Source organism: Bifidobacterium sp. 7101, from assembly GCF_000499285.1.
Classification (GTDB): Bacteria; Actinomycetota; Actinomycetes; order Actinomycetales; family Bifidobacteriaceae; genus Bombiscardovia; species Bombiscardovia apis_A.
The window spans coordinates 115,344-173,014 of record NZ_AWUN01000004.1 but is presented as its reverse complement, the minus strand read 5'-3'; the positions used below and the strand labels follow the sequence as shown (position 1 = coordinate 173,014).

Here is a 57,671-nt window from a genome sequence, read left to right as displayed (position 1 = left end):
CAATGGGCCCTCATAGGTCCAAAAGAATCGTCTCACCCTTTATCGGAAAGTAGTATAGAAATTAAACGCTCATCTGGTAAATCCTATCGTTTAGGGGTTTACACGACAGCTTGGTGTTTCTTCTCATAGACAGGGATGAGAGCCTATTTTTAGGAATTTGACGGTGTATGTGTCCATATAATAATCGTACTTGCTATGTCGGGCATTCTTATGTTGTAGGTCAACACTTTTCCTTCTTGCTAGTTCATCCATCGCAGGCGACCATCTTTGGCGGTTCTGCAGGTCAGAGTGGCGCCATTTTGGTCTGACGCTCCAGTGGATCCTGCTCCAGAACAGAATGCCCCGCGGTGTACGGTGCTTTGCGAGCGGAGTTGTGGCTGCACCTGCTGCTGTTGGACATGCTTTTGGGTTTGTGATTGTTGCTGTTGAGCTTGTATTCGTAATGCTTGGTCTGCGGCTGCTTTCTCTTGTGCAGCCTTGTCTGCTGCAGCTTTCTCCTGGTCCTTCTTGTCTTGTTCGGCTTTTTGTTCGGCCGCCTTCTTGTCAGCCTGCTCCTTGTCCCACTTATCGGCTTTGTCCTTGACTTTCTTGATTTGGTTTTGCGCGTCAAGCAAGTCCTCACGGGTCTTACGCAGATCAGCCTGTGATTTCGAGTAATCCGACTGCAGATTCTTGTAGTCCTGAGAATCTTTAGGGTCGGAACTGCGACATGCACTGAAACTCAAGCCGATGAAGAAGGCGAGCAAAGCTATGAAAGCTGTCTTCCATATAGATTTACCAGGTTTGCCTTTGTGGGTGTGGTGTTTGGTAGGTTTAGTGTTGCCGCTGTCGGGAGGCGGAACTGGAGGAGTGGCAGAATCTGTTGACGCTATATCTTTAGCTGGAGTCAATGCGCTTGTACCTTCCTCGGTATCAGCAGGGAAGAGCTTGCTAGTTTGTTTATGCATATCTATGATCGCTCCTAGGTACAATCATCGATGACCGCACGCGCAGCACATTACTAGAGTAAAGCGCTGAAAGGCTCGCATGTTCAGGAACCTTTCGTGACATTTGTCTTTGCGCATATAAATCACTTGCTGACTTGGCTTCTTGAGAATATCACTCAATCGCAAATGTTGACCTTTGCTCTTGCGGGAATGCACTTTGGTCGTACCCATATATAGTTCACCGAAAAGATAACTAGCTTTGACAAAGATGTACAAAACAGATAAACGCCGATTGTACAGAAGGCCATGTCGGAGTCCTTCCAATCATCTCGATCAAAGATGTAAGCATTTTCTATCCAACCATAACGAGTATTTTCAATTTTCTATATTACCTGCAATAGTGATATGAATGTGTTCTCATCTTGGCAGTTGCATATATTTGGAATACAGCTTTTGGAGTTACGCTGTTACTCTCGCTGGCGTCTTGGAAAGCGGCATCGAATTGCATGCGTTCCGGTTTTCGAGAGAGTTATGCAACTGGTCTCTTTTTGGGTTTATAAAATCTTCTTCTTGCTGTTCTGATGTCTCTATATAGATAGGTGATTTTTGCCTGCACTATCGGCGTAAGACACCAATCATTGAATGAGCTCACAAATAAACGTGTGGGAGCCTAGTCAATTGATTAGTTTTAGTGAATTGAACAATCCTGCTCTATCGCGTGTTATAAGAATAAAGATCGTAAGAACAACGATATTCATTTAGATTTTTTAATTCCTCGCTCATGCTTCAAATACGCCATATCTATCACCAAGAATCTCGAAGTTGTGCAGGCAAAGAGATAGGTACGATCATCGAATAGGACGTGGACGTGGTATTTGTCAGTGAACTCGGCATATGATTTGGCCATCGCAATCATGCATCTTTGCTGATTGCCAGCGAAAGCTATGTGGGTTTTGAGCCCCGAACTTTCTTGATAGTCTTAGTAGAAGGACAGCCCCGGCTATTGTCGGGGCCATCCTCTCGTCGCCTAGCTCTAGCATCCATGATTCACCGATGCAAAATGTACGGCTTCACATGTAAGCCGGGGGAAAAGAGCTAGGCGCGTTTTTTATGTCGGATTATAGGGCATCCTCGGTGTATATCCACTCTTCGGTGCCCCAAGCGTGCATACGTAGACAGCCATAAGATCTGCGCATGTCGCACTAATCCGGAAGCGTTTCCGTAGAACCGCTAAGTATGAGAATTTATCAGGGAAAAGAATAAGGGACGAGCTCGAGTAGGAGCCGTCGGCATATGCCGGGAAACTATACGCATGTACATCTCCTCTGGAGCTGAAAATAGTTCAACCCCTGTAGGTCCATCGTGTATACGTCCCCCGTATATCTGTTCCCAATCATACACCCTGGAGGGGGTGTGTCAAAGCTGAGCAGGGCGAGCCGAAGTGCTCTGATCAGGGCCCGCAGCAGCATTGCGTATCGTATGCAAATAGCGGTAGACGCTGGGGGAGGAAATCCCCAGAGCGCGAGCAACCGTGTCCACTGAGCCCTTGATCAGAAAGACCCCCGACCCATCCAGTCGCGTAATCAGCTGCATTCGCTCCTGCCGGTTCATCCTTGCCGGAGGAATACCAAGTTCTGCGGCGAACTTGGCAATATTATGCGTCACCACTTCGTCTGTGTTGATGGAGAGTATTTCACGGGTCGATTGGTCGGTCCCGGTCTCGGCATCTGGTCCTTCTGGGGTGGCCGCATCGTCGTTCAGCTCCGCAGCAGGATCGGACAGTCCCAGAGCATCCAGATAAGCACTGGCCCGCCTGAGCTCTTGGCTGGCCTGTCGGAGGGCGGAATTGTCAAAATTAATGCAGAGAAAGCCGATCACCCGTCCCCTAGAATTTCGCACGAACAGAGTAGAGGAGACCATAGGGTGTCCCTGGACGGTGTAGTTCGTGTTATGGGTCAGATAGTTGTGCTGGTCGTATTCGTGGTTCTGCCAGATGTGCCGGACCAGGTCGGTGGCTGGGCTGCCTATGGTGCGTCCACTCAAATTGCCATTGGCTATGGCAACTACCGAATGCGAAAAATCCCTGACGTTCTGAAGCACCACTTCCGCCTTGGGCCCGAGGATTTTACCCAGGAAGTCCACTAGCGGGACGAAAAGCTGTAGAGAAGATGAAACGGGCTTTGATGCACTCATTTTGTCACCCCATCCACTGACTAAAGCCAGATAGTAGCATCGCTGCTCTGGTATTGGACGCAGACACTCGGGCGGAGCCCACGGCTGTAGACTGGCGGAAGGTCGCTGCGAGCGCATCTGCACGGGATGAGAGGTTGACTATGACATACGATTTCACCAGCATCATGGATAGGCACGGTAAGGACGCCATTGCGGTTGACGGCCTGGGCGCCGAGCCTGGATTCGCCCCCGACCCTCCCAAGGAGGGCTTCGATGTCATTCCCATGTGGGTGGCCGATATGAACTTTCCTACGGTGCCGACCATACCCGAGGCCATCATCGAGCGTGCCAAGCATCCTGCCTTCGGCTATTTCAATCCCACTGACGAGTACTACGACGCCATCATCAACTGGCAGCGCACCCGCAATGGCGTGGAGGGCCTGACGGCCGAGGACATCGGCTATGAGAACGGGGTCCTGGGCGGCGTCGTCTCGACTTTGACGGCCTTTGCTGCTCCGGGCGATGCGGTATTGCTCCATAGCCCGACCTATGTCGGCTTTACGTCCTGCATTGAGAACAACGGCTACCACATTGTGCACAGCCCCTTGAAGAAGGACGATAAGGGTGTCTGGCGGATGGACTTCGATGACATGGACCGCAAGCTCAAGGAGAACAACATCCATGTGGCGGTCTTCTGCAGCCCGCACAACCCCTGCGGCCGCGTCTGGGAGAAGTGGGAGATCGAAAAGGCCATGGAGGTATATAAGGAGAACGACTGCGTGGTCATCTCCGACGAGATCTGGTCAGATCTGATTCTGTCGGGCCATAAGCACATCCCCACCCAGTCGGTCAGCGAGGATGCCCGCAACAGAACGGCTGCCTTCTACGCGCCCAGCAAGACCTTCAACCTGGCCGGGCTGGTCGGCTCCTACCACATCATCTACAACAAGTACCTGCGTGACAGGATTGTGGCCAAGGGGTCCAAGGCCCACTACAACGACATGAACGTACTGTCCATGCATGCTCTGATAGGGGCCTACAGGCCCCAAGGCCAGGAGTGGCTGGATGAACTCCGGCAGGTCCTGACCGGTAACGTGGACTACGCCTACGATTACATCCGGCAGCATTTTGAGGGAGTAGAGCTTTCCAAGCCCCAGGGCACCTACATGCTCTTCCTTGATTGCACACAATGGTGCAAGGACCACAATCTGAGCCTGGACCAGCTGCTCAAGCGTGCCTGGGATGTGGGTGTGGCCGTCCAGGACGGGCGGCAGTTCAAGGCTCCCTGTGCCATCCGCATGAACCTGGCTCTTCCTTTGAGCCGTGTCCAGGAGGCCATGGGCCGTCTGGACAAGTACGTCTTCAACGCCTGAATGGTCTCTAAATGAACATGGACCCTCGCTGTCGGACAGAACCGGCTGGCGAGGGTTCATCATATGTGGACGAAGCCTTGCTACAGACTCACTGGAACTGCATGCCGCCGTCCACAATCAGGGTCTGGCCGGTTACGTAGTCGGAGTCATGCCCGGCCAGGAAGGCTACGGCATTGGCCACATCCTCCGGCTCGGAAAGCCGTCCCAGGGCGATGCCGTCCGAGAAGGTGGACATGCCCCACTCGTCATCCTTGCCGGCGTTGACCCCGACCTGATGAGCGATGTCCATCATCATGGGCGTCTTGACAATGCCGGGGGCGTAGGCGTTGGCGGTGATGCCCTCCTTGGCAAGATCGCGTGCAGCCACCTGAGTCAGGCCGCGGATGGCGAACTTGGTGGAGGAGTAGAGCATCAGGTTGGGGTTGCCCACCACGCCGGCCTGACTGGCGGCGTTGATGATCTTGCCCCCGTGGCCCCGATCGCGGAAGGCCTGAACGGCGGCCTGCATTCCCCAGATGGTTCCTGCCACATTGACGTGGTAGACCTTGTCGAACAATTCCGGCGTGATGGACTCGATGGGGGTGGTCGGTCCCAGGCCGGCGTTGTTGACGATCACATTAAAATCGCCCAGCTTGGTGGCGGTCTTCTCGACGGCTGAGCGCACCTGGACACGGTCGGTCACGTCCAGGGTGACGGCCATGGCCCGTCCCTCTGATTGATTGATGGAGTCGGCCACTGCCTGGGCCTTGTCTGTATTCATATCCGCCACGGCCACGGCGAATCCATCCTTGGCCAGACGGCGGGCAATAGCCTCGCCGATTCCCTGGGCTGCCCCTGTAATGAACGCTACTTCCTGCTGCATTGCTGCCCTCCTTTGTCGCCTCGCCGGGTCGGTCGGCCCGACTGTTTGATTCTAAAGGGCGCTCGGCTCGCCACACCGGTTGGCGGATTCGGCGTGTGGCGCAAGGGTGCCATAATCTCTCCGGGTTGCGCTAGAATATTACGCGGTTGCCGGTTCACGTCCGCCACAGGGGCGGTCGACCCGGGGCCCTTGGATCTAGGAGTAACCATGAAGCAGGGAATTCATCCCGATTATCATCCCGTTGAGGTCACGTGCTCGTGCGGCAATACCTTCATCACCCGTTCGACCGCTCCCGGCGATCATATGACGGTTGATGTCTGCTCGCACTGCCACCCCTTCTACACCGGCAAGCAGAAGATTCTGGACACCGGTGGTCGCGTGGCTCGGTTCGAAGCCCGTTACGGCAAGAGGACCAAGTAGCACTTCCAACGCCAGTCCCTTCCGGGTCGCTCTGCTATGCCCGGTGGGGACTGGCGTTTTTTATGACTTGAACCATGCGGATGAGCGGACGGGAAGGGTGTAGATGAGCGAGGAGCAGTTTCCGGCAGCGGTGGCTGCCGTCGAGGAGTACGGTCGCCTGGAAAAGCAGATGAGTCAGCCCGAAACGGCCTCAGATCCGGCGCAGATCCGCAAGCTGGGCCGCAGACATGCTGAGCTCGCTCCCATCGTTGATGCTTATCAGGCCTATCAAAGCGCCGTGGAAGATAGCCGGGCGGCCGAGCAGATGGCACGGGAGGATCCTGACTTCGCCGAAGAGGCCAAGGCCATGGCTGACCGGATACCGGACCTGGAACAGACCCTGCGTACTGCTCTTATTCCGCGCGACCCCGATGACGGCCGTGACACGATTATGGAGATCAAGGCCGGCAGCGGCGGTGAGGAGGCGGCTCTCTTCGCTGGCGATTTGATGCGTATGTACGTGCGGTATGCCGAAAAGCGTGGCTGGACCACCGAAATCATGAGTGAGAACCGTACTCAGCTGGGCGGGGTCAAGGATGCCCAGCTGGCCATTCGCGCTCGCGGCCAGGTGGCTCCTGCCGACGGCGTCTGGGCTTCACTCAAGTACGAGGGCGGCGTCCATCGGGTCCAGCGTATTCCCGTCACCGAGTCCCAGGGCCGCATTCAGACTTCAGCCGCCGGAGTCATCGTCTTTCCTGAGGCCGACGAGGACGACGACGAGATCGAGATCGACCCCAAGGACCTCAAGGTTGACATCTTCATGAGTTCCGGCCCGGGAGGACAGTCCGTCAATACCACCTACTCGGCTGTGCGCATGACCCACATTCCCACCGGCATCGTGGTCTCCATGCAGGATGAGAAATCCCAGATACAGAATCGCCAGGCTGCCCTGCGGGTGCTCAAGTCCCGTCTGCTGGCCATGAAGCACGAGGAGGAGGCCGCCCAGGCCGCCGACATGCGCCATTCCCAGGTCCGTTCCCTGGATCGGTCCGAGCGTATCAGGACCTACAACTTCCCGGAGAGCCGGATCGTGGACCACCGAACCGGCTACAAGGCCTACAACCTGGAACAGGTGCTGGACGGCGACCTGCAGGCCGTTATCGACTCCGATATTCAGGCCGATGAGGCCCGCAGAATGGCATCACAGGGGTGAATCAGCAGGAGCATGGGACCAGTATGGCTGAGCTGGTCGATAGGGGCCATCGCCTGCTGGCCCAGGCCGGTGTGCCTACGCCGCTCAATGATGCCAGGCTGCTGCTGGCCGATGCCCTTGGATGCGATCTTCATCAGCTGGATCAGGCCCTGCTCTTGGACCGGACAGCTGAGGAACTGCTGACGAATGAAGGTGGTCGCAGACAGGCTGATGGTTTTCAGTCGGCGGCCCTGGACCGTTATCGGTCCCATCTGCAACGGCGGGCCGGACGCGAACCCCTGCAGTACATTCTTGGCCATGCCTACTTCCGTTATTTGGATCTCCGCCTGGGACAGGGGGTCTTTATTCCCCGTCCTGAGACCGAAACGGTGGTCCAGGCGGGAGTGGATGCCTTGACCAGGGTGGATCATCCACTGGCAGTGGATCTGTGCTCGGGCAGTGGGGCCATCGGCCTGTCCCTGGCCACAGAGGTTCCAGGAGTGCGGGTCCGGGCCGTGGAGGTCGACAAGGAGGCATATCGGTGGGGCGCGTTGAACGCCGCCGCTCAGGAGGCCGCCATCCGGGAGGTTGGATCCGATTATCAGCTGATGCTGGCCGATGCCACGGATCCCGCCACCCTGTCTGATCTGGATGGCCGGGTGGATCTGGTCATCAGCAACCCTCCCTACGTCCCCATGGATGCGATTCCCAGCCAGCCTGAGGTGCGTGACTGGGATCCGGACCTGGCCCTCTATGGCGGTTCGCCTGATGGGTGTCTCTTGCCCTGCCGCATTCTGGACAGGGCCATGGTGCTGCTGGCTCCCGGCGGTCTGCTGGTCATGGAACATGATGCCTCCCAGGGGCCGGCCATGGTCGCTGCTGCACTGGAGCGGGGGTATGTTCGGGCAAGCACTCATCGGGACCTGACTGGCCGCGACCGCTATCTGACGGCCTGGCGGCCTGCCATGGTCCTGGGATAGATTGGAAGCTGGTCACATGAACATGTCGAGCCGAAAGGTCGTGATGCAGGGTATGAGCCGGGTGATGACCTATGACAGTCGCTCGCCGCAATTGCTGGCCCGGGTGGTGGCTGCCGGAGGACTGGCGGTCATTCCTACCGACACGGTCTATGGCATCGTCTGTGATCCATGCAATGATGCGGCCATCGATAGGCTCTTCCGGGCCAAGCATCGTCCCAGGACCAAGTCCATTCAGGTGCTGCTGGAGGGGGTCGAGGCCATGGACCGGCTGGATCTTAGCCTGCCTGCGCCTCTGGATCGCCTGGCCGACGCCCTGTTGCCGGGTCCCTTTTCGCCTATCGCCCTTGTGGGGAGGTCCTGCCCCCTGCGCACCCCTCGGATGGAGCCCGATGGTCCCACCCAGGCCGTCAGGGTTCCTGACTCGCCCATCTGTCGGGCGCTCCTGCAGGTGACCGGGCCCTTGGCCGCTTCCAGCGCCAACCGATCGGGCAATCCCAGCGTGGAAACCGTCCAGCAGGCCAGAGCCGAGCTGGGTGACAGCGTCGACCTTTACCTGGACGGGGGGCCGACCCCGGGTTCAGTGGCCAGCACGGTGGTGGAAGCCGACAAGACTGATCCTGACGGAATACATGTGCTGCGGCAGGGCGTAATCGGCGAGGCCCGGGTCCGTGCCCTTCTGCCGGGCCGGTCCAGCGGAGGTGAGGGCCAGTGAGGGTATACCTGTTCATTGCTGCCATCGCTGGCGGGGCCACCTGGCTGGTCATGCCCATGGTTCGTCACCTCGCCATCCGTGTCGGCGCTGTAGGCGTGGTCCGCGCTCGCGACGTACATAAGGTGCCCACCCCTAGGATGGGCGGCCTGGGCATGTTGATCGGCTTTGCGGTGGCCATGTGCTTCGCCTCCCGCATTCCCTTCATCACAGGCCTCTTTCAGTCCGGCCATCAAGCCTGGGTCATCCTGGCCGGGGCCGTGGCCATCTGCCTGCTGGGTATAGCCGACGACCTTTGGGATCTGGACTGGATGCTCAAGCTGGCCGGCCAGTTGCTGATTTCGGTCTTCGTCTCCTGGGGTGGTATCCAGATCATCTCCCTGCCTCTGGGATCCCTGGTGGCGGCCTCGCCCAGCCTGTCCATGGCCATCACGGCATTCCTGATCGTGGCCTCCATCAATGCGGTCAACTTCGTGGATGGGCTGGACGGCCTGGCTGCAGGCATCGTGGCCATCGGGGGCATCGCTTTCGCCATCTACTCCTATATCATCGCCCGCATCTCGCCCGACTACGCCTCCCTGGCCACGCTGATCGACGTGGCCATGGTGGGCATTTGCGTGGGATTCCTCCTGCACAACTGGCATCCGGCCAAGCTCTTCATGGGCGACTCGGGATCCATGCTGTTGGGATACCTGATCACCTGCGCCTCCATTGTGGTCACCGGCCGGCTGGATCCGGCCACCATTCATGCCAGCATCTATCTGCCGGCCTTCATGCCCATTCTTCTGCCCATCCTGGTGCTTTTCCTGCCTGTTCTGGACATGTGCCTGGCCATCGTCCGAAGGCTCAGCCACGGGCAATCCCCCATGCACCCCGACCGCATGCACCTGCACCACCGTATGCTGCGCATCGGTCACACGGTTCGTTCCGCTGTCCTTATTCTTTGGGGCTGGGCCGCCCTGATCGCCTTCGGCTCGCTCTTTATCCTTTTCTTCCGTCTGCGATATGTCCTGATCGGTCTGGGCCTGGCCGCCATACTGCTGACCTTCGCCACCCTCTACCCCTACTACCGCCGTCGACTTCCCGAGATCAGGCGCGAGAACGCCCTACTTGCCGCCCAGGGCTCGCAGCATGCTGCCAGACCGCCTTGGCATCGCAGGAGCCGCCACGATAACAATGAGGACAGCTGATTCGCTGGATGAAACAGTACGGACACGATACTCTTAACGGTCAAGAAGCACTTGTAGCATGGTGCTATGGCTATGGAAAACCCACAAAGCGAACCCTCCTCCTACACTCAACTGCCCGACGCCTTCCAGAAAATCGGTCTGGCCTATGACGACGTCCTTCTGCTGCCCAACGAATCCGATGTCATCCCCTCCGAGGTAGACACCACCACCCGGCTGACTCGGAACATCACCATGAAGTCCCCGGTTCTTTCAGCCGCCATGGACACCGTCACCGAGGCCACCATGGCTGTGGCCATGGCCCGTAACGGCGGCATCGGCGTCCTCCACCGCAATCTCAGCATCGAAGATCAGGCCAATCAGGTTGACATCGTCAAGCGCTCCGAGTCCGGCATGATCTCCGACCCCCTGACCGTCACCCCGGATGCCACGCTGACCGACCTGGACAAGCTCTGCTCCACCTACAAGGTCTCCGGTCTGCCTGTGGTGGATCGTCGGCAGCGGCTGGTGGGCATCATCACCAACCGTGACATGCGTTTCGTCAATCCCGCCGACTTCGACCGGCTCAAGGTCAGCGACATCATGACCAAGGACCACCTGATCACCGGTCCGTCCAACATCACCAAGGAAGACGCCCACCAGCTTTTGGCCAAGTACAAGGTGGAGAAGCTTCCCCTGGTCGATGACGAGGGCAAGCTGACCGGGTTGATTACCGTCAAGGACTTCGTCAAGACCGAGCAGTACCCCGAAGCCACCAAGGATGAGCGCGGCCGTCTGCGCGTGGCCGCCGCCGTCGGATTCTTCGGTGACGCCTGGCAGCGCATCACCGCCCTGGCCGATGCCGGGGTAGACATCTTGGTAGTGGACACCGCCCATGGCCACGCCAAGCTCATGCTGGATATGATTCGCCGGATCAAGGCTGATCACGCCTTCGACCATGTGGATGTGATCGGCGGCAATGTGGCCACCCGCGAGGGCGCCCAGGCACTGATCGATGCCGGCGTTGACGCGGTCAAGGTCGGCGTGGGCCCCGGCTCCATCTGCACCACCCGCGTGGTGGCTGGCGTGGGCGTGCCCCAGCTGACCGCCGTCTACGATGCCGCCCTGGCCTGCCGCCCTGCCGGTATCCCTCTGGTGGCCGACGGCGGAATCCATTACTCGGGAGACATCGCCAAGGCCATCGTGGCCGGGGCCGATTCGGTCATGCTGGGCGGTCTGCTGGCAGGCACTGAGGAGGCCCCTGGTGAGAAGGTCCTCCTGCATGGCAAGCAGTACAAGGTCTATCGGGGCATGGGCTCCCTGGGTGCCATGGCCCCTCGCGGCAAGAAGAGCTACTCCAAGGACCGCTACTTCCAGGCCGACGTCACCAGCTCCGATAAGGTGGTGCCCGAGGGTGTCGAGGGCGAGGTGCCCTACCGTGGTCCTCTCAACTACGTGCTCTACGAGCTGGTCGGCGGCCTGCACCAGACCATGTTCTACACCGGTGCCCGCACCATCCCCGAGCTGCAGCGCAAGGGCCGGTTCATTCGGATCACCGATGCCGGTCTGCGTGAATCGCATCCCCATGACATCGTCATGACCAAGGAGGCCCCCAACTACTCAGGCTTCCACAACTGAGCCTACATAGGCGGGTGATCGGCGCAGGATCTCATCAGGACCTGCGCCGATTGCATATCTCGTGCCCGTTACGGTCCGGTCGGACGGGCTGACGAATCCTCTGCCGGTCACGTGCTGGCGGTATCTTGTAATGTTCCGTCCAAGGCGGCGGAAGGAGCGATCCGGGGCCCGACCCGGATCTGAAAGGCGTACAGATGAGCGATAAGAATGATCTGACTTTCTCTGCGGAGGAATCCCGCATGATCTGGATAGACTGCGAGATGACCGGTCTGGATATCTTCCATGACGAGCTGTGTGAGGTCTCCGTTGTTCCCACCGACTTCAACATGAAGGTCCTGGACAAGGGCATCGACCTGGTCATCAAGCCCTCCCAGGCGGCCCTGGACCATATGGGGGATTTCGTCAGGAAGATGCACACCTCCTCCGGCCTTATCGAGGAGATGAAAACCGGCCTGGACCTTGAGGAGGCCCAGCGTCAGGTAATCGAGTACGTCAAGCCCTTCCTGCCCAAGAACGGCAAGGCCCATCTGGCTGGCAACTCGGTGGGTTCCGACAAGAAGTTCCTTGACAGGTACATGCCCGATCTGATGGCTCTTCTTCATTACCGGGTCATTGACGTGAGCACCCTCAAGGAGCTGTCCCGCCGCTGGTACCCGGACGTCTACAAGAACAAGCCAGCCAAGCATGGCGGCCACAGGGCCCTGGCCGACATCATCGAGTCCATGGACGAGCTGCGCTACTACCGCTCCATGTTCTTCGTTCCGGCTCCCGGACCCGACCAGGCCCAGTCCAAGGCCGGGGCGGAACAGATCGAGCAGACCAGTCTTCTGCGCCATTACGAAGAGTCTGGCAATCCTGTCGAGGATGCCAACAAGCCCGAGAAGACCGACTACTGACAGGCGTGGCCATGTACCTCTGACGTGGCACCATGGAGGCATGCAGCAATCCGAAGCCTTGACCATATTGAATGCGGGGGCCAATGCCTTCATCACAGGTGCCCCCGGGTCAGGCAAGACCTTTGTGCTCAACGAGTTCGTCGCCCAGGCCCGCCAGGCCGGGGCGGTTGTGGCGGTGACCGCCTCGACCGGCATCGCCGCCACGCACATCAACGGCCAGACCATCCACTCCTGGAGCGGGGTGGGAATCGCCACCTGCATGACCGAATCGCTCTTGAAGCGGATCAAGACCCGCCGCCGCAGGCAGATCGAGGGCACCGACATCCTGGTCATCGACGAGGTCTCCATGATGCACGCCTGGCTTTTCGACATGGTGGACCAGGCCTGCCGGGCTGTCCGTCACAGCCCCGAACCCTTCGGAGGGATCCAGGTGGTCCTTTCCGGGGACTTCTTCCAGCTGCCGCCGGTGACGAGGTCCAACCGAGCTGCGGGAATACCGCCCAGCCCTGAATTCCAGGCTGCCCGGGAACGTTACGCCCGGGCCGGCAAGGACCCGGACGGGTTCGTCACCGAATCACTGGTCTGGCAGGACCTGGAACCGGTCATCTGTTACCTGACCGAGCAGCACCGCCAGGACGATGGCCAGCTGTTGACCGTCCTGACTGACATCAGGGAGGGTGGTGTCACCCAGGAGGACCATGATGTCCTGGCCACCCGTGTGGGCGCAGTGCCCGCTCCCGGCCAGGTGGCGGTCCACCTCTTCCCGGTCAACAAGCAGGCCGACACGCTCAACGACCAGCGCCTGGCCTCCATCGACGAACAGGCCCACCATTACCAGGCCACATCCCGGGGCGAGGCCAGGCTTGTGGAGCGTCTGAAGAAGAACATGCTGGCTCCCGAGGATCTGGCCCTGAAGACCGGAGCCGCAGTCATGGCCCTGCGCAACGACCAGGATCATCAATATGTCAACGGCTCTATAGGCACAGTCAGCGGATTCACCAGCTCGGCCAAGGGGGGATGGCCGATCGTCTCCTTCCAGAACGGTAACGTGGTCACCATGAAGCCGGCCGCCTGGGAGACCATGGATGGTGACACGGTCTTGGCCGCCGTCAACCAGGTACCTCTTCGCTGTGCCTGGGGGATCACCATCCACAAGTCCCAAGGGATGACCTTGGACAGGGCGGTCATGGACCTGAGACGGACCTTTGCGCCAGGGATGGGATACGTGGCCCTCTCCCGTGTGGAAAGTCTGAATGGGCTCTACTTGACAGGCATCAATGAGCACGCCTTCCTGGTCTCTCCTGATGCCGTCGTTCTGGATGCGGGTTTGAGGGCCGAATCCAAGGCGGCCTGCGCCCGTCTGAAAGATGAAGGTCCTGAGTCCTTCACCAAGCGCGCCGTCGGTCAGGAACCGGAAGACGAATTCAACCAGGACCAGCTTTTCTGAAGGGTCGGCCTTACCTGTCTTGGGCCGGTGCGGTCGTTCGGGTCGCTAGAGACACCATGACAGACGGACCATGTCTTTAAGGGTGATTCCGTTCTCGACAATGGGCTGCTGGTAGCGGTCTACAAAATAATCCCGCACAATGCGGTCCATGCGAAATCCGCATGTCTGGTAGAAGCAAAGGGCTCCAAAACTGGTGGATCCGGTGCCCACTTCCAATCTTCTCAGACCCAGCCCGACAGTTTCCATCTTGGCTCGCTCTATTAATCTGCTTCCAAGTCCCTGTCTGCGAAAAGCACGGTCTACGCTGATATTGGCGATTTCCAGGGTATCCGTGTTTCGTCTGACAAGCAGCATGACGCCGGCCAGGGCTTGTTCCACTCGGATTTCATAGGCGCGGGAATTGGTGAAAACGTCATGGATTATCCGTTCCGAAGGATCTGCCTCCAGGAGAAGCGTCATGTGCTCTGCATCGAGGTCGGTGAAGATCTGGATGGTCACACCCGGCTCTGATGACATAGGTGCCCGCCTTGTCCTTGTAAATCAGAAAACCTGTTTGATATACAACCATCATATCTTGGCCCTCTTTATAGGAGAGGGTAATACTGGAGAGATGCCGGATGTCAGGATGTTAGGTTGAGGATTTGCCGACCTTTTCCGGTATGCGCCGTTTGGTTTGGGTTCGGTTGACGGCCAGGTGGACTCGGACAAACTCCTGCGCTGCTAAGGCCGGCAGGGTCTAACACCTCTCACACGCAGCTGTGCTGGCTTTTATTTCTTGTCCATGATCATTCCCCGGCCTCCGGTGACCGTCCAGAGTAAGACGGCGAAGACTGTCAAGACCGCTGCAATCGCCGGCCAGATCCCCTGTCCAGGAACAGGCGGTTTGATGTCCTCGGGGTATAGACGAAGCGTCAGCCCCATGCCTACCTGCATACCTTGGCTGGCGATATTGATCACTGCCAGCCCTACGCCCAGCCCAAGCCCGTAGAAACGACCCAGTAATGCGATGCCGAGCATGACCAAGGATGCGTCGACCAGGCCGTTGCAGGCAGCCAGTCTGAGCAGCGACTGTGCGGTTGTCGGGTCACCGTGGGAGCTAGGTATGGTAAGGAGGAGGCTGAAAAGAAACGGCAGCATCAGCACGCCTGTCCCGGCAGCCAGGGCTCGCCAACGGACGCGCGCCAGGTTCAGGCGCTCCCAGGTGGGCATAAGCGGGGCGAGCATGACCAAGGCACATGCGCTGAACGCCGCGTAGGCCAGCTCGGCCATGGGCACGACACTTGGCACGGCGCTTTTGCCTTGTGGGCATTGGGTGTGCACAGCGTCGTTGAATACCACTGCATGTGGATCAGGAAGGCAGACGTACCCGTAATAGGCTGGTCGAGCATAGATCTCTCCGCCGGTAGCGGAAGCGGAGACGGAGGCAAGCAGGAAGGGTACGGCCGCAGCCAGCGCGATGAATGCCAAGGCCGCCCATGGGTTGCGCCCAGCCAGCCATCCGACCGAGATTCCGCCTCTCTTGGAACCACGTCGATGCCGGCCGCCCATCAGTGGCTCTTCCCCAGATCATCGATGACATTGGACGGCGTGACGGCGCAGCGTTCGATCTCAGAGAGGTTGCGACGCACGTAGGCATGGAACTCTTCATCAGTGGCATCGTTAAGCAGATCAGCGGCAGGGCCTCGGGCGCTTCCCATCCCAGAGCTCCCGTTTCCTCCGCCCAACGCCTCGTAGGCGGTCTCGCTCATGCGCTGGGGCAGCTGTTCCAGCACAAAGGCGGACACGCTGGCACCGTCATCCAGTGTCCGTTGTTTATACACGTTTTCAAGTGCCGTAGCCGCGCAGTCGGCATGGACGAATTCCTTCACGATGGCCTGTGTGACATCAGCTAGGTCGCTGTATCGTCCAGTGCGTTCGGTGACTGTGTCGGTCATTACCTGTATCTTCTTGCCGCCCAAGTGCTGCAATTCGGTCAGGCCCTGGTCGGTGAGATTCCATGCCTGGCCGTGGGTTGTGGGCGTAAAGGCGTTGCCCAGCAAAAGCACAAGGCCCGAGCTGTCCTCCACACTGTCCTTGGGGAACCATGAGGCGGCCGACCGCATATATCGCATATAGCGTCTCAGGTGGGCGCCATCATCCGGGTGGGCACACACTGATAGCGGCACGCCGTCTATGCTTTTGCAGACGGGGGTGAACGGAGCGGACCGGCGCCATTCTGCCGGACCGGACATGGCGACCAGGCCCCCGGCAGCAGTCGGAACAAGCAGAAGCACCGCCAAGGGGGCGACTATCCATGACAGGCCGGGCCGCCACCGGTGCGCGGTCAGAATGCATGCCGCTGTGGACGCGGCCAGCACTACTACGACCAAGACCCAGCGTGCTGTCACCGCTGAAGGGTTAATACTGAGTCCCGGCTCGGCACCGATGCCCGTGTCCATCACCGGCATCGCCGCGGCCAGTGGTGACCCCCAGGCTCGGGGGAACACGTCACCCTTGGGTGTGCGTGGCATCAGCAGAAATACACTGCCCCAACACAGGGCGGCAGGCAAAAGCGTGGCCGGTACCAGGGACCAGCGGCTACCCATGATGGCCCCGAGTGCATAACCCAGGGCGAACATGGCTGCCGGCACTGCCATGCCCATGAGCAAGGCTCCCACGGGAACCGACCCGCCTGTGAACCGCAGTGTCTGGACGATGGCGGGAAGACAACCTGCCGCATAGGCCAGGGAACCCAATGCGGCACCCTTTAGGACAGGCACGCCGTACCTGCGGACAGCCGAGCCCCCGATCCAGGGCGGCGCGACCATGGACCGCGGGGAGCATGCCTTCCAGGCACTCCACGCACCAAACATGCAGGCAATCACATCCGTCATTAGATGCATCCAGGTCAGGTCAAGCTGCAAGGCCGCATCTGTCAGTACCCACGGAGACGCGTCTGATCGGCCGACTCCGTAGTTGCGCACCGATAATGCGGCCGGATATGCCATCATTGACAGAAAGAACACCAGCGAGCTCAGCGGTGACAGGGGATTGAGCAGCCGGGCCATTATGAGACCTCATCTTGGTCGGATGGCAGGTGTCCAGTCCGCGTCAGAAGCTGTCGATAACCAGATTCCCAAGGCGATGCCATTGAGTCCTCAGGATTGGCTAAGGCGGCGAGATCATCCATGTGTCCGTCCAAGAGCAGACGCCCGTTATTGAGCACCAGTACACGGTCGGCAATTGCGGCCAGGTCCTCGACCAGATGCGTGCTCACCAGCACTGTGTGGCTGTCGGCATAGGCATCGAGGAATCTACGCACCTCAATGCGCTGCACTGGATCGAGGCCAACGGTTGGCTCGTCCAAGACAAGCACGTCGGGACGGGCGACAATCGCGCAAGCGATGCCCGCTCGTTGACGCATGCCACCGGACAGGCTGCGCACCTGATGCCGGGATTCCTCGGACAAGCCCACCTGTTCCAATGCCCACACCGCTGCATCACAGGAAGCTTTCCAGGACAGACCGCGCGCCCATGCGGCGTACCGTACGTTGCGCAAAAGACTGGAAGCATTCATCAGCTCGAACGATTGCGGCAAATAGCCAATCCGACTCCTGGCCCGACGTCGTCCGGAGTTGGTCAGCACATTCGCGCCGGCTATCCTGACACTGCCCGACGAAGGACGCGACAAGGTGGTCACAATATTCATCAGCGTCGTCTTGCCGGCACCATTGGGCCCCAAGAGCCCGAATACGCCATTGCCGAAGTTCAAGGACACATCTGACAGCGCCTGTTTACGGCCGTAGGAGAAAGACACGTGCGAGAGAGAAACGTCTACTTGATAAGTCACCATTGAACCAAACCATAAAAAGAGAAGCGGCTCTTCTTTACAAAGAACCGCTTGACCAACCTATTAGTCTTACGAATTTCCTACTTCCAAACTCACAGGGTTGCCACTTGGAACATCGTTAACACCAAATGGACACCCACCAGAATAGCTGGTGCCGTTCTTTATCCAACCGGTGGCTTGATCGGGCCATAATCTACAGGCAATCTTTGCCCTGGCATATCGAGGCGAATTTTTGCAAGTAATTTTGGCTTGATTATTATGCCGAGTAGCTTTGCACGGGACAGATACTCTCGTCCCCGAGAACGTCACCGCCTCATCGGCATATACTGCTGCTGGGACTGCTGCAAACATACCAAGCGCAGCAATAGCAACGAGAAGTTGTCTCATGATTTTGAAGAGCTTCATTGTTCCCCCTTACTTATAGAGTCCATTCTCTATTAGAGGTATTACCTCAATACATAGTCTATAATAAATTATTATACGAGTCAAATCCAGCTTTCCCTGCGCTTCTTCCCAGATTCGCGGTCGTCCTGATCGGCCTTGATTGTCCCTCTGGGTTATGGTCACCATGGCTAAGTGCAATTGGAGTTATCAATCGTGTCCGGGCAAGCGTTGTCTACCAGGATAATTTTCTTTCAACATTGTTGGGTAGTCGTATGTAACGAGAGCGGGTTTCTCTGCAAGAGCGTCCATAATCGCAGATTTCAGGCTCTCCTGCAGCAAATTGTCACAGGTCATCTTTTATGGCTGCTTGTCCCTTTGCGCGCATATCTTTGGGAGGTATGAGAACCAAAGCCATGCGCATGTCAACCCTCTTTCTGCGGACCCTCAGGGAGGATCCGGCCGACGCCGATGTGGACTCGGCCAAACTCCTTCAGCGTGCCGGATACGTCCGCAAGGTGGCCCCGGGCATCTTCACCTGGCTGCCACTGGGTCTGAAAGTCCTTGACAAGGTCCAGGCCGTGGTCCGTGAGGAGATTAACGGCATTGGCGCCCAGGAGGTCCACTTCCCGGCCCTGCTGCCTCGCGAGCCCTACGAGGCCACCCACCGATGGGAGGAGTACGGCGAGAATCTCTTCCGCCTCCAGGACAGGCACGGCGCTGATTACCTGCTGGCTCCCACCCATGAGGAGATGTTCACCCTTTTGGTCAAGGACATGTACTCCTCATACAAGGACCTGCCGGTGGTTCTCTATCAGATCCAGACCAAGTACCGCGACGAGTTCCGTCCCCGCGCCGGGCTGATCAGGGGTCGCGAATTCATTATGAAGGATGCATACTCATTCACCGTGGATGAGGAGGGGCTGAAGAAGGCCTACCAGGATGAGCGCGGCGCCTATGAACGAATCTTCAAGCGCCTGGGCGTCAATTACGTAATCGTCCACGCGGTCTCCGGACCCATGGGGGGATCAGAGTCCGAGGAATTCCTGGCTCCGCTGCCCATAGGTGAGGACACTTTTGCCCTGGCTCCCTCGGGCAAGGCATGGAATGTTGAGGCGCTGACCACCCCGCCCCCCGAGTCCGTCGGCTATTCCGAGACCCCGGCCATGCAGGAGCTGGATACCCCCGACTCGACCACCATCGACACTCTGGTGGAGCGGTTCAACCAGCTGCATCCCCGCCAGGACGGCCGGGACTGGACCGCTGCCGATACTTTGAAGAACCTGATTGTGGCCGTCAAGCACCCTGCCGACAATGACCATCCCGAGGGCTGGCGGGAGCTGGTGGCCGTCGGCCTGCCGGGCGACCGTCAGGTGGACATGAAGCGGCTGGAGGCCCAGTTCGCCCCGGCCGAGATCGAGGAGGCCAGTGAGGCTGACCTTGCGGCCCATCCCGAGCTGGTCAAGGGGTACATTGGTCCTCGCGTGCTGGGCCCTCAGCGTTCGGACAGTGAGTCCGCCGCTCATATCCGCTACTTCCTCGACGCCCATGTGGCGCCCGGCTCAGCCTGGGTGACCGGTGCGGATGCCCAAGGAGTGCACCTGGCCAATGCGGTCTACGGGCGTGACTTCCAAGCCGACGGAGTGGTGGAGGCCGCCGAGGTCCGTCACGGGGATATGAGCCCTGACGGATCAGGACCGCTCAGCTTCGAACGTGGCGTGGAGATAGGGCAGGTCTTCCAGCTTGGACTGAAATACTCTGACGCATTGGGTCTGAAGGTTCTGGACCGCAACGGCAAGGCGGTGCCGGTCTGGATGGGTTGCTATGGCATCGGCATTTCCCGCGTGCTGGCCTGCATCGCGGAGATGCATCACGATGACAAGGGTCTGGCCTGGCCCAAGGCTGTCGCTCCTGCCGCGGTTCATGTGGTGGCCACCGGCAAGAAGCAGGAGGCCTTCGATGCCGCTGAGAAGCTGGTCGCCGATTTGGAGGACCGTGGCGTGGAGGTCCTCTACGATGACCGGCCCAAGGTATCCCCCGGGGTCAAGTTCAAGGATGCCGAGCTGATCGGGGTGCCCCTGGTCGCCATTGCCGGACGCGACACCATCGCCAACGGCACCATCGAGATTCGCAACCGCGACGGTTCGGATGTGCAAGCTGTTCCTGCTGATCAGGCCGCTCAGGTGATTCTTGATCGGATCGCAGCCCTGCAGTAGGGCATGCCACACCCATGGTTGCTTATCGCAACCAATATAGAGGGGCGGGGCCCTGGTCACGTACATCATGGCGTGACCAAGGCCCCGCCCTTTGGTCGTATCGGTTTGGGTTCAGGGATCTATCCGGTCAGATGCGCAGCAGAATGGGCAGATGGTCCTGGCGCTCGCCGGTGTCCACGGGTTCACTGGTGCTGACCTGGTCAGCGATCCGGTTGGAGGTCAGCCAGTAGTCGATGCGCCAGCCTGAGTTGTTGATCTTGCTCTTCGGGGCACGCTGGGCGAACCAGGTGTAGATGCTGCGGCGGTCATCGTAGAATCCGGCGGCATCGCCATGGATCTTTCGGAAGGTGTCGGTGAAGCCGGCGTCCAGCAGAAGGCCGAACTTCTCGCGCTCCTGGTCGGTGAAGCCGGCGGAATGGTGGTTGGATGCCGGGTTGGCGATGTCGATCTCCTCGTGGGCCACGTTGAAGTCGCCGCAGGCCAGGACCGGCTTGCGGGCATCCAGCTCCTGCAGGTAGTGACGGTAGCAATCGTCCCAGACCCCGCGCGGCTTGAGCCTGACCAGTCCCGATCCGGAATTGGGGGTGTAGACCGTGGTGACGAAGCAGTCCGGGAACTCCAGAGTGAGCATGCGGCCCTCGTCGTCCATGGTGTCCGGAGCGCCGATGCGGGGGCGGGTCACGGTAGGCTCCGGTAGGCTCTTGCGGTAGAGCATGAGCGTGCCTGCGTAGCCTGTGCGGGCCGGGGCCTCGGAGCGGCGGTCCACCTCCTGGTAATCGGGGAAGTAGCGCATGAGCGCCTTAAGGATGCCTGCGGATTTCTTCTGGTCACCGTTGAGTTTGGTCTCCTGGATGGCTACGACATCGGGGTCCAGATCCCGGATGGTCTCCACCACCTTCAGGGAGAGGGCGCTGCGGCTGCTCTTGCCCAGCAGGGCGGCGTTGAGCGAATCGATATTCCAACTGACCAGCGTGTGAACCATGACTGCGGGTCCTTCCAAACCGTGCCGATGTATCTGCTCTCACAGTTTAGCCCAGGCCGATGCTCGATGGTCCTGGACAGTGGAGGGGCATTCGGAACCCAGCCATGGGGCGGCTTGTCCACCACGGGAACCAGACCGAGCCCGTTCGACCACATTGGTCTGCGGGTCAGGTGCGGGGACGTGGGCGGAGGCAGGATGGATTCACCGTTCGTCGGAGGGTTCCTGGCCGGGGCCAGTACCTTCCCCCGCTCCGATTATCCGCGCTCCGGTCGGGGATCCTCCGTCGAATGGCCTCACCGCTGCAAGATCAGGAATCGACCGGCGGATTTACAGCGTCGGATTCATAACATCGACAGAGAGGTTCCGGTATGTCTATCAACGAAATAAAAACGACCGTCTTCGGCTTCATGGGGGCCCAGCCAACTCGTCTGGGACAGCCTGGGTCTACACCTGTTTGCTCCTTCAGGTTGGGTTCCACGCCGGCCTATTACGATGCTGCGGCTGGGGTGTGGAAACGAAAATCCACCACCTGGCTGACGGTCAAGGCCTTCAGAACTCTGGCGGTCAATGCCCTGGCCTGTCTGCACAAGGGTGATCCGGTGATGGTTTCCGGATCCTTGGTGACGGAGGAATGGACCAGCGATGGTCAGCCGCACAGCAGTCTGGTCTTGGTGGCGGATGGCATCGGTCACGACCTGGCCCGGGGACAGGACACCTTCACCAGGAACCAATCGGGTGCTGCGCCTGTTACGCCCACCGATGAGGGGGCGGTGGGCCCGGACCCTTGGACCACGCCGCTACCATCCTCACCATCCGAAACCGCCTCTGTCTGTGCATCCTCTGCGTCGTCTGCAGCCGAGCGGACATCGGTGGGGGCTTCCAATTCCGGATGAGCAGAGGTTGTTCCGGCCGAGCAAGACAAAGGCGGGAGGCCGACTGATTCCCGTCTGCCTCCCGCCTTGATCAGCACGCTACTTGAAGCCGTGAACCAACGATTTCGATCAGAACAGGTTCACCAGATCTTGACCCGTGCTTCGGGCTCCAGCCACATACCGTCGTCGGCGGTGACCCCGAAGGCCTGATAGAAGCGATCCACATTCCTGACGATGCCGTTGGTACGGAATTCAGCAGGGGAGTGGGGATCGATCTGCAGATACTGTTCGGCCAGCTGATCCCTGTTCTTGGTCCTCCAGATGGAGGCATAGGACAGGAAGAACCGTTGCAGACCGGTGTAGCCGTCCATGACCGGAGCCGAGGCCAGTGCCTGGTCCATGGCCGCATCGTCAGTCCCGGCTGTGCCGCCCTCCTTCCTCTGCAAGAAGAGTGCATAGGCCTTGATCGCGATGTTGACGCCTCCCAGGTCCCCGATGTTCTCGCCGATGGTCAGTGCCCCATTGACATGAGGTGCCTGCTCGGGCTTGTCGGCGTACTTCTCGGCAAGTTGCTTGGGGACGAACCCGTTGTACTGCTCAATGAGTGCCTTGGTCCGTTGCTCGAAGTTTTCACGGTCCTGCGGGGTCCACCAGTCCTGCAGACGTCCGTCACCGTCGTACTTGGAGCCCTGGTCGTCGAATCCGTGTCCGATCTCGTGGCCGATGACCGATCCGATGCCTCCGTAGTTGACGGCATCGTCGGCTTCCGGGTCGAAGAAGGGCGGCTGCAGGATGGCTGCGGGGAAGACGATGACGTTCAGGGTGGGCTCGTAGTAGGCGTTGACCGTCTGAGGGTTCATCAGCCACTCTTCCTTGTCCACAGGCTGACCGGCCTTGCCGAACTGGTAGCCGGACTCGTAGAGGTTGGCCCGCCGCACGTTGTCGACCAGACCCAGCTTTTCGTCCACAGCCAGGGCCGTATAGTCGCGCCAGTGTTCGGTGTAGCCGATCTTGGGCGAGAATTTGTCCAGCTTGGCAAGAGCCTTGACCTTGGTCTGTTCGCCCAGCCAGTCGCTGGAGGTGATGGAGACCCGGTAGGCGTCGATCAGGTCCCCAACCAGGGCCTCCATACGGGCCTTGCTGGAGGCGGGGAAGTGCCGACGCACATATTCGCGTCCGACATCCTCGCCGCAAATGCCGTTGACCAGGGATACGGCTCGCTTCCAGCGGTCACGCATCTTGGTCGTGCCTGAAAGAACCTTGCCATAGAAGTCGAACCTGGCCTGATCGAAGTCGCTGCTGAGCAGACCTGCCCACTCGATCAGGGTGTGTACGCGGGCCCAGAGTTTCAGATCCTCCAGATCGCTGGTCTTCCAGAGCTCGTTCAAACCCTGCAGGAAGGAGGGTTCGTGCACGATGGTCCTGGACAGGGCTGAGCTCAGATCGACCGGTTGCAGATTGGCGACGGGGCTGGCTGCATATGCCTTCTGCCAGGACTCGATCCAGGTGTGCAGATCGAAATCGGCGAGCGTCGACTCCAGGTCAGTCAGCGTAGTGGGGTTGTAGGTACGATCCTCATCTCTGGTGGACACGTTGTCCCAGTGGCGTGCCGCTATGCGCGTCTCGATCTCGAGGAAGGACCCCGCCTGCCTGTGGGCATCCTCCTGGTCGTCGGCGTAGCCGGAGAGCCTGAGCAGGGAGGCGACCATGTCGGTGTAGGCCTGACGGACCGGAGCGTAACTCTTCTCCCGGTAGTAGGCCTCGTCGGGAAGCCCAAGCCCGGCCTGTTCCATATGACCCACGTTGACGCCGGCGTTGCCCGGATCGCCATAGATGGCAATGCCGAACAGATCGGGGCCGCCAGTGGGATTGAGCCGGCCCAGCAGGCTGGTCAATGCCTTCTTATCGGGCACGGCATCAATGGCCTGCAGGTCGGGGCGGATGGGTTCCATTCCCGCAGCCTCGATGGCCTCGGTGTCCAGGAAACTGCGGTAGAGCAGGGCTGACTTGACAGCCGGGGATTCCGGGTCTTCGAGGATTTCGCGGATCTGTGCCTCGGCATCCTCGGCGAGCTTGTCGAAGGAGCCGAACCGGGAGCGGTCCTCGGGCAGACTGTAGGTGTCGATCCAGGGACCGTTGACAAAACGAAAGAGGTCGTCCTGGGGCCTGATGACCGAAGAGAAGGAGGCCGGATCAAGTCCGGAGGAGGTCTTGGATTCAGTAGATTGTGCCATGCCACAAGCCTAGCCATCTTTGGTGACATGCCATGCCCCGGGGTCGGCGGGGATCAGTGGACCGGAGAATCATCCGCCTAAGGGAAAAGCCGCGATTGCCCCCGTGGTGATTTAAACTTGGAAGGCGGTGACAGGACGGCCGCCCGGTCGCCCTGAGCGAGTGAAAGAGGACGGTATGACGGATCCCATGCAGGGCGGTCAGCCCAATCAGTACGGTGGTCAGGATTCTTCGCAGAATAACGGCCAATACCAGAATAATTATGGCCAGAATAATTATGGTCAATATGGGCAATACCCCGGCTACCAGGGGCGCCCGCCACGGATGGATCCATTCTCCATGATCGCCGAGGATCTGGGATTCAGAACCCTGCGGGCCATCCGCACCATCATGGGCGTCATGGGCGTGATTGGGGTCATCCTGGGCCTGGCCCTGCTGCTCAGGCCGGACAAGACCCTGATCGCCGTGACCGTGGTGCTGGGTATCTACTTCATCATCTCCGGCGTGGTCCGTCTGGCCACCTCCATCGTATCCAAGGGGCTTCCCGGCGGCTGGCGTGTGTTGGGTGTCCTCTTTGGCGCCCTGATCGCCGTCGGCGGCATTGTCATCGTCAGGAACACGGCCCTGTCCGCTTCTGCGCTGACCCTACTGGTCACCATCATTGTGGGCATCAGCTGGATCATGGAGGGCGTGATGAGTCTGGCAGCCTCCTGGGGGCTCCCGCATTCAGGCTGGGCCATCTTCTCGGGCATCGTATCCATCATCGCCGGGATCATCGTCATGATCTACCCGCTGAGCTCCGTCATCTTCCTGGTCATCTTCAGCGGGTGTGCACTTCTGGTGCTGGGAGTCGTCTCCATCATCAGGGCCTTCACCTTCGGCCGGAACTGAGAGCCGGACTCGTCCGACTGACCCGATAATACTGAGAGGTAGTACTTGGGCAGGATCCTGAGGGGCGGCACCCGCGGGCACCAATTATGAAAGGACGCAGAGGATGATCGAGCTCAAAACCAAGCAGGAGATCGAACAGATGAAGCCGGCGGGCAGGTTTGTCGGCAGCATCCTCAAGGAGCTCAAAGCCATGAGCAAACCCGGGGTCAACCTGCTGGAGCTGGATGACTACGTCAAGGACAGAATCAACTCCCGTAAGGGAGCCACCTCCTGCTACGTGGACTACGCACCCGATTTCGGCACAGGCCCCTTCGCCCACTACATTTGCCTGTCCGTCAACGATGCCGTCCTGCACGGGGTGCCCTATGACTACAACCTCAAGGACGGCGACCTGCTCTCCCTGGATCTGGCCATCAATGTGGACGGCTGGGTGGGCGACTCGGCCATCAGCTTCGTGGTGGGTGAGCATGCCGATCCAGAGGATCTGCGGCTGATTCGGACCACTGAAGAGGCCCTGAAGGCGGGCATCGCCCAGGCTCAGCCCGGTAACCGCCTGGGTGACATCTCCGCTGCAGTCGGTGAAGTTGCCCATGAAAACGGATACAGCGTCAACCTGGAATTCGGTGGACACGGGGTAGGGCGAATCATGCATGGCGATCCCCACGTGCCCAACGATGGCACTCCTCATCATGGCTACAAGCTGCGCCCGGGCCTGGTCATCGCCATTGAGCCTTGGTTCCTGGCGACCACAGATCAGATTTACCAGGATCCCAAGGACGGGTGGACCCTGCGTTCTGCAGACGGATCGCGGGGTGCCCACAGCGAGCACACCATCGCCATCACCGAGCAGGGACCTGTCATCCTGACGACCAGGGACTGAGTCGAAGGCCGTCCGAGGCCGAAATCAGACTATAGGGACCCAGGAATGTCCACAATGTGGATGCTCCCGGGTCCCTCTTTGATGCCGGCCCTGTTTGATACCTGCACTTTCCTCCCTGCCCTGTGCCGGCACGCTGGTGCGGGGACGAAGACGGCACTGGCTTGGACCTGCGCGTCGTTGGTGGAGCTGACGGATTCATGCTTGTGGTTACAAGCCGGTAATCGAAGTCGTGGTTGTTTCTGCTAGCATGTCGGCAATTCCACGCCGGTACAGGTGCCGGTAGCCTGATCCGGCCTGGCCGTCGACTCTCACTGGCACCTCACTGGTTGATCAACAGGAGGTGCGTGGTGTCTACAGCACGGTTGTCCATCGATTCCGAACAGGTTGATCTTCCCCTGGTTCGCGCCACCGAAGGGCCCGACGGCATTCTGGTCTCCTCCCTGCGCAACGACGGCTGGGTCACGCTGGATCCCGGCTTCCAGACCACGGCCCAGTGCGTCTCGGGAATCACCTTCATTGACGGCAAGCGGTCCATACTGCGCTACAGGGGCTATGCCATAGAGGATCTGTGCGCCCAATCCAATTTCCTCGAAGTGGCCTGGCTGCTGTCCCACGGTGAGCTGCCTGATGCCGAGCAGTACCAGCGGTTCCGCAGCCATGTCCTGGGTTACACGGTCGTAGGGGAGGACTTCCGCCATCTGCTCTCGTCCTTCCCGCGCCAGGCTCATCCCATGAGTGTGCTGGCTGCGGCGGTCAATGCCCTGGCTGGCTTCCACCCGGACACCTGCAATGTTGACGATTCCGACCAGCTGGATGAGGCCAGTGCCATCATCATGGCCAAGGTGCGCACCATCGTCTCCCTGATCCACCGTCGTCGCCGTGACCAGCCGCTGCTCTACCCGGACAGGACCTGGGGCTATGTGGAGGACTTCCTGCGGATGAGCTTCGCCATGCCCTACCAGCCCTATCAAGCCGACCCTCTCAAGGTGCAGGCCCTGGACAAGCTTCTGATCATCCATGCCGACCATGAACAGAACTGCTCCACTTCAGTGGTGCGGATTGCCGGATCGGCCCGGGCCAACCTGTATTCGGCAGTGGCCGCCGGCATCAATACCCTGTCAGGTCCCCTGCACGGCGGCGCCAACGAGGCCGTGTTGCGTCAGTTGAAGAGCATACGTGATTCCGGACTGGGCGTGCGGGGGTATGTGGACCAGGCCAAGAGCGAGGGGCGGAAAATCGCGGGTCTGGGCCACCGGGTCTATAAGTCCTATGACCCGCGCGCGGCCATTGCCAAGCAGTGGCTCTACAAGCTCATGGACGAACCCGACCAAGACAGGAATGCCGAGGATGCGGAGCTCTTCGACGTGGCTCTTGAGCTGGAGGACCTGGCACTGCACGACGACTACTTCGTCGAACGCCACCTCTATCCCAACGTTGACTTCTACACAGGGCTCATCTACCGCGCCATCGGCTTCGACCCGGAGATGTTCACCACGCTCTTCGCATTGGGACGCATCCCCGGATGGATCGCCCAGTACCGGGAGATGCTGGACGATCCCGACACGAAAATCGGTCGTCCCAGGCAGGTCTATACCGGTCAGGGACCACGCGACTACCTGCCCATGGAGCAGCGCTGAGCCCAATGGCCGCCGGGCTCAATTGGCGTGCAGCCGCTCGTTCAGCTCGATTCCCTTTTTGCGGGGTAGGGCCTTGACCTGGCCGGTGCGGGAGTCACGGATGAAGAGCAGATGATCCCGTCCGCTGAGCTCCGCCCCCTTGACCACCTGATCGCCCAGGCCGATCTTGGTGCCGGCGGTGACGTAGAGCCCGGCTTCGACAACGCAGTCGTCGCCCAGTGAGATACCGATGCCGGCGTTGGCCCCCAGCAGGGAGTGCTGACCGATGGAGACCCGATGGCGGCCTCCGCCGGACAGGGTGCCCATGATGGAGGCCCCGCCGCCGATGTCCGAACCGTCGCCGACCACGACCCCCTGTGAGATCCGGCCTTCGACCATGGAATGGCCCAGGGTTCCGGCGTTGAAGTTGACGAAGCCCTCATGCATGACCGTCGTTCCCGGTGCAAGATGGGCGCCGAGCCGAATCCGGTCGGCGTTGCCGATGCGGACTCCCTCGGGAACCACGTAATCCACCATGCGAGGGAACTTGTCCACGCTCAGCACCGTTACCTGCGTCACCGGGATGCCCGGCATGGACCGGCTGGCTGCAGCCATGACCTGTGACCGGCGCAGGGCGAAGTCCTCCACGGCGAAGGGTCCGTAGTTGGTCCAGACCACCGTGGTCAGTTGTTCGAAGATCCCGTCCAGGTTCATGCTGTTGGGCGGGGTCAGGCGCATGCTGAGCAGGTGAAGCCGCAGATAGGCGTCGGCGGCATCGGCTATCGGGCCATCCAAATCGGATACAGTGAAGACCGGTACCCTTCGGATGCCACGGGCGTCGGGCTGGTTGTGTACCTGGTCGCCGAAGTCGTGGTTGGGGCGGTTGGCCGGGGCCGGCGGTGTGGAGATCTCGGCCTTGGGGTACCAAACGTCCAGGGTCCGGCCCTGCTCGTCCTGGCTGGCAAGGCCCCAACCCCATGCGGTGCGTGCTGTGCTCATCGTTCCTCCTTCAGGCGGTGCAGTCGTGTTGACATCAAGCTGTCTTACAGGATAAACCGGTCGACGCTCAAATACAGGCGGTCCGTCCGGCAGTCGGGTCCGGATCGACACCAGCCAGGTCCCAGCCGATGGGTAAAATTACCGACTATGAGTGCCTACAGTCATGAGCGGGAGCGCCGGGAGCGTCGGCGCCGCAATACGGCCAGGGTGGTCTGCCTGGTCATCGCCGTGGCTCTGCTGGCCAGTCTTGTCATCCCGGCCATCTTCAGCGGCCTTTGACCCGGTCCGTCCGGTCGGCGGGAATCCGGCCGTCACAGGCAAAGGCACACAGGAATGAAGACGGTGGTCGGCTCGTGCGGAGCCGGTCCGGAAAGCGGTGAGACGGTATGGCAGAGATGGATTTTGCTCAAGCATTGGAGCAGGCCAAGGCCAAGTACGAGATGATTTCCAAGGCGCTGGACCCGGATGGTCTGCGCTCGCGGATTGCGGATCTGGAGCGTCAGGCCAGCGCGCCCGGACTCTGGGACGACCAGGAGAATGCTCAGAAGGTGACCAGCAGGCTCTCGGCCCTGCAATCCCAGCTCAAGCACCTGGAGTCCGCATCCTCCCGGCTGGATGATGTGCAGGCCTTGGAGGAGCTGGGCCAGGAGGAGCATGATCAGGACACCCTGGTGGAGGCCCGCAAGGAGATCGACTCTTTGAGATCCGACCTGGATGACATGGAGATTCAGACCCTGCTGGACGGGGAGTACGACGAGCGCGCTGCCGTGGTCACCATCCGCTCGGGCGCCGGCGGGGTGGACGCGGCCGACTGGGCGCAGATGCTCCTGCGCATGTACATGCGTTGGGCTGAGCGGCATGGCTTCTCCACCAAGGTCATGGACACCTCTTACGCGGAGGAGGCCGGCATCAAGTCGGCCACCTTCCAGGTGGATGCCCCCTATGCGTATGGGCGGCTGTCAGTGGAGGGCGGCACCCATCGTCTGGTGCGGATCTCGCCCTTCGACAACCAGGGCAGGCGGCAGACCTCTTTCGCCGCCGTCGAGGTCATCCCCCTGGTGGAGCCCACCGACCACATCGACATCCCCGACTCGGACATCCGAGTGGACACCTACTGCTCCTCCGGCCCAGGCGGCCAGGGTGTCAACACCACCTATTCGGCCGTGCGCATCACCCACCTGCCGACCAACATCGTGGTCACCATGCAGGATGAGCGCAGCCAGATCCAGAACCGCGCGGCTGCCATGGCTGTTCTTCAGTCCCGGCTGCTGGTTCTGCGGCACGAGGAGGAGGCCAAGAAGAAGAAGGAGCTGGCCGGCGACATCAAGGCCAGCTGGGGCGACCAGATGCGCTCCTATGTGCTGCATCCCTACCAGATGGTCAAGGACCTGCGCACCGGATACGAGACCTCAGATACCCAGGGGGTCTTCGACGGTGACATTGACGCCTTCATCGAGGCCGGCATTCGCTGGCGGCACCAGCAGCGGGTCCAGGCCCGCGAGGAGGAAGCCGACAAGTAGAGCTTCGTCCGGCTCAGGTCCGGTCGGTGTTTCATGGGTGAGTAGTGTCGGTCTTCTTGATAGCCTCTGTATGGGAATACCGAGGAACGGAGTGTAAATGGCGTTGATTTCGCTCAAGGGCGTGACCAAGATTTACCCCAAGGGGTCCCGTCCGGCCTTGGATAACATCAGCCTGGATGTCAATCGCGGGGATTTCGTTTTTCTGGTGGGCGCCAGCGGGTCGGGCAAGACCACTCTGCTGCGTCTGCTCCTGCGCGAGGAGGAGGCCACCGAGGGGGAGATCCGCGTGGCCGGCAACGACCTGCGACGTCTGCGCAACCGCGAGATCCCAGGGTATCGGCGTTCCATCGGCTTCGTATTCCAGGATTACAAGCTGCTCAACAATAAGACCGTGTGGCAGAACGTGGCCTTCACGCTGGAGGTCATCGGTGCCCGTCGGTCCACCATCAAGACCCTGGTGCCTCAGGTGCTCAAGACCGTGGGGCTGACCGGCAAGGAGCACAACTACCCCCACGAGCTCTCCGGCGGCGAGGCCCAACGTGTGGCTCTGGCCCGGGCCTATGTCAACAACCCGGAAATTCTGCTGGCGGATGAGCCTACCGGCAATCTTGATCCAACCACCTCCCTGGGCATCATGGAGGTCCTGGACGCCATCAACAGGACCGGCACCACTGTGGTCATGGCCACCCACAACGAGGAGATCGTCAACTCCATGCGCAAGCGGGTGGTGGAGTTGCATACGGGCCGGATCATGCGCGACGAGGCCCACGGATCCTATGATTCTTCGCGCTTCTTCCCCGATGCCGAGGTTGCGGCGCGCTCCCATCACGCCATCGGGGATCCCGCCGACGGCGATGCCCTGGACCGTGCACGCGAGGCAGGAGTTGGAGGGCGCCGTCCGGTGCGGGTCGTCGTGCAGGACGGGAACAGCCCGGCCACCGAGCCCATCGCGGATGGGACCAAGGGGGCCAAGCAGGTGGTCCAAGCGGTGGCGCAGGCCGTCAACCAGGGTCAGTACGGCGACGAGGGAATCGCACGGCTGGCCAAATCCATGCATTCGGGGCGAACCGGGCGTTATGGGCAGGTCTTCACCTCGGTGGAGGACACCCTGACCTGGGGCAAGGGTCTGGGCAGCCTTGAGTCCGCCCAGGAAGATTCCAGCCAGCAAGAAGACACGGCTGCAGGGTCTGACTCGGATGAGCGATTCCGCAGGCCTGTGGCCCAGACCAGCAAGGATCAATCAGGTCAGTCGAGCGACGGTTCCGGTGACAGGGACCGCGACAAGGCAGGACATGCCCATACAGAACGTACAGCTTCCAGAAAATCCCCCAATTCTGCCCGTGGTTCGGATGCTGTTCAGCCCAAGGCGACCGCTGAAGGCAGGCCTCAGGATCGGCAGAACGGAGAATCGGGCAGCAGGCAGCGGGACGGGAAACGCGGCGATGACAGCAAGGGTCTCGCGCATGACGAACGCAATCGTGATCGAGGTCAAAGAGCGCCCAAGAAGGACGACAAGGCCAATGACCGACGATCGATGAAAGGTTCTTCTGCCAGGACCTCTGATAGTGGGCAACGGTTCAAGAGGCCCGATCAGCCTTCGGAGTCCGATGGCTCCAGCCCGGCAGAGCCGACCGGCAAATCAGATCAGACTGCAGGCCGGAAGAAGCAGGACGTCCCCAAACCCTCAAAACAGTCCTCCAACAAGGCCAGGACCGATAAAAAGGTCTCAATGAGCGACGATCATCATGATGCTGAGCCCATGGGAGCCCCGCCGGCTCCTCCTGCTCCGCCCGAAGCCCCCAAGGCGGCAAGGAAGTCCCGTCGAGAGAACGAAGCACAGGTTCGGGATGAGCATGATGACAAGAAGAAGGCAGCACGATGAGACTGCGGTTCATCCTTTCCAGCACCTGGGACAACCTGCGCCGCAACGGGTCCATGATCCTTTCGGTCATGCTGGTCACCTTCATCTCCTTCCTGTTCATAGGCGCCTCGGGCCTCATGCAGGCTCAGATCAGCAAGGCCAAGGGAGACTGGTACGACCAGGTGGAGGTGGTGGTCTGGCTCTGCCCGGACGGCACCAGCCAGGCGGCCTCGTGTGCGACCGGCAAGGCGCCCACCAATGACGAGATCGTCAAGCTGGAGAACACCATCAATACCGAGCTGAGCGACTCCGTGGCCAAGATCACCTATCAGAGCCGTGAGGACTTCTTCAAGAACACCTTCCTCAAGCAGTACCCTGACGGTACCTACGAGGGAAGGACCATGACCGCGGCGGACATGCAGGGCTCCCTGCGGCTCAAGCTCAAGGACCCGACAAAGTACCAGGTGGTCTCCGAGGTGCTGTCCGGACGCGATGGGGTGGAGGAGGTCTCCGACCAGCGTCAGATATTCGACCCGGTCTTCAAAATCCTCAACAGGGCCACGGCGGTCACTCTGGTCCTGGCTGTGGTGATGGTGATTGTGGCCATTCTGCTGACCGGCACCACCATCAGGATGAGCGCTGCCGCGCGTCGGAACGAGACGGAGATCATGAGACTGGTGGGAGCCTCCAACTGGACCATCCGGCTGCCCTTCATCCTGGAGGGGGTGGTGGCCTCCCTGCTGGGCTCGCTTCTGGCTGTCGGAGCCCTGAGCGCCATCGTCAAGCTCTTCATTACCGACTGGCTGGCTCGCACGGTCCAATGGATGCCCTACGTCGACCAGTCCACGGTCCTGCTCATAGCCCCAGCCCTGATCCTGGGGGCCATGCTCTTGTCGGCGATGGCCTCCTCCATCTCCCTGCGGCGGTATTTGCGGACCTGATTTGCGGCGACGGGCCGTTCGATCGGGGGCGCAATCTCTGTCATAATGATGACTAGCATGGATAGCGATAGTGAGGGACTTGACCATGAATCGTACCAAACGGTGGGAGGCTATCTGCGGCCTCGTCGGATCGTTGGCCATGATGCTGGGCGGCGGAATCCTCGGACTGTCCGTAGCGCCTGAACCTGCCCGGGCCGACTGGAGCAGCTACCAGCAGAAAGTCCAGAACCACGCGGCCCTGAAGAGCAAGCTGGCTGGCGTCAGCGCCCAACTTGCCAACCAGATACTGAGCCTTGATGATCTGACCTCCAATCAGATTCCGGCTGCACAGCAGAGTGCCATCGATGCCCAACAGCAGGCCGAACAGGCCGATAGCCTGGTCCAGGCCACCAATGACCGTCTGGAGGCTGCCCGCAAGGATCGTGCCGACCTGGAGGCCAAGATACGTCAGACCGGCCTTGACTATGACGATGCCAAGGCTGGCGTGGCTCAGATGGCCAGAAAGAGCTTTCACGGGTCCGAGACTTCCCAGATCATGGACGTGGTGACCAAGTCTTCAAGCACCCAGGACTTCGTGGACAAGATGCAGTCCGATGCGGCTGTAACCAGGTCCGAAGCCAATACGGCCAACGATGCAGCCAATACCCTCAACTCCTCCATGAACCGGAAGCAACGTCTGGAGGCCATCGAGCAGCAGATCAGCACGCTCAAGGCCAAGGCCGATCAACAGCAGGCGGTGGCCCAGCAGGCTGTAGCGGCGGCCCAGGCCAAGCAGGACCACCTGCAGGCCCTGCGTGACCAGGGGACCGCAGCCCGCAAGCAGCTGGAGAGTCAAAAGGCTGCCCTGACCACACAGTCGGCACGTGAAGCCGCAGATATCGTGGCCACCGAATCCATGATCGACTCGCTGAACACCGGCAATCCGGGCGGCAGCGCCGACCCGCATGCCGGAGGAGCCCAGCAGATCAGCAATGGCGGCGGATCCCGTCCGGCACGGAATCCACGGCCTGCCCCGCCCAGTAACAATGGCGGCGGTGGCAATAGCGGCAGAGGCAACGGTGGCGGCGGCGCCTCCGGCATGAATTACGCAGTGCCGGGCAGTTGTCCCTCAGGTTCCGGATTCTGCTATGGCCATAGCACTGGCTACGACAGCAGGGTTGGAGGTAACGCCTACCCCGCTCGTCAATGCACGCTCTGGGCCTACATCCGTCGCTCGCAGCTGGCTCTGCCTGTGGGTTCCTATATGGGCAATGGGGCTGATTGGGCCAATACGGCACGTGGTCTGGGTTATCTGGTCAACAACACCCCCCATGTCGGTGCTGCCATGGTATTCGCCCGTGGCCAGCGGGTCACTCGTTGGAACGCCAACTGGACCTATGGCCACGTGGCTGTGGTCGAGCGGGTCAATTCGGATGGATCGGTGCTCATCTCCGAAGGGGGCACCGGCTTCGCATCCTTCCCTACCTATGAAACGGTCTATGGGGCAGGCAACTACCAATACGTTCATTACTGATGCCGCTGCGGGCCAGGTCCGTCGCTTGGAACGGTATTATCGCTGTCCGGAGTGCCAGGTAGCCTCCTTGGCGCGATCAGGAGGAGGATATTATGGCTAAGGAAACCGGCACGTCGATGATCGCCCAGAACCGCAGGGCCCGTCATGACTACCAGATCGAGGATCGGTACGAGGCCGGCATCGCGCTGACCGGGACCGAGGTCAAGTCTCTGCGCGAGGGGCGTGCCTCCCTGGCCGAGTCGTTCGTCAGCATTGACCGGCGGCACGAGGTCTGGTTGGAAAACGCCAATATCCCTGAATACCTTAATGGCACCTGGAACAACCACGCCCCCAAGCGCAAGCGCAAACTGCTCCTCCACGCCAAGCAGATCCTTCGTTTGGAGCGGCAGATTCAGGCCAAGGGCTATACCATCGTTCCCCTGAGTCTGTATTTCAAGGACGGCAAGGTCAAGGTGGAGATCGCCGTGGCCCGAGGAAAGCGCGAGTATGACAAGCGCCAATCCCTGCGGGAGGAGCAGGATCGCCGTGAGGCCCAGAGGGCCATGCGCTACCGCAACCGGCAGGGCTGAGCTCTCGGATAAACCTACCGAATTTCCTAAGTCTCATAACGACCTACAGTCGCCCACAAAGGTCTTCCCGTTCTATACAGATTCGACACGCCCGGAGCTGATGGCGATCGACAGTGTCGAATAGCGCCTTTGGCCTGCTATAGAGCCAAAAATACCAGGATAAGCGGTCTGCAATATCGAGTTAACCTTCATCTGTATGCATAAAAATACAAATGTGTGCATAATAGTGCATGTCAATCAAGAGACATGAGGGGTCGCTTCGGGGCGGTCCGGAAGAGGAGAAGACATGGGCAAGATCAAGGCGGTGTTGGCGACGGCTCTGAGCATCACCCTGCTGGCCTCCATCGGAGCCTGCGGAACCACAGACGAGGCGGACACCAGCAGTGCATCGGGCAAGGCCACCACAAGCTCCCACCCAGCGGCTTTTGACGTCAGCGGTATCAAGAAGGATCCGGCCATCGCGGCCAAGGTGCCCGAGTCGGTTTCCAAGGACGGCAAGCTGACCGTGGGTATGGAGACCTCATATGCGCCTGGCGAGTTCATGAGTGAGGATGGAAAGACCCCGATTGGCTTTGACGTGGACCTGTCGAACGCCATTGCCAAGGTCATGGGGCTCGATGGGCAGATGGTCAGCGCCTCCTTCGATACCATCATCCCGGCCATCGGCAGCAAGTATGACGCGGGCATCTCCAGCTTCACCATCACCAAGGAGCGGATGCAGTCGGTCGACTTCGTCACCACCTTCAAGGCGGGTACGGCCTTTGCCGTCAAGAAGGGCAACCCCTCCAAGATCAACCCTGACGACATCTGCGGCGTCAAGGTCGGCGTGCAGACCGGGACCATCGAAGAGCAGCAGGCAACCGACAAGATCTCGGCCGAGTGCAAGGCCAAGGGCAAGAAGCCGGTGGACGTGCAGTCCTACAAGCAGCAGACCGATGCCGCCACGGCAGTGGTCAACGGCAAGATCGACGTCTTCTATGCCGACTCCCAGGTGACCGGGTATGCCATCAAGCAGACCGACGGCCAGCTGGAGAAGCTGGGCAAGGACACTGACATCGTCCTGCAAGGTGCCGCCCTCAGGAAAGGCAGTGGCATGGCCGAGGCCACCCAGGCGGCTCTTCAGAAGCTGATTGACGACGGCGTCTACGCCAAGATCCTCAAGAATTGGGGCGTCCAGAGCGGTGCGGTCGAAAAGGCTGAGATCAACCCTGCGGTCTCTGACTGAGGCAAGGCCAGGCGCGGGTCGTCACACTGGGCGACCCGCGCCTCAGCAGGTGGTTCGGCCAATGGATCGGGCCTGAACAAGTACAGCGTTGCGGAAGGAAGCAGGAGATGCATACCAAGAAGGGGACGGACCAGATTCGGATCCCCGGCAGAATACATGCCAGGCCGGTGCGCAAGCCGGGGCCGATCGTGGCTGCCGTCATCGTGGCCATCTTCGTGGCCATGCTGATCCACGGCATGGTGACCAATCCCAACTTTGACTGGCCCACGGTCTGGAAGTACCTCTTCAATGAGCACGTCCTGGACGGCATCAAGTGGACCCTGCTACTGACCGTCTACGCCATGGTCCTGGCCACAATCCTGGCCATCATCCTGGCGGTCATGCGCAAATCGTCCAATCCGGTCCTGCGCTGGGTCAGCTGGTTCTTCATCTGGTTCTTCCGCGGCACTCCTGTATATACCCAGCTGGTCTTCTGGGGCCTGCTTTCCGTGCTGATACCCAAACTGGCCATCGGCATCCCCTTCGGTCCCGAATTCTGGAGCATCGACACCAAGACCGTGCTGAATGCCACTGTGGCCACGGTTCTGGGCCTGGGGCTCAACGAGGCTGCCTATCTTTCCGAAATCGTCCGTGCCGGCATCGAGGCTGTGGATCCCGGCCAGGAGGAGGCAGCCAAGGCCCTGGGCATGCCGCCATCCATGATCATGCGGCGCATCGTCCTGCCTCAGGCCATGCGCATCATCGTGCCGCCTACCGGCAATGAGACCATCGGCATGCTCAAGACCACATCCCTGGCTCTTGCCGTGCCCTTCACCCTGGAACTTCAGTTCGCCACCAACGCCATCGCCAACCGCATCTACAAGACCATCCCGCTGCTGATTGTGGCCTGCATCTGGTATCTGGTCATCACCTCCGTTCTGATGGTCATCCAGGCCCAGCTGGAGAAGCACTACGGCAAGGGCTTCGACTCGCGGCCCCTGGCCGGGTCGGGGGCCAAGGACGGCAAGGATGGCGGGGACCCGCAGACCCGTCAGGAGACCGACAAGGTCAACAAGGTCATGATGGCCGGGCTGAACGCCTGAGGCAGGAGGAGAATCATGGACGAGGACAGGCAGACCAAGAAAGACGGTCAAGGCGGCAAGGATCCGGCCATCGTCATCAGGAATGTGCACAAGGTCTTCGGCGATCAGCATGTGCTGCGGGGAATCAACCTGGAGGTCATGCCCGGCACGGTGACGGCCGTCCTGGGGCCTTCCGGTTCAGGCAAGTCAACGCTGTTGCGGCTGATCAACCAGCTGGAGACCCGCACAGCCGGTGAGATCTATGTGGACGGTGAGCTGACCGGATACCGGGAAATCGATACCGGCAAGGGTCCTGTGCTGCAGACCCTGGACGACAAGGCCATTGCCAGGCAGCGCTCCAAGATCGGCATGGTCTTCCAGCGTTTCAACCTCTTCCCCCACATGACCGCATTGGAGAACGTCATGGAGGCCCCGGTCCATGTGGGACGGGTTCCCAAGACCGATGCCCGCAAGGAGGCACAGGCACAGCTGGAACGTGTAGGGCTGGAGGACAGGATGGACTACTATCCTGCCCAGCTCTCCGGTGGCCAGCAGCAGCGTGTGGCTATCGCGCGAGCCCTGGCCATGCACCCTGACATCATGCTCTTCGACGAGCCCACCTCAGCCCTGGATCCGGAGCTGGTGGGGGAGGTCCTGGGGGTCATGCGGCAGGTGGCTCAGCAGGGCATGACCATGGTGGTGGTCACCCACGAAATGGGCTTCGCCCGCGAGGTGGCTGAGCAGATCGTCTTCATGGACCAGGGTGTCGTAGTGGAACAGGGAGGCCCTGACATCATCGACCATCCTCGCACCGAGAGGTTCACTGAATTCCTGCATACCGTGCTCTAGTCTCAGGCTCTGCCAGGTTGTAGAAATTCCGGCAAGAAGCCTTCTGGACGGGCAGAGGCGGGACTCCCGTGGCTAGACTGGGGCCCATGTGCGGAATCGTCGGTTATGCGGGATCAGTACGGACGGCCTGCGGCAGACCCTTGGAGGTCTGCCTCAAGGGCCTGGAACGCTTGGAATACCGGGGCTATGACTCGGCCGGAGTGGCCCTGGTTGCCCCTAGGATGGCGCGGGTGGCCGTACGCAAGAAGGCCGGGCGCTTGGGCAATCTGGTCGCCGATCTGAAGGCCAAGCCAATGCCCGAAGCCACTGTGGGCATCGGCCACACCCGTTGGGCCACCAATGGCGAACCCACTGACGTCAACGCTCATCCCCACATCAGCCGTGACGGCAAGGTCGCGCTGATTCACAACGGGATCATCGAGAACGCATCCAGGCTTCGTCTGGACCTGGAGACCGAAGGGTATACCTTCGTCTCCTCCACGGACACCGAGGTGGCTGCCAAGCTTCTGGGCAAGATCGCCCAGGAGATTATCGATGCCACCGGCCAGCCGGACATCTTCGAGGCCGTCAGGCGGCTGGCCCGTATGCTCAAAGGGGCTTTCACCATCTTGGCCGTGGACTCAAGGCAGCCCGATCTGGTGGTGGGCATCCGACACGATTCGCCGCTGGTGGTTGGCCTGGGAGACGGAGAGAACTACCTGGGCTCCGATGTGGCGGCCTTCGTGGCCTATACCCGTCAGGCCATGGAGCTGGGTCAGGACCAGGCGGTCTGCATCAGCGCGGACCAGGTCCTGGTCACCGATTTCCAGGGTCATCCGGTGGAACATCCGCGCCGCTACACCATCGACTGGGATGCCTCGGCCGCCGAAAAGGGCGGATGGGATTCCTTCATGGACAAGGAGATTCACGAGGATCCTGCGGCGGTCTCCAACACTCTGCTAGGACGGTACGACGAGTCAGGCGACCTGGATCTGGACGAGGTCCACATCGATGAGGATGTCTTCCGTCAGATTGACAAGATCATCGTCGTGGCCTGCGGAACGGCCTCCTACGCGGGCCTGGTGGCCAAGTACGCCATCGAGCACTGGGTTCGCATTCCGGTGGAGGTCGAGCTGGCCCATGAGTTCCGCTACCGTGATCCCATTCTGACCCCGCGCACTCTGGTCGTGGCCATTTCCCAGTCCGGGGAGACCATGGACACGCTGATGGCGCTCCGGCATGCGCGCGAGCAGGGTTCACGGGTTTTGGCCATCTGCAACACCCAGGGGTCCACCATCCCCAGGGAGTCCGATGCCGTGCTCTACACCCACGCCGGCCCCGAGGTGGCTGTGGCCTCCACCAAGGCCTTCCTGGCCCAGATCGTGGCGGCCTACCTGCTGGGGCTCTATCTGGCCCAGGTCAAGGGAACCATGTATCGAGACGAGATCCACCAGACCATCGACAGCCTCAAGGCCATGCCTGCCAAGATTCAGAAGGTGCTGGACAGTCAGGCCGAGGTCATCAGCCAGACGGCTCAGCGCATGTCCAAGGCCCACTCCTTCCTCTTCCTGGGGCGGCATGTGGGCTATCCGGTGGCCCTGGAGGGGGCACTCAAGCTCAAGGAGATCGCCTACATCTTCACCGAAGGGTTCGCCGCCGGCGAGCTCAAGCACGGACCCATCGCCCTGGTGGAGCCGGGGGAGCCTGTGGTGGTCATCGTCCCCAGCGCCCGGGGCCGCAATGTGCTGCACGACAAGGTCATCTCGGCCATCGAGGAGGTCAAGGCCCGCGGTGCCTTCACTATCGTTGTAGCCGAGGAAGGCGACCCGGACGCCGACCGCTATGCTGACGTGGTCTTTTGGCGGCCGCCCTGCCCGACCCTGCTCAGCCCCCTGGTGGATGTGGTCCCCCTGCAGTTGTTCGCCCTGGACATGGCCCGGCTCAAGGGCCTGGACGTGGACAAGCCCCGCAACCTGGCCAAGTCGGTCACTGTGGAATAGAGGCTGTCCATGGTCGTCGGGTCCGAGCAGCGGGGGCATCGGATCGTTCTGGAGGAGCCGCAGATCCCCTTCGAGCCCAAAGTCATCTATGAGGACCGTCGCATCATTGTGGTCGACAAGCCCCACTTCCTGGCCACCATGCCCAGGGGGATGTGGCACGCGGAAACCGTGTTGATCCGAATGCGACGGCTCTACGGGGAGCCCGACATCATACCTGCCCACAGGCTCGACAGGGCCACCGCGGGTGTGCTGGTCCTGGTGCGCGATCCGGCCGCCAGGCGGGCATACCAGATGCTCTTCCAGGAGCATCGCGTGCGCAAGGTCTACCAGTGTCTGGCGCCGGTGCGACCCATGGTTCGTCCGCGGACCGGCACCGTGCGACATCTGGATCCGCCGCGGGTCTTCCCGCTAGAACGCCGCTCCCGGGTTATCAAGCGTCGAGGGGTTCTCCAGGCCTGGGAGGAGCGCGGACCGGTCAATGCCATTACCAGGATTGAACTGGCGGCGGGCCGGGGATGTCTGGCCACCTACACGCTCTATCCGCAGACCGGCAAGACCCATCAGCTTCGTGTGCACATGAATGCCCTTGGGCTGCCCATCGTGGGCGACGATCTTTACCCCAGAATCCAGGCCCGGGCCTATGACGACTTCTCCCGGCCGCTGCAATTGGTGGCCCGTCGCCTGGAATTCACCGACCCCTTCACCGGGGTTAAGCGCATCTTCATCTCTTCCGTTCCCTTGGATCCTCAAGGAGAGGCCTGAACAGTCAGCCTGGTGGGACATAATGGTCAGGGGATCCCGGAGCCGCGGGACGACGTGGACGCGGCAGGCGTCCCCGTCCGAGGATTGAGACGGACCAGGAGGTTCTACCCATGAGCAAACCGACACGGCGGCCCTATCGATGGCCCAAGCATCTCAAGGGTCAGCAGTCCCTCTGGTACGGATGCGACTACAACCCCGACCAGTGGCCCGAGGATGTCTGGGATGAGGACATCAGGCTGATGACCAAGGCAGGGGTCAACGTGGTGGCCCTGGCTGTCTTCTCCTGGTCGCGCATTGAGCCCAGCGAGGGCATTTTCGACTTTGATTGGCTGGACCGGATCATCGACAAGCTTGGTCGGGCGGGTATCGGGGTCAATCTGGCCTCGGCCACGGCCTCGCCGCCGCTCTGGCTGACCCAGGCGCATCCCGAAGTCCTGCTCAGGGACGAGCGAGGCGACACGGTCTGGCCCGGGGCCCGGCAGCACTGGCGGCCCACCTCGCCGGTCTTCCGCTCCTATGCCCTGAAGCTCTGCCGGGCCATGGCCGAGCACTACCGGGACAACCCCTATCTGGTGGCATGGCATGTGGGCAATGAGTATGGCTGCCACAATCGCTTCGACTATTCCGACGATGCCATGAGGGCCTTCCAGCGTTGGTGCCGCCACCGTTACAAGGACATTGAGGCCGTCAACAGGGCCTGGGGCACGAATTTCTGGTCGCAGAGACTGAGTGACTTCTCTCAGATTCTGCCGCCGCGTTTCATCGGTCAGGGGAATTTCCAGAATCCGGGACGCATGCTGGACTTCGAGCGGTTCAGCTCCGATGCCCTCAAGGATTTCTACATGGCTGAGCGTGACACCCTGGCTGGGATCACTCCGGATATACCTTTGACCACCAACTTCATGGTCAGCGCAGGCGGATTTGTCCTGGACTACGACGACTGGGGTGACCAGGTGGACTTTGTGGCCAATGACCACTACGCGACGCCGGGCAGGGATCATCTGGAGGAGCTGGCCTATTCCTCCAGCCTGGTGGATGCCATTGCCCGTCGGCGTCCTTGGTGGCTTATGGAGCAGTCCACGTCGGCGGTCAACTGGCGGCCGGTCAACCCCCGCAAGGAACCCGGACAGCTGGAGCGCGATTCCCTGGCTCACCTGGCACTCGGAGCTGATGCCATCTGCTATTTCCAGTGGAGGCAGTCCCGGGCTGGCGCGGAGAAGTTCCACTCGGCCATGCTGCCTCATGCCGGCGAGGACACGGCCGTCTTCCATGACGTCTGCCAGCTGGGAGGGGACCTGCAGGGGCTCTCCCAGGCCGGTCTGGCCGGCAGCACGCTGGCAAAGGCCCCACTGGCGCTGGTCTTCGACTATGGGAGCCAGTGGGCCAGCTCCCACGCGTCCTCGCCCAGCGAGCGGGTCGAACATGGTCAGGAGCCACCGGTCTGGTACCGTGCCTTTCTGGACAACGCCATCCGGCCTGATGTCCTACCGGTCAGGGCCGCCTGGGAGGAGTACCCGTTGGTGGTCCTGCCAGCCCTCTACCTGATTGACACCGATCTCTCCAAACGGTTGCACAAGTATGTCCATAGTGGAGGGCGGCTGATCGTCACCTGGGGCAGCGGTATCGCCGACGAGCAGGACCGCGTCTGGACCGGTGGGTATCCGGGGCCGCTTCGGGACCTGCTGGGGCTGTCGGTCGAGGAGTTCGCACCCATGGCTCCCGGCACGCCTGGTGTTCTGGACCATCTGGATCTGAACAACGGGGTCACGGCTCGAGATTGGGCCGATGTCATCGGCCATCTGGACAAGGGCACCAAGGTTCTGGCAAGCTACCGGGCTGATCCCTGGACGGGGATGGATGGCATGCCGGCCATGACCGTCCATGACTGGGGTCATGGCAAGGCCGCCTACCTGGGTTGCCGTCTGGATGCCCAAGGTCTGGCCAAGGTCATTCCTGCCCTGTTGGAGGCCTTGGACGTTGCCGATATGAGATCGGCTCAGGGCGACCCCGATCTGTTGAGAGTTGAGCGGGTCAGCGAGGATGATCGGACGCGCTTTGTCTTCCTGTTCAATCGGACCAGGCATCCGGTGCAGGTTCAGGTGGAGGGCCAGGTCCTGGTGGGCTCGCTGGCAAGCCTTGACGGGGGTGGCAAGCAGGCCAGTCTGCAGGTCAATGGCGCGCTGGTGCAGCGTGTGGTCGGCCATCGGCATTGAGCTGGTGAATCCTGTACATGCCGGAGAAGATCAGCTCGGGATCGTAGACCTCGATCAGGTCGGTGTCTTGTGAGAAGGTACGACCCATGCCGCCCGTGGCCACCACATGGAAGTCCCGTCCTATCTCACTGCGGTACTGGCGGATGATCCGCTCCAGGCCGCCGAGGAAGTTGTAGTAGAGTCCGGCCTGCATGGCCGTCCTGGTGCCCGTGGCCATGATGGTCTGAGGGCGGGTGATTTCCACCTGGGGCAGCTGGGCGGTCTGGCCGGCAAGGGCCTGGGCTCCCGAGCGGATGCCCGGTACGATTAGGCCTGAACGTATGGCGCCCTTGGCGTCCACATAGTTGAAGGTGGTGGCCGTGCCGAAGTCGATGACCAGGACCGGCCCTCCGTAGCGGTGGAAGGCGCCTACGCAGTCAGCGAGACAGTCGGCGCCCAGGGAACGCGGGTCATCCAGTCGTATGTTCATGCCGGTCTTCACGCCGGGGCCCACCACCATGGGGTCGATGGAAAAGAAGCGGATCAGGCAGGACCTGACGGCGTGCATGACCGCGGGAGCCACCGAGGAGATGATGGCGTCCTGCACATCCGCAGTCTTGTAGCCGGCCAGAGCCATGAGCTGTCCCAGCAGAAGCCCGAACTCATCAGCCGTGTGGTCGATTCTGGTGGTCAGCCTGTAGGAGGCGGCGACCCGGTCGCCCTCCATGAATCCGACCTCGATGTTGGTGTTGCCGATGTCGATGGCCAGCAGCATGTCTCTTCCTCCCTGCCGTCGTCCGGGCGCGTGGCGCTTTCCGAATCCATCCTAAGCGCATAAGCCTTGGTGATGGTTTCGGGGAGTATGCTGGTGGGCGGTGATCGACCAGAATGGCGGTCAACCGCAGCATAAGGATTCGTCAATGAATGCAGATCGACACGGCACGCATGCCCACGGCAGCGTGACCGCAACAGATACAGATGCGGCCCAGGAGTCAGGCCCCAGCACTGACCCCGAACTCAACGCCAGGATCAGGCCCATGAGGTCGGGCGGCAACACCCTGCCCTGGAAGCTGCTCAGTCTCCTGCTGGCCCTGGCCTTGGCCCTCTCCCTGTGGGCTGGGCATCGTGGAGTCGCTGGCCAGGCCGAGGGCGGAACCGTGGCGGACACGGTCACGGTGGGACTCAAGCTGGCTCCCACCAATCTGGACATCCGCAACCAGTCGGGCACAGCGCTTGATCAGCTCCTGATCGGCAACGTCTATCAGGGTCTGGTGTCACGGGATTCCCGGAACCGGGTGCGTCCGGGCCTGGCCAGGACCTGGAATGTCTCCGAGGACGGCCTGGTCTACACCTTCCACCTGCATGAGGGCATCCGCTTCTCAAATGGTCATGCTCTCCGGGCCCAGGACGTGGTCGACTCCATTCGCGGGCTCATGGCAGGCCACTATCAGGGCAGCGAGATGCTGGAGGGCTTCCAGGGCGTTCAGGCTTCGGATCCGCTGACGGTGCGTCTGACGCTGTCAAGGCCCTACCAGGACCTGCTCTGGCAGCTGAGCGGCCGGGCTGGCCTGGTCTTTGACCGACGGGCCCATTACGACATGAAGACCCAGGCCGTGGGATCCGGACCGTATCTGCTGGACAGCTTCCGCCCAAACGACTCGGTCACCCTCAAGGCCGATCCGCACTACTGGGGCAGCGATAAGCCTAAGACACAAACCATCATCATCCGTTACCTCAATGACGATAACGCTGCCGTCAACGCCCTGCGCAGTGGGGATGTGCAGGTGCTGGCTCCGGTCACTGAGAACCTGGCCAGTCCCTTCCGCAACAACCCCGACTTCCAGGTCAAGGCGGGCGACGACACCGACAAGTACGTCCTGGCCATGAACGGCAAGGGTGTTGCTACATCCGACCTGCGGGTGCGGCAGGCCATCCGCTATGCCATCGACCATCGGCAGCTGATTGCCTCCCGGGGCGGATCGGACGGTGCTTTGGGTGGCCCCATACCCTCGCTGGATCCCGGCTATCAGGATTTGACCGGGCTCTATCCCCATGATCCGGAGCAGGCACGGCGGCTTCTGGCCCAGGCCGGGTATGGTCCCGACCACCGGCTGAAGCTGCGGCTGACCTACGCCAACACCTACGGTAGCGAGTTGGGCGATCAGCTGCGCTCGCAGCTGCGCCAGGTGGGCATCGACCTGGACGTGCGGGTGGTGGAATTCTCGGTCTGGCTGCAGGACGTGCATGCCAACAAGGATTACGACCTGTCTCTGGTGGATCATGGCGAGAGCCACGACTTCCATCAGTGGGCCAACCCCGGCTACTACTACAACTATGACAATCATCAGGTCCAGGAGCTCTACCAGAAGGCCATGGCCACGACCTCCGCCGATGACTCCGACAGGCTCCTGGCCCAGGCCGCCCGGATCGTCAGCAACGACGCGGCGGCGGACTGGCTCTTCAATTACCGGGTGACCACGGCCTGGCGGACGGGGTTGGAGGGCTTCCCAGTCGATTTGAACCAGTCTCTCATGCCCTTGTCCGACGTGATTTATAGGCGGGCATGACCATGGCCAGATTCCTGATGCGGCGCCTGGTGCTGTTCCTCTTAGCACTGATGGGCATCTCCCTGCTGATCTTCCTGGCACTGCGCATCCTGCCCGGGGATGTGGCGGCTGTCATGGCCGGGCTGGATGCCCCACCCGAACGTGTCGACCGGTTGCGTCGGCAGATGGGCCTGGACCGCTCCTATCCTCGGCAGTATCTGGATTGGATCAGCGACTTTCTGAAAGGGGACCTGGGCAGGTCCATTCTGACCAACCGTTCCATCGCCTCCCAGGTGGGCATACGGGCCCAGATTACTTTTCCGCTGATTCTTTTGGGACTGGGCGTGGCCCTGCTGCTGGGCATCCCCCTAGGCTGCGCCGCCGCTCTGGCGCGCTCGCCGCGAATGCAGTCCTTCAGCCACATGGCCGCCATCGTGGGTGGATCCGTACCGGCTCTCTGGTCAGGACTGCTTCTGATTATGCTCTTCGCCAAGGGGAGCGGTCTGATCGGCCTGTTGCCCTCCCAGGGCTTTCCCGCTCTCGGCTGGGCTCAGCCGGGGCAGGCTCTGTCGTCCTTGACCCTGCCTGCTCTGTCCACCGGCATCATCGTGGGCGCCGGCATCATGCGGTACACCCGCTCCCTCCTGACCGATATGCTCTCTTCGGGGTATGTGGACATGGGCATGGCCTGCGGGATGACCCGAACCCAGGCCGCCCTACGCATCGGTCTGCGGCTGGCCTCCCCCCAGCTGGTTTCGGTGGTCGGGCTGACCATGGCCGAGATGATTACGGGTGTCATGGTCAGCGAGAACCTGTTCGCCCTACCGGGCCTGGGCTCCATGTTGATCACCGATGTGGGCAACCGGGATCTTCCGGCTGTTCAGTCCGAGCTGCTTCTTCTGGCGGCCTTCTTCCTCTTTCTGGGACTCCTGGTGGACGTTACCCATAGGCTGATTGATCCGCGTTTTCGAGGTGCGGCCAGGCAGGAGGTGGCTGACTGATGAGCTGTGAACACGCAGACAGGCCCCGCTTGGGATCGAAGGCCGCATTCCCGGGCCGACTGGGATTCTTCGGACGGATGCGGGTGGTGCTGGCCAGCATGTGGCGCAAGGCCTCAGGTCGATACTCGTTGATTGTTCTGGCCGTATGGATCCTGGTCTCCCTGGTCTCCAGGTTCTGGACCCCGGTGCCTATCTGGACCACCGACGGGTACCGGATCTGGCGGGCCCCCAGCCGCGACCACCTGTTGGGTACGGACGGCACTGGAGCAGACATCCTCTCCTGGCTGATGGCGGGGTCGGCAACCAACCTGGCCATCAGCTTTCTGGCTGTCATCCTGTCAGGCGTACTGGGACTTCTTCTGGTCATGGCCATGGTTTCGCACCGCTCTGGAGTATCGCAGACGGTCGTAGTCCTGGTCGATGCTCTGATCTCCCTGCCTACAGTGTTGTTGGCTCTGATCCTGGCCGTTCCCCTGGGGCCCAGCATCGCCGTGGTTGTCGTGGCCTGCGGATTCGGCTACGGACTCAACCTGGCCCGAATTGTAAGGCCCCAGGCGCTCCTGGCGGCGGAGTCGGACTATGTGCAATCCGCCCGGCACAGCGGAGTCGGGTCCTTCAGAATCTTCTGCACCCATCTGGTGCCCAATGTCATTCCGGTCCTGTGCGTGCAGCTTTCCATGTCGGCGGGGACCTCCGTTCTGGCTGAAGCAGGGTTGACCTACCTGGGGGTGGGTGTTCCCGCCGGTCTACCCTCCTGGGGGCACTCGCTGACCACCTCGGTCAAGTTCATCAACGTCTTTCCGCTGACCGTGCTCTGGCCTGGCCTGGTGGTCACCATGGTGGTGGTGGCGTTGAACCTGTTCGGAGATGCCCTGCGGGATGCCATCGATCCGGTTGCCAACCCCAGGCTCAGGGCCGCTGTAGCTGCCGCCGGACGGTCCGCTCTTCGGTCTGAGGAGTACCAGGAAGCATCTGCGCAATTAGACGACTCCGATCATCATGTCGATAACGCGATCCATGCAGGCGAGGGAGGCAATGATGTCGCTGAGTATTGACGGCCTGAGCCTGTCCATCAATGGCCGCACCATTCTTGACCGGGTGAACCTCAGGGTAGCGGATGGGCAACGGGTCGGCCTGATCGGCTCCTCAGGCTCCGGAAAGTCGATGATTGCCCGCAGTGTCCTGGGTACAGCACCTCTGACGGCCTCCCTTTCGGGATCCATTCTGGTGGATGGGCTTCAAATTCTAGGTTCCGATGACCGGTCCCTGGCGGACTTGCGCGGTTCTCGGATGGGCATGATCTTTCAGAATCCTTCCACGGCTCTGAACCCGGTCAAGAAGGTCTACAGCCAGGTAGAGCTCCCTCTTCGCCGCCACTACCGCTTGAGCGCCCAGGAAAGGCGCAGGCGGGTCATGGAGATATTGCAACGGGTCGGGTTGGATGCGGATCTGGCTGGCTCCTATCCGCATGAGCTGTCAGGGGGTCAGCAGCAGCGGGCGGCTATAGCCACGGCCCTCGTCACCAAGCCCAGACTGATACTGGCAGACGAGCCCACCACAGCCCTGGATGCCATCACCCAGCGGCAGATTGTTGACCTACTGGTCTCCCTGGTCGACCAGAGCGGGGCCTCCCTCCTGTTCATTACCCATGACTTCTCCGTCCTGGCCCGGGTTGCTGATTACTGCTACATCCTCGACGCGGGCCGATTGGTGGAAAGCGGGCAGACGCAGAGCATTCTGCGCGACCCATCCAGTCCACAGGGCAGGACTCTGGTGAGAGCTGCCAGAGAGTTGACGCTGAGCGCAGATGGAGGCAAGCATGAGGCTGACTGACGATGCACCTGCCGATCCGATCCTGACCGGAAAGGGCCTGACCAAGGTCTATGCCTCCACGGGCAGCGGCATGGCTCGAAAGGCCGCGGTTGACGGAATCGATGTCTCACTCCTGCCGGGGGAGTGCCTGGCAATCATAGGGGAGTCTGGTTCAGGGAAGACCACGCTTTCCCGTCTGCTCCTTGGCCAGTTGAGGCCTGATGCCGGACAGGTGGCATACGAGGGCAGACCAGTTCTGCATGGTTCCCAGGCCGCCAAGGCGCTTGCCCGGGACTCTGCTCTGGTCTTTCAGAATCCCTTTGCCTCCCTGGATCCCCGGTGGACCATTGGCCGGTCAGTCGCTGAGCCTCTTCTGGCTGCCAGACGCAGGGGGAGCGGGCACCTATGGCATCGTCGTCAGGACGGGACGGGTCTTGCCGATCAGGTGGCCAAAGTCTTGTCAGCGGTTCAGCTTGACCCCGACAGGCTTATGACGGCCTATCCCTCGGATCTGTCCGGAGGCCAGGCCCAGCGGGCGGCCATAGCCCGGGCTTTGATTGTCAAGCCCCGGATACTCTTGGCTGATGAGCCTATGAGCGCCGTCGACGTCTCGGCGCGCGTAGGGATTCTCCATACACTTCAATCCATCATGGCACAGTCCAGGCAGCAGGCCGATCCGTCGAATGGCATGTCCATGATCATCATCTCCCATGATCTGGGCGTTGTCCAGCACATCGCAGACAGGGTCATGGTGCTCGTCCGGGGCAAGGTGGTGGAGGAGGGGCCGGTGAACGCCATTCTCAATCATCCCAAGCAGTCCTATACCAGGCAGTTACTGGCAGCTGCGACCCTGTAGGTACCGGATTCATCCGGCATTCCGGTAAGCGGAATTACATGAGGACATGCCCGTCCTGGCCGGGATGAAGGTGGGCGGCGGGAGCACATGCGCAGAGCAATCGGGCGGATGAGGACTGCATGTGATTTGACGGTTGTGAGAGGGAGTCGTAGACTGTTGGTTAGTTACTCAAGTAACTAAGTAATAAACAGTTGTAAAAGGTCCTAATTCGACGCTCCGAATCAAGGCAGACAAGGCGGTCAAACGATGGCGATCGAAATACCGGATGGTCGGCCCGTTTTTGTGAAGGTGGCAGACCGGTTGGCCGAAGCCATAGCCGAGGGTCTGGTCGCCGACGGTGAAAGGATTCCCAGCACCACGGAAATCTCCACCGCCTACCAGATCAACCCGGCCACCGTTCTCAAGGGGATGAACCTACTGGTCGACCGGGGCCTTCTGGAGAAACGGCGGGGACTGGGCATGTTTGTCGCTGCCGGTGCGGGCCGGAGTGTTCGTGAGCGTCGCAGGAGGGAACTCCTGAACGGAAGGTTCCAGGATCTGGTCGAAGAAGCCAAGGCTCTGGAAGTATCCCGTGAGGACCTGGACGCCATCATAGAAAGGGTCTACCAATGAGTCTGACAGTTTCCAAGGTGGACAAATCGTACGGAAAGCTGAAGGCCCTGGATGAGATCTCACTCTGCTTTGAGCCCGGCAATATATACGGACTCTTCGGGCGGAACGGGGCCGGCAAGTCCACCCTGTGCAATCTGATGACGGGCAGGGCACTTCCTGACCAGGGGCTGATCCACCTGGATGGAAGCGATCTGGTCAACGACTCAAGAATCGCTCGCCGCGTGGCCCTGGTCAACGAAACCTGGCCCTATCCATCCCGACGGCACATTAGACAAGCATTTGCCATGGCCGAGGGGTTTTACGGCGGTTTCGACTGGGACTTGGCTGAGGGTATTCTTAAGAGCTTCGCGTTGAGGCCCACTGACACCTTTGCCTCCCTTTCCATGGGGCAACGTCAGGTGGTAAAGGATGTCATCGGACTCTGCCTGCCTGTGGAATACCTCATTCTGGATGAACCGACGACAGGAATGGATGCGGCGGCCAGGGAGAGGATCTACTCCTTTCTTCTGGAGGCCTATCAGCGTCGCGGACCGACCATGATCATCGCCACCCATATCCTCAACGAGGTCAGCCAGCTCATCTCCCGCGCCACGATCATCGACCAGGGGCGGGTCCTGCGATCTTTCAGCGTGGATGATCTGTCAGCCCTGGGGACCACTGTCACCGGCCGTCCGCGCGACGTGGAGGGCTACCTTGCACAGGGCGATCCGAAGCTGCTGGGCAGGCAGCGCATCGGCGACCTGCTGCGCGTCAGCTTCGAGGGTCCGGTGCCCGACGAGCAGCCCAAGGGGCTTATTGTCGCCCCCATGGATTTGCAGACCTACTTCGTCCAGATTACGGAAGGTGCGGCACAATGAGTAACACGCAAGTTGCAGAGTCGGTAGGGACGAAGGCCAAGCCGGGGCCAGATAGCCCCGACCTAGGTGCTGGACATGCTGAAGGCCGGGCTCGAATCAAGAGCTTCCTGTCGCCTGCGGTGCAGACCCGGATGACCTTGCGCTTACAGGTGATGCCGAGGCTGATCGTCTTTTTGATTTGGGCTCTCGTCCTCGCTCTGGGAGTTATGGGGTTTATCCCCTTGAGCTCTGGATTCACCGGTCTGTTCACCGAGATGGTACTCATGGCCACCGCCTTTGTCTGCTCACTGACGACTTTCCGGCCCCTGATCTCCAACGCTGTGACCCGTTCTACAATCGCATGGACCCAGACCATCTCCAATGTGGTCATGGCCCTGGCGACAACCACTTTCATGATCGTGATCGCGATTATCAGCAGCCTAGGCCAAATCGGATGGATGCCTTTTACGGAAAGTTACCAAAGATTTCTCGAACAGGGCTGTTCGCCTTGGAGGCTGACTCTTGATCCCTGGAGCGTGTCATGCTTTAACCATTCGTATGTCCAGCAGCCGTCCCGTTGGCTGGCTCTGGCGCTGCATATCTTTATGGTGCAGGTGGTCTTCGTTCTGCTGGGTCAGGTGCTGGGTGACCTCGCTGCCCGTCTTGATTTAAAAGGCGGATGCCTGCTGCTGGTAGGGTTGTTGATCTGTGTTGGTTTCTGGCATTCGATTTCCGGCTGGAATTTCTGGGGATGGCCGCAGACGGCGGTTCAGATGATCAACCTGGCGCGCGGCCATTGGATGTACAAGACCTTGAGTCCCTTCATGAATACTGACCTATGGGGATACTTCACCGTGTATGTGCTCTGGCCCCAGGTGGTTTTCACCCTGGTCTTCTCCGCCATATGCATTCTGTTCAGCTACTGGCTCACCAGTCGTCGGCAGCTATCGGCCATCCAAGGGTTCAGCATTCTCAATTAGTGGCAGGATGGTTGCATCCCGGCGACGATTGACCACATGGTCGTTCGCCCACTGCTTGACTCCTGCCGGGGCAATAGACTGGGGAATCATGGTGGACATCCAGGATGCAGGGCAGGCGCTGAAGCGGTATTTCGGATATGAGTCCTTTCGCCCGGGTCAGGAGGATCTGGTCAAGGCCATCCTGAATGGGCGGGACTGCCTGGGTGTTATGCCGACTGGGGCCGGCAAGTCCATCTGCTATCAGATTCCTGCCACTCTTCTGGACGGTCTGACCATCGTCATCTCTCCCTTGGTCTCCCTGATGAAGGACCAGGTGGACGGGTTGGAGGATGCCGGCATTCAGGCCGGGTTCGTCAATTCGACCCAGGATATGGATGAGCAGTCCCTGGCCCTGGCTCAGGCCGCCCAGGGACGTAGCAAGATCCTCTATGTGGCACCCGAGCGGTTGGATGCCCCTAGATTCAGGGAATTCGCCCAGCATACAAAAATTTCCCTGCTGGCTGTGGATGAAGCCCACTGCGTATCCCAGTGGGGTCAGGACTTCCGCCCTGCCTACTTGGGCATCGGCGATTTCATAAGATCCCTGCCTAACCGGCCCACGGTGGCAGCCTTCACCGCTACGGCGACCGAGAAGGTCCGGCGCGATATCGTATACATGCTGGGCTTGGACGACCCTTACGTCGCGGTGACGGGATTCGACAGGCCCAACCTTTTCTTCGACGTGATCAAGCTGGAGAGCAAATACAAGAATCGCTGGGTGGTCCAGTATGCCCTGAAGCATGGCGATGACTCAGGCATCGTTTACTGCGCCACCCGCAAGGAGACCGAAGCCCTGGCGGATGATCTGACCAAGGCCGGTGTCGGCGCTGTCAGCTACCACGCTGGCATGGATGCCCAGGACAGGGAACAGGCGCAACGGGACTTCGTCAACGACAAGGTGCAGGTGGTCGTGGCCACCAATGCCTTCGGTATGGGCATCGACAAGTCCAATGTGCGCTATGTCATCCATCACAACATGCCTGAGAGCATCGAGGCCTACTACCAGGAGGCCGGCAGGGCGGGACGCGACGGCGAGCCGGCTCGTTGCTCCCTGCTGTGGAACGAGAGCGACATCGTCACCCGCAGGCGCCTGCTGGACATGGACAACGGCAACGACAGACTGACTGGTGAGCAGGCTGAAGCCGTCAGGGCCGAACACCGGCGGTTGCTCAATGTCATGATCGGCTACTGTCGAACCACTGGTTGCCTTCACCGGTACATGCTGCGGTACTTCGGCGAAGAGGTGGACCAGGCTGCTGCAGGTCTTTCCCCTGCCGAGGCCGATAAGGGCAAATCCGTACCAGCAGGGCGTCCCGAGACGGGCAGCGGCGGCTGCCAGAACTGTTCCAACTGTTTGAGCACCTTCACGACCATCGATGTCAGCGATGTGGCCCGTGCCATCAGCAGATGCGTACATGACGTGCATCAGGGGTTCGGTTCCGCCAAGATCGCCCAGATCCTCCGTGGCTCGCGCTCGCAGGACCTTCTTCGGCGCGGGCTGGATCGGTGCCCCAGCTATGGCGTCCTGGCCCAGGTTCCAGAGGCACGAATCCGCGACGTGCTCAACCAGATGGCTTCGGACGGGTATCTGTACATCACCGAAGGACGGCTGCCTATGGTCCACTTCGGACCAAAGGCCGCGCAGACGGTCAGTCCGGACTTTCATTATGAGATCAAACGGACGGAACGCCCGAGTGCTTCAGGCAAGGTCTTTGGTGGCGGGACTTCTTCGACACTCGGCGATGACGGTCTCGAGCAGGCCGGTGCAAGCGATGCCAGCCCAGAGGACGAGGAACTTTTCCAGAAGCTGCGCGACCTGCGGACCAGCATAGCCCGCGAGATCGGCAAGCCTCCCTATATCGTCTTCTCCGACAAGGCGCTGCGCGATATGTGTCGCCTTCGGCCCGTCGATGATGCGACCTTCCTGGCTGTCAACGGAGTGGGGCAGCACAAGCTGGAGCAGTATGGACCCCAGTTCATGGGGGTCATCTCAGAGTTCTCGGCCAGAAAAGCAGTGAATGTGATCATGGGTGCCGCCGGATCTGATAGGTAGGTCGGCCTACCATGAGATATACATGACTTCATCAAGGTTGCCTTTCATACCGGGCGCCCGACAGGAAAGGAAATAACAATGGCTGACAAACCTATTGTGGAGAGCTTCCAGCTGGATCACACCAAGGTCAAGGCGCCCTATGTTCGTCTGATCGACGAGGAGAAGGGCCCCCAGGGAGACATCATCTCCAACTATGATCTGCGCTTGGTTCAGCCCAACCAGAATGCCATTCCGACTGCCGGGCTGCATACCATTGAGCACACAATCGCCGTGCTCCTGCGCGAGCGCATTCCCGGCTATATCGATTGCTCGCCTTTCGGCTGCCGGACGGGCTTCCACCTGCTGGCCTGGGGTCGTCATTCGACCGAAGATGTGGCCAAGGCTCTGAAGGAGTCGCTGGAATTCATCGCCGAAAAGGCCACCTGGGATGATGTGCCCGGCACCGAGATCACTTCCTGCGGCAACTACCGTGACCATTCGCTCTTCTCGGCCAAGCAGTGGAGCCGCGACATCGTAGCAGCTGGTATCAGCTCCGATCCTTACGAGCGCAAGCTGGTCTGAGCTTCAAAAACGTGGAAACTGGGCAAGGGCTGAACCCTGCCCAGTTTTTTTTATGAAGTCTTTCCGTCTAAAACGTGTGGTGCGAATCGGTCTCTTGCGCCTGATTTTTGGTGTTCGTTCGGGGCAAGGAGCTCCAGTGGCATGTGGTCATGCTAACCCGTCTGGTCAGCCGGCATAGCGTGGTCAACATGACCCGTGCCCGTCGTCTGCGCTCGGAAGGCCGGGTTCAGGAGAGCGCAGAATAGCCCAAACTATTCCCCGATTCGCTCAATGCGTACTCACTTCGTGACTGCCTGCTGATGGATACACTCGTACTTCGGCAATCGCGGGGGCGGGTCTCGCCCCTGCCGCACCGGTCGAGAAAGAGGTAGCCACAGTGAGCAGGTACGCGATGGAAACTGCACGTTGGATCCGTCATGCCACAATGGACGACTTTGAAGCGATCATGCCTGTCTACGCCTACGCCAGAAAGCGGATGGCCGAGACCGGCAACCCCCGTCAGTGGGGGGACAAGTATCCCCTGCCCGAGCGCATCCGCGAGGACATCGCCGGGGGCCACACCATGCTCTTGGTTGACGATGCAGCTGGTATGGATCAAATCCCTGAGGATCCCGTCTACCCTGAACCTGAGTTGGACGAGCATAAGGGCAGCCACGAGCGCATCATCGGCGTCTTCGCCCTCTTCCATGATCCGGAACCTGATTATCGGGTCATCGATGGCAGCTGGCTGGATGACCGGCCCTATACCACCATCCATCGGGTGGCTGCCTCGGGACTGGGGCGTCACGCGGCCGGGGACCTGCTTGATTGGAGCATGCGCCGGTACGAGAACATCCGCGCCGATACGGGGCTAAAGAACTATGCTATGCAGCACATCCTGGAGACTCATGGCTTCACCCGCTGCGGCAACATCATCATGCCTGAGAACAAGGAGATCGAAAACGTGCGGGTGGCCTACCAGCGGCACGATCGTCCTCTTGACCTTGCTGAGCGCGAAAGAGAGGCCAGGCGCTTGGTCACAGTCTGAGAGCGGGGCCAGACCGTCGCAGCGCCGTCGCACAATGGAGCCATGACATTGAGTGCAGCACCGGCATGGCAGTTCTCCGGGCCCGAGGGTCAGCGGCATTACGAGCAAGCTCTTCGGGCCTATCCTGGGCAGATTATCGTGGACTTGCGGACCTTGAAGGCCAATATGGCCACCCTGGTTAAGCTGGTTCATTCCACGAACCCTGGTGCTGCAGTCATGGGAGTGGTCAAGGCCGATGCCTACGGCCACGGGCTCATCCCCGCCGCTCTGGCGGCCTTGTCCGGCGGGGCCACCTGGCTGGGTACGGCCCAGTCCCGAGAGGCCCTGCGTCTGCGCCGAGCAGGCATCGGATCCGACCGTTGCCGGATTCTGTCCTGGATGTTCAATGGGGACCGCGCCCCCTTCGACCAGCTGATTCGGGCTGACATCGACCTGGGGGTCGGTTCATTGAAGACCATGGACATGGCGGCGCAGGCAGCAGATCAGGTTGGTAGGCCTGCCCGTGTCCACATCAAGGTGGACACAGGCTTCGGACGCAACGGCTTTACTCCTGAAACCTTCGGGGATGCCCTGCGCGAGCTCTCCCGCCTGGCTGCTCAGGGCCTGTTGGAGCCTGTAGGTCTTTTCAGCCACCTGGCAGTGGCCGACATGCCTGACGTTGACGAGTTCGTGTCGTCCACTGACGAGCAAATCGCCCTCTTCGAGGAGTTTTCTGACAGGATGACGGCCGCCGGCATGAAGCCCGCAATCCGGCATCTGGCCAACACCGCCGCCACGCTCACCCGTCCAGGAATACGTTATGACCTGACACGTCCTGGCATCGGCCTGTACGGATACGAGCCCGATCCCTCCATGGGGGCTTCGGCCGATTATGGTCTGCGTCCAGCAATGACCCTCCAGGCCCAGCTGGGCACCGTCAAGGATATGCCGGCCGGTCATGGCATATCCTACGGACGCACTTATCTGACGGAGAAGCCGACAAGCACGGCCATCATGCCCCTGGGATACGGCGACGGGATTCACCGATCCGCCTCAGGCTTCGACCGCGAGGGCGCTATGGGCCGAGAGCGCCTGGGTGGCCCCGTCCGTCTGATGACTCGCCAAGGGCCCAAGTTGGTTCGCGTCGCTGGCAGGGTCTGCATGGACCAGTGCGTTCTTGATCTCAAGGGTATGGCTTCCGACTTGGGGACCAGCGAAGGCGATACCGTTGTTCTCTTCGGGCCAGGTCGGGGGGAGGATCAGGCTGAGCCAACCGCAGATGACTGGGCCCGGGCTGCCGACACCATCAGCTATGAGATTTTCACTTGCCTGAGTAGTCGGATTCCACGGCTCTACGTGGGCGTGCATGAGGTGGTCGACCCCGCCGACCTGCACCTGATTGCACCTGAATCCATTCTTTGAGACAACTATCACAGGTAGAACCTAGGCTTGGGGCCTTGTCAAGGCGCAATATAAGTGGTGAGATGAAGTTATGACTACATATACAGGAAATGAACCAAATAATATATCATACACAGCTGTAGCTGACATCACCGGTGGCCGCGAGGGCCATGCGGACAGCCATGAGCCCGATCTCTCCCTGGACCTGGATACACCCAAGGCCATGGGGGGCAAGGGTCAAGGCACCAACCCCGAGCAGCTCTTCGCAATCGGCTGGGGTGCCTGCTTCCAGGGAGCCATGGGTCTGGCCGGCAAGGAGTTGCGCGTGCCGGCCACCAAGCTGGCTCAGAGCAGGGTGCGTACCCATATCTCCCTCGGCGACCAAGGCGAGTCCTTCGGTATCAAGGCTCTGATCGAGGTCTGCCTGCCCGGCGTCGATCGTGAGCTGGCCACCCGCCTGGTGGAACGCACTCAGGAACTCTGCCCATATTCCAAGGCCACGGCGGGCAATGTGCCCACTGAAGTGGTGGTCGTGGACGATTTCGACTGAACGGAGCGGACGCGCCTGATGGGCACTGACGAGGAGGGCGGATCTCGCCTGCTGGCTGAGGGCTACTCCGCCCATGATCAGGAACGGTGGGCACCGGAGCCTCCGAAGACCAGTAGCAGGACTGCCTTCGAACGTGACCGGGCGCGCCTGGTTCATTCTTCGGCGTTGCGTCGGTTGGGGGCCAAGACGCAGATCCTTGTCGCCGGCACTGACGACTTTGCCCGCACACGGCTGACCCATACCCTGGAGGTGGCCCAGATCGGACGGCAGATCGGCACCATGCTGGGC

At 60.7% G+C, this 57,671-nt stretch carries 52 protein-coding genes and 1 pseudogene (1 of these 53 only partly in view); 40 read left to right on the top strand and 13 right to left on the bottom strand.

The features are described 5' to 3' along the window. Positions 1–239 precede the first annotated feature (239 nt). Both P272_RS08910 and P272_RS0106395 read right to left on the bottom strand, forming a co-directional pair. Positions 240–947, bottom strand: coding sequence for a hypothetical protein (locus P272_RS08910; protein WP_155805032.1), 708 nt, complete (start codon positions 945–947; stop codon positions 240–242). A gap of 1,395 nt (positions 948–2,342) precedes the next feature. After that, positions 2,343–3,119: a helix-turn-helix transcriptional regulator gene (locus tag P272_RS0106395; protein ID WP_172636720.1), complete on the bottom strand. Its 777-nt coding sequence runs from the start codon at positions 3,117–3,119 to the stop codon at positions 2,343–2,345. Positions 3,120–3,259: 140 nt separating this feature from the next. On the opposite strand from P272_RS0106395, the gene P272_RS0106390 reads away from it, so the two are divergent. Further along, the gene (locus P272_RS0106390; RefSeq protein WP_029678712.1) at positions 3,260–4,471 is read left to right on the top strand and encodes a MalY/PatB family protein; all 1,212 of its coding nucleotides are present in this window, start codon (positions 3,260–3,262) and stop codon (positions 4,469–4,471) included. 88 nt (positions 4,472–4,559) lie between these two features. Here the strand turns inward: P272_RS0106390 and P272_RS0106385 are convergent, their stop codons facing one another. After that, the gene (locus tag P272_RS0106385; protein WP_029678711.1) at positions 4,560–5,333 is read right to left on the bottom strand and encodes a (S)-acetoin forming diacetyl reductase; all 774 of its coding nucleotides are present in this window, start codon (positions 5,331–5,333) and stop codon (positions 4,560–4,562) included. 207 nt (positions 5,334–5,540) lie between these two features. On the opposite strand from P272_RS0106385, the gene rpmE reads away from it, so the two are divergent. The 8 genes from rpmE (at position 5,541) to P272_RS0106345 (ending at position 13,760) form a co-directional block, all read left to right on the top strand. Beyond that, positions 5,541–5,753: a 50S ribosomal protein L31 gene (gene rpmE, locus P272_RS0106380; protein ID WP_015022244.1), complete on the top strand. Its 213-nt coding sequence runs from the start codon at positions 5,541–5,543 to the stop codon at positions 5,751–5,753. A 103-nt stretch (positions 5,754–5,856) separates the two neighbouring features. After that, on the top strand, positions 5,857–6,945 hold the full coding sequence (prfA, locus tag P272_RS0106375; protein WP_029678709.1) for a peptide chain release factor 1: 1,089 nt from the start codon (positions 5,857–5,859) through the stop codon (positions 6,943–6,945). 23 nt (positions 6,946–6,968) lie between these two features. Continuing rightward, positions 6,969–7,904, top strand: a complete 936-nt coding sequence (gene prmC / locus P272_RS0106370) for a peptide chain release factor N(5)-glutamine methyltransferase (protein WP_029678708.1) — start codon at positions 6,969–6,971, stop codon at positions 7,902–7,904. Between the two features lie 16 nt (positions 7,905–7,920). Then, entirely contained in the window at positions 7,921–8,616 is a 696-nt protein-coding gene (locus P272_RS0106365) for an L-threonylcarbamoyladenylate synthase (protein WP_081709081.1), read from the top strand. Further along, positions 8,613–9,803: an MraY family glycosyltransferase gene (locus tag P272_RS0106360; RefSeq protein WP_029678706.1), complete on the top strand. Its 1,191-nt coding sequence runs from the start codon at positions 8,613–8,615 to the stop codon at positions 9,801–9,803. The genes P272_RS0106365 and P272_RS0106360 overlap by 4 nt, the downstream gene beginning before the upstream one ends. 66 nt (positions 9,804–9,869) lie before the next feature. Further along, complete coding sequence (guaB, locus tag P272_RS0106355; protein ID WP_029678705.1) at positions 9,870–11,417, top strand: IMP dehydrogenase; 1,548 nt, start codon at positions 9,870–9,872, stop codon at positions 11,415–11,417. 194 nt (positions 11,418–11,611) lie between these two features. After that, a complete protein-coding gene (gene orn / locus P272_RS0106350) occupies positions 11,612–12,313 on the top strand; it encodes an oligoribonuclease (RefSeq protein WP_029678704.1) in 702 nt (233 codons plus the stop codon). A 40-nt stretch (positions 12,314–12,353) separates the two neighbouring features. Further along, complete coding sequence (locus tag P272_RS0106345) at positions 12,354–13,760, top strand: PIF1 family DEAD/DEAH box helicase (protein ID WP_029678703.1); 1,407 nt, start codon at positions 12,354–12,356, stop codon at positions 13,758–13,760. Positions 13,761–13,805: 45 nt separating this feature from the next. Here P272_RS0106345 and P272_RS0106340 read toward each other — a convergent pair whose 3' ends face one another. The 5 genes from P272_RS0106340 to P272_RS09310 all read right to left on the bottom strand — a co-directional run bounded on the left by P272_RS0106340 (position 13,806) and on the right by P272_RS09310 (position 17,994). Continuing rightward, the gene (locus P272_RS0106340; protein ID WP_052323221.1) at positions 13,806–14,276 is read right to left on the bottom strand and encodes a GNAT family N-acetyltransferase; all 471 of its coding nucleotides are present in this window, start codon (positions 14,274–14,276) and stop codon (positions 13,806–13,808) included. A gap of 252 nt (positions 14,277–14,528) precedes the next feature. After that, positions 14,529–15,308: a hypothetical protein gene (locus tag P272_RS09315; RefSeq protein WP_044097853.1), complete on the bottom strand. Its 780-nt coding sequence runs from the start codon at positions 15,306–15,308 to the stop codon at positions 14,529–14,531. Next, positions 15,308–16,567: a hypothetical protein gene (locus P272_RS0106330; protein ID WP_172636719.1), complete on the bottom strand. Its 1,260-nt coding sequence runs from the start codon at positions 16,565–16,567 to the stop codon at positions 15,308–15,310. Before P272_RS0106330 ends, P272_RS09315 begins: the two co-directional genes overlap by 1 nt. 239 nt (positions 16,568–16,806) lie before the next feature. After that, a complete protein-coding gene (locus P272_RS0106325; protein ID WP_029678699.1) occupies positions 16,807–17,592 on the bottom strand; it encodes an ABC transporter ATP-binding protein in 786 nt (261 codons plus the stop codon). A gap of 66 nt (positions 17,593–17,658) precedes the next feature. Then, on the bottom strand, positions 17,659–17,994 hold the full coding sequence (locus P272_RS09310; RefSeq protein ID WP_155805029.1) for a hypothetical protein: 336 nt from the start codon (positions 17,992–17,994) through the stop codon (positions 17,659–17,661). A 377-nt stretch (positions 17,995–18,371) separates the two neighbouring features. Between P272_RS09310 and P272_RS0106320 the strand changes: the two genes are divergently transcribed. Then, positions 18,372–20,186: a proline--tRNA ligase gene (locus P272_RS0106320; protein WP_029678698.1), complete on the top strand. Its 1,815-nt coding sequence runs from the start codon at positions 18,372–18,374 to the stop codon at positions 20,184–20,186. A 127-nt stretch (positions 20,187–20,313) separates the two neighbouring features. Here the strand turns inward: P272_RS0106320 and P272_RS0106315 are convergent, their stop codons facing one another. Then, entirely contained in the window at positions 20,314–21,168 is an 855-nt protein-coding gene (locus P272_RS0106315; protein WP_029678697.1) for an exodeoxyribonuclease III, read from the bottom strand. 368 nt (positions 21,169–21,536) lie between these two features. Between P272_RS0106315 and P272_RS0106310 the strand changes: the two genes are divergently transcribed. Further along, complete coding sequence (locus P272_RS0106310; RefSeq protein WP_052323218.1) at positions 21,537–22,061, top strand: single-stranded DNA-binding protein; 525 nt, start codon at positions 21,537–21,539, stop codon at positions 22,059–22,061. Between the two features lie 119 nt (positions 22,062–22,180). On the opposite strand, the gene P272_RS0106305 is transcribed toward P272_RS0106310, so the two are convergent. After that, positions 22,181–24,274 (bottom strand): M13 family metallopeptidase, encoded by a 2,094-nt coding sequence (locus P272_RS0106305; protein ID WP_029678695.1) that lies wholly within the window; start codon positions 24,272–24,274, stop codon positions 22,181–22,183. 175 nt (positions 24,275–24,449) lie between these two features. Here P272_RS0106305 and P272_RS0106300 point away from each other — a divergent pair, with 175 nt between their 5' ends. From P272_RS0106300 to P272_RS0106290, 3 genes are all read left to right on the top strand, one after another. Next, the gene (locus P272_RS0106300; protein WP_029678694.1) at positions 24,450–25,163 is read left to right on the top strand and encodes a DUF308 domain-containing protein; all 714 of its coding nucleotides are present in this window, start codon (positions 24,450–24,452) and stop codon (positions 25,161–25,163) included. A 103-nt stretch (positions 25,164–25,266) separates the two neighbouring features. Further along, positions 25,267–26,043: a type I methionyl aminopeptidase gene (map, locus tag P272_RS0106295; protein ID WP_029678693.1), complete on the top strand. Its 777-nt coding sequence runs from the start codon at positions 25,267–25,269 to the stop codon at positions 26,041–26,043. 347 nt (positions 26,044–26,390) lie between these two features. Further along, positions 26,391–27,680 (top strand): citrate synthase, encoded by a 1,290-nt coding sequence (locus P272_RS0106290; protein WP_081709080.1) that lies wholly within the window; start codon positions 26,391–26,393, stop codon positions 27,678–27,680. Between the two features lie 18 nt (positions 27,681–27,698). Here P272_RS0106290 and dapD read toward each other — a convergent pair whose 3' ends face one another. Then, on the bottom strand, positions 27,699–28,658 hold the full coding sequence (gene dapD / locus P272_RS0106285; RefSeq protein WP_029678691.1) for a 2,3,4,5-tetrahydropyridine-2,6-dicarboxylate N-succinyltransferase: 960 nt from the start codon (positions 28,656–28,658) through the stop codon (positions 27,699–27,701). Positions 28,659–28,805: 147 nt separating this feature from the next. Between dapD and P272_RS09585 the strand changes: the two genes are divergently transcribed. From P272_RS09585 to ftsE, 3 genes and pseudogenes are all read left to right on the top strand, one after another. Further along, a complete protein-coding gene (locus tag P272_RS09585; RefSeq protein ID WP_258326683.1) occupies positions 28,806–28,937 on the top strand; it encodes a hypothetical protein in 132 nt (43 codons plus the stop codon). Between the two features lie 107 nt (positions 28,938–29,044). After that, positions 29,045–30,178 (top strand): peptide chain release factor 2, encoded by a 1,134-nt coding sequence (gene prfB / locus P272_RS0106275; RefSeq protein WP_029678689.1) that lies wholly within the window; start codon positions 29,045–29,047, stop codon positions 30,176–30,178. Between the two features lie 97 nt (positions 30,179–30,275). Then, a pseudogene (gene ftsE / locus P272_RS09305) lies at positions 30,276–31,307 on the top strand (cell division ATP-binding protein FtsE); the annotation flags it as partial. A 614-nt stretch (positions 31,308–31,921) separates the two neighbouring features. Here ftsE and P272_RS09635 read toward each other — a convergent pair. After that, on the bottom strand, positions 31,922–31,981 hold the full coding sequence (locus tag P272_RS09635) for a hypothetical protein (RefSeq protein WP_367379055.1): 60 nt from the start codon (positions 31,979–31,981) through the stop codon (positions 31,922–31,924). Between the two features lie 75 nt (positions 31,982–32,056). Here P272_RS09635 and ftsX point away from each other — a divergent pair, with 75 nt between their 5' ends. The 9 genes from ftsX (at position 32,057) to P272_RS0106225 (ending at position 43,151) form a co-directional block, all read left to right on the top strand. Then, positions 32,057–32,980, top strand: coding sequence for a permease-like cell division protein FtsX (gene ftsX, locus P272_RS0106265; RefSeq protein ID WP_029678687.1), 924 nt, complete (start codon positions 32,057–32,059; stop codon positions 32,978–32,980). 85 nt (positions 32,981–33,065) lie between these two features. Next, a complete protein-coding gene (locus P272_RS0106260) occupies positions 33,066–34,493 on the top strand; it encodes a CHAP domain-containing protein (RefSeq protein WP_029678686.1) in 1,428 nt (475 codons plus the stop codon). Between the two features lie 92 nt (positions 34,494–34,585). Next, positions 34,586–35,062, top strand: a complete 477-nt coding sequence (gene smpB / locus P272_RS0106255; RefSeq protein ID WP_029678685.1) for an SsrA-binding protein SmpB — start codon at positions 34,586–34,588, stop codon at positions 35,060–35,062. A gap of 286 nt (positions 35,063–35,348) precedes the next feature. Then, positions 35,349–36,287 carry an ABC transporter substrate-binding protein gene (locus P272_RS0106250; protein ID WP_029678684.1) on the top strand — a complete coding sequence of 313 codons (939 nt, stop codon included), beginning with the start codon at positions 35,349–35,351 and terminating at the stop codon, positions 36,285–36,287. A gap of 107 nt (positions 36,288–36,394) precedes the next feature. Further along, entirely contained in the window at positions 36,395–37,369 is a 975-nt protein-coding gene (locus tag P272_RS0106245) for an amino acid ABC transporter permease (RefSeq protein ID WP_029678683.1), read from the top strand. Positions 37,370–37,384: 15 nt separating this feature from the next. Next, positions 37,385–38,197, top strand: a complete 813-nt coding sequence (locus P272_RS0106240) for an amino acid ABC transporter ATP-binding protein (RefSeq protein WP_029678682.1) — start codon at positions 37,385–37,387, stop codon at positions 38,195–38,197. Positions 38,198–38,283: 86 nt separating this feature from the next. Next, positions 38,284–40,176 carry a glutamine--fructose-6-phosphate transaminase (isomerizing) gene (gene glmS / locus P272_RS0106235; protein WP_029678681.1) on the top strand — a complete coding sequence of 631 codons (1,893 nt, stop codon included), beginning with the start codon at positions 38,284–38,286 and terminating at the stop codon, positions 40,174–40,176. 9 nt (positions 40,177–40,185) lie between these two features. Further along, positions 40,186–40,938: a pseudouridine synthase gene (locus P272_RS0106230; protein ID WP_044097851.1), complete on the top strand. Its 753-nt coding sequence runs from the start codon at positions 40,186–40,188 to the stop codon at positions 40,936–40,938. Positions 40,939–41,048: 110 nt separating this feature from the next. Further along, on the top strand, positions 41,049–43,151 hold the full coding sequence (locus P272_RS0106225; protein WP_029678679.1) for a beta-galactosidase: 2,103 nt from the start codon (positions 41,049–41,051) through the stop codon (positions 43,149–43,151). Here the strand turns inward: P272_RS0106225 and P272_RS0106220 are convergent. Further along, positions 43,108–43,905, bottom strand: a complete 798-nt coding sequence (locus tag P272_RS0106220) for a type III pantothenate kinase (protein WP_044097850.1) — start codon at positions 43,903–43,905, stop codon at positions 43,108–43,110. The genes P272_RS0106225 and P272_RS0106220 overlap by 44 nt on opposite strands. Before the next feature lie 145 nt (positions 43,906–44,050). Here P272_RS0106220 and P272_RS0106215 point away from each other — a divergent pair, with 145 nt between their 5' ends. From P272_RS0106215 to P272_RS0106145, 14 genes are all read left to right on the top strand, one after another. Continuing rightward, complete coding sequence (locus P272_RS0106215; RefSeq protein WP_081709078.1) at positions 44,051–45,697, top strand: ABC transporter substrate-binding protein; 1,647 nt, start codon at positions 44,051–44,053, stop codon at positions 45,695–45,697. A gap of 2 nt (positions 45,698–45,699) precedes the next feature. Continuing rightward, entirely contained in the window at positions 45,700–46,677 is a 978-nt protein-coding gene (locus P272_RS0106210) for an ABC transporter permease (RefSeq protein WP_029678676.1), read from the top strand. A gap of 77 nt (positions 46,678–46,754) precedes the next feature. Further along, positions 46,755–47,732, top strand: coding sequence for an ABC transporter permease (locus P272_RS08720; RefSeq protein WP_253269678.1), 978 nt, complete (start codon positions 46,755–46,757; stop codon positions 47,730–47,732). Continuing rightward, positions 47,716–48,510, top strand: coding sequence for an ABC transporter ATP-binding protein (locus P272_RS0106200; protein WP_029678674.1), 795 nt, complete (start codon positions 47,716–47,718; stop codon positions 48,508–48,510). Before P272_RS08720 ends, P272_RS0106200 begins: the two co-directional genes overlap by 17 nt. Further along, positions 48,497–49,345, top strand: a complete 849-nt coding sequence (locus P272_RS0106195) for an ABC transporter ATP-binding protein (RefSeq protein ID WP_029678673.1) — start codon at positions 48,497–48,499, stop codon at positions 49,343–49,345. The genes P272_RS0106200 and P272_RS0106195 overlap by 14 nt, the downstream gene beginning before the upstream one ends. Positions 49,346–49,591: 246 nt before the next feature. Next, positions 49,592–49,957: a GntR family transcriptional regulator gene (locus P272_RS0106190; RefSeq protein ID WP_029678672.1), complete on the top strand. Its 366-nt coding sequence runs from the start codon at positions 49,592–49,594 to the stop codon at positions 49,955–49,957. Beyond that, positions 49,954–50,814, top strand: a complete 861-nt coding sequence (locus P272_RS0106185) for an ATP-binding cassette domain-containing protein (RefSeq protein WP_029678671.1) — start codon at positions 49,954–49,956, stop codon at positions 50,812–50,814. Before P272_RS0106190 ends, P272_RS0106185 begins: the two co-directional genes overlap by 4 nt. Further along, a complete protein-coding gene (locus P272_RS0106180; protein ID WP_029678670.1) occupies positions 50,811–51,773 on the top strand; it encodes a hypothetical protein in 963 nt (320 codons plus the stop codon). The genes P272_RS0106185 and P272_RS0106180 overlap by 4 nt, the downstream gene beginning before the upstream one ends. Before the next feature lie 88 nt (positions 51,774–51,861). Further along, a complete protein-coding gene (locus tag P272_RS0106175; RefSeq protein ID WP_044097849.1) occupies positions 51,862–53,865 on the top strand; it encodes a RecQ family ATP-dependent DNA helicase in 2,004 nt (667 codons plus the stop codon). Between the two features lie 78 nt (positions 53,866–53,943). Beyond that, positions 53,944–54,426 (top strand): S-ribosylhomocysteine lyase, encoded by a 483-nt coding sequence (locus P272_RS0106170; RefSeq protein ID WP_029678668.1) that lies wholly within the window; start codon positions 53,944–53,946, stop codon positions 54,424–54,426. Positions 54,427–54,850: 424 nt separating this feature from the next. Then, the gene (locus P272_RS0106160) at positions 54,851–55,453 is read left to right on the top strand and encodes a hypothetical protein (RefSeq protein WP_044097847.1); all 603 of its coding nucleotides are present in this window, start codon (positions 54,851–54,853) and stop codon (positions 55,451–55,453) included. 42 nt (positions 55,454–55,495) lie between these two features. Continuing rightward, on the top strand, positions 55,496–56,854 hold the full coding sequence (gene alr / locus P272_RS0106155; protein ID WP_029678666.1) for an alanine racemase: 1,359 nt from the start codon (positions 55,496–55,498) through the stop codon (positions 56,852–56,854). Between the two features lie 70 nt (positions 56,855–56,924). Further along, entirely contained in the window at positions 56,925–57,383 is a 459-nt protein-coding gene (locus tag P272_RS0106150; RefSeq protein ID WP_044097846.1) for an Ohr family peroxiredoxin, read from the top strand. 18 nt (positions 57,384–57,401) lie between these two features. Continuing rightward, a protein-coding gene (locus P272_RS0106145) for a deoxyguanosinetriphosphate triphosphohydrolase (RefSeq protein WP_029678664.1) crosses the window boundary here: on the top strand, positions 57,402–57,671 show its beginning. It continues 1,014 nt past the right edge of the window; 270 of the gene's 1,284 nt are visible here — the first part of the coding sequence; the start codon lies at positions 57,402–57,404; its stop codon lies beyond the right edge, outside the window.

Coding starts and splice junctions, on each gene's coding strand:
- P272_RS08910 (WP_155805032.1), bottom strand. CDS start 947: ATGCATAAACAAACTAGCAAGCTCTTCCCTGCTGATACCGAGGAAGGT.
- P272_RS0106395 (WP_172636720.1), bottom strand. CDS start 3,119: ATGAGTGCATCAAAGCCCGTTTCATCTTCTCTACAGCTTTTCGTCCCG.
- P272_RS0106390 (WP_029678712.1), top strand. CDS start 3,260: ATGACATACGATTTCACCAGCATCATGGATAGGCACGGTAAGGACGCC.
- P272_RS0106385 (WP_029678711.1), bottom strand. CDS start 5,333: ATGCAGCAGGAAGTAGCGTTCATTACAGGGGCAGCCCAGGGAATCGGC.
- rpmE (WP_015022244.1), top strand. CDS start 5,541: ATGAAGCAGGGAATTCATCCCGATTATCATCCCGTTGAGGTCACGTGC.
- prfA (WP_029678709.1), top strand. CDS start 5,857: ATGAGCGAGGAGCAGTTTCCGGCAGCGGTGGCTGCCGTCGAGGAGTAC.
- prmC (WP_029678708.1), top strand. CDS start 6,969: ATGGCTGAGCTGGTCGATAGGGGCCATCGCCTGCTGGCCCAGGCCGGT.
- P272_RS0106365 (WP_081709081.1), top strand. CDS start 7,921: ATGAACATGTCGAGCCGAAAGGTCGTGATGCAGGGTATGAGCCGGGTG.
- guaB (WP_029678705.1), top strand. CDS start 9,870: ATGGCTATGGAAAACCCACAAAGCGAACCCTCCTCCTACACTCAACTG.
- orn (WP_029678704.1), top strand. CDS start 11,612: ATGAGCGATAAGAATGATCTGACTTTCTCTGCGGAGGAATCCCGCATG.
- P272_RS0106345 (WP_029678703.1), top strand. CDS start 12,354: ATGCAGCAATCCGAAGCCTTGACCATATTGAATGCGGGGGCCAATGCC.
- P272_RS0106340 (WP_052323221.1), bottom strand. CDS start 14,276: ATGTCATCAGAGCCGGGTGTGACCATCCAGATCTTCACCGACCTCGAT.
- P272_RS09315 (WP_044097853.1), bottom strand. CDS start 15,308: ATGGGCGGCCGGCATCGACGTGGTTCCAAGAGAGGCGGAATCTCGGTC.
- P272_RS0106330 (WP_172636719.1), bottom strand. CDS start 16,567: ATGGTCGCGCCGCCCTGGATCGGGGGCTCGGCTGTCCGCAGGTACGGC.
- P272_RS0106325 (WP_029678699.1), bottom strand. CDS start 17,592: ATGGTGACTTATCAAGTAGACGTTTCTCTCTCGCACGTGTCTTTCTCC.
- P272_RS09310 (WP_155805029.1), bottom strand. CDS start 17,994: ATGAAGCTCTTCAAAATCATGAGACAACTTCTCGTTGCTATTGCTGCG.
- P272_RS0106320 (WP_029678698.1), top strand. CDS start 18,372: ATGAGAACCAAAGCCATGCGCATGTCAACCCTCTTTCTGCGGACCCTC.
- P272_RS0106315 (WP_029678697.1), bottom strand. CDS start 21,168: ATGGTTCACACGCTGGTCAGTTGGAATATCGATTCGCTCAACGCCGCC.
- P272_RS0106310 (WP_052323218.1), top strand. CDS start 21,537: ATGTCTATCAACGAAATAAAAACGACCGTCTTCGGCTTCATGGGGGCC.
- P272_RS0106305 (WP_029678695.1), bottom strand. CDS start 24,274: ATGGCACAATCTACTGAATCCAAGACCTCCTCCGGACTTGATCCGGCC.
- P272_RS0106300 (WP_029678694.1), top strand. CDS start 24,450: ATGACGGATCCCATGCAGGGCGGTCAGCCCAATCAGTACGGTGGTCAG.
- map (WP_029678693.1), top strand. CDS start 25,267: ATGATCGAGCTCAAAACCAAGCAGGAGATCGAACAGATGAAGCCGGCG.
- dapD (WP_029678691.1), bottom strand. CDS start 28,658: ATGAGCACAGCACGCACCGCATGGGGTTGGGGCCTTGCCAGCCAGGAC.
- P272_RS09585 (WP_258326683.1), top strand. CDS start 28,806: ATGAGTGCCTACAGTCATGAGCGGGAGCGCCGGGAGCGTCGGCGCCGC.
- prfB (WP_029678689.1), top strand. CDS start 29,045: ATGGCAGAGATGGATTTTGCTCAAGCATTGGAGCAGGCCAAGGCCAAG.
- ftsX (WP_029678687.1), top strand. CDS start 32,057: ATGAGACTGCGGTTCATCCTTTCCAGCACCTGGGACAACCTGCGCCGC.
- P272_RS0106260 (WP_029678686.1), top strand. CDS start 33,066: ATGAATCGTACCAAACGGTGGGAGGCTATCTGCGGCCTCGTCGGATCG.
- smpB (WP_029678685.1), top strand. CDS start 34,586: ATGGCTAAGGAAACCGGCACGTCGATGATCGCCCAGAACCGCAGGGCC.
- P272_RS0106250 (WP_029678684.1), top strand. CDS start 35,349: ATGGGCAAGATCAAGGCGGTGTTGGCGACGGCTCTGAGCATCACCCTG.
- P272_RS0106245 (WP_029678683.1), top strand. CDS start 36,395: ATGCATACCAAGAAGGGGACGGACCAGATTCGGATCCCCGGCAGAATA.
- P272_RS0106240 (WP_029678682.1), top strand. CDS start 37,385: ATGGACGAGGACAGGCAGACCAAGAAAGACGGTCAAGGCGGCAAGGAT.
- glmS (WP_029678681.1), top strand. CDS start 38,284: ATGTGCGGAATCGTCGGTTATGCGGGATCAGTACGGACGGCCTGCGGC.
- P272_RS0106230 (WP_044097851.1), top strand. CDS start 40,186: ATGGTCGTCGGGTCCGAGCAGCGGGGGCATCGGATCGTTCTGGAGGAG.
- P272_RS0106225 (WP_029678679.1), top strand. CDS start 41,049: ATGAGCAAACCGACACGGCGGCCCTATCGATGGCCCAAGCATCTCAAG.
- P272_RS0106220 (WP_044097850.1), bottom strand. CDS start 43,905: ATGCTGCTGGCCATCGACATCGGCAACACCAACATCGAGGTCGGATTC.
- P272_RS0106215 (WP_081709078.1), top strand. CDS start 44,051: ATGAATGCAGATCGACACGGCACGCATGCCCACGGCAGCGTGACCGCA.
- P272_RS0106210 (WP_029678676.1), top strand. CDS start 45,700: ATGGCCAGATTCCTGATGCGGCGCCTGGTGCTGTTCCTCTTAGCACTG.
- P272_RS08720 (WP_253269678.1), top strand. CDS start 46,755: ATGCGGGTGGTGCTGGCCAGCATGTGGCGCAAGGCCTCAGGTCGATAC.
- P272_RS0106200 (WP_029678674.1), top strand. CDS start 47,716: ATGTCGCTGAGTATTGACGGCCTGAGCCTGTCCATCAATGGCCGCACC.
- P272_RS0106195 (WP_029678673.1), top strand. CDS start 48,497: ATGAGGCTGACTGACGATGCACCTGCCGATCCGATCCTGACCGGAAAG.
- P272_RS0106190 (WP_029678672.1), top strand. CDS start 49,592: ATGGCGATCGAAATACCGGATGGTCGGCCCGTTTTTGTGAAGGTGGCA.
- P272_RS0106185 (WP_029678671.1), top strand. CDS start 49,954: ATGAGTCTGACAGTTTCCAAGGTGGACAAATCGTACGGAAAGCTGAAG.
- P272_RS0106180 (WP_029678670.1), top strand. CDS start 50,811: ATGAGTAACACGCAAGTTGCAGAGTCGGTAGGGACGAAGGCCAAGCCG.
- P272_RS0106175 (WP_044097849.1), top strand. CDS start 51,862: ATGGTGGACATCCAGGATGCAGGGCAGGCGCTGAAGCGGTATTTCGGA.
- P272_RS0106170 (WP_029678668.1), top strand. CDS start 53,944: ATGGCTGACAAACCTATTGTGGAGAGCTTCCAGCTGGATCACACCAAG.
- P272_RS0106160 (WP_044097847.1), top strand. CDS start 54,851: ATGGACGACTTTGAAGCGATCATGCCTGTCTACGCCTACGCCAGAAAG.
- alr (WP_029678666.1), top strand. CDS start 55,496: ATGACATTGAGTGCAGCACCGGCATGGCAGTTCTCCGGGCCCGAGGGT.
- P272_RS0106150 (WP_044097846.1), top strand. CDS start 56,925: ATGACTACATATACAGGAAATGAACCAAATAATATATCATACACAGCT.